59 protein-coding genes, 1 rRNA gene, 1 pseudogene and 1 riboswitch (1 of these 62 running past the window's edge) are annotated in these 57671 nt (G+C 35.4%); of the genes and pseudogenes, 40 read left to right on the top strand and 21 right to left on the bottom strand.

Features of this window, described 5'->3' with window-relative positions:
• Positions 1–1118: the 5' portion of a C40 family peptidase gene (locus GKP30_RS09495; protein WP_216829194.1), read on the bottom strand. It extends 142 nt beyond the left edge of the window; the window shows 1118 of its 1260 coding nt (coding positions 1–1118); the start codon lies at positions 1116–1118; the stop codon falls past the left edge of the window.
• Positions 1119–1390: 272 nt separating this feature from the next.
• Between GKP30_RS09495 and rnz the strand changes: the two genes are divergently transcribed.
• Complete coding sequence (rnz, locus tag GKP30_RS09490; protein WP_216829193.1) at positions 1391–2317, top strand: ribonuclease Z; 927 nt, start codon at positions 1391–1393, stop codon at positions 2315–2317.
• A 203-nt stretch (positions 2318–2520) separates the two neighbouring features.
• The gene (locus GKP30_RS09485; protein ID WP_216829192.1) at positions 2521–2790 is read left to right on the top strand and encodes a DUF2524 family protein; all 270 of its coding nucleotides are present in this window, start codon (positions 2521–2523) and stop codon (positions 2788–2790) included.
• A 148-nt stretch (positions 2791–2938) separates the two neighbouring features.
• Here the strand turns inward: GKP30_RS09485 and GKP30_RS09480 are convergent, their stop codons facing one another.
• Positions 2939–3025: a YjcZ family sporulation protein gene (locus GKP30_RS09480; RefSeq protein WP_216829289.1), complete on the bottom strand. Its 87-nt coding sequence runs from the start codon at positions 3023–3025 to the stop codon at positions 2939–2941.
• 398 nt (positions 3026–3423) lie between these two features.
• Between GKP30_RS09480 and GKP30_RS09475 the strand changes: the two genes are divergently transcribed.
• The 9 genes from GKP30_RS09475 (at position 3424) to GKP30_RS09435 (ending at position 11457) form a co-directional block, all read left to right on the top strand.
• The gene (locus GKP30_RS09475) at positions 3424–4608 is read left to right on the top strand and encodes a pyridoxal-phosphate-dependent aminotransferase family protein (protein WP_216829191.1); all 1185 of its coding nucleotides are present in this window, start codon (positions 3424–3426) and stop codon (positions 4606–4608) included.
• Between the two features lie 75 nt (positions 4609–4683).
• Positions 4684–6537 carry an SLC13 family permease gene (locus GKP30_RS09470; RefSeq protein WP_216829190.1) on the top strand — a complete coding sequence of 618 codons (1854 nt, stop codon included), beginning with the start codon at positions 4684–4686 and terminating at the stop codon, positions 6535–6537.
• A gap of 13 nt (positions 6538–6550) precedes the next feature.
• Entirely contained in the window at positions 6551–6862 is a 312-nt protein-coding gene (locus GKP30_RS09465) for a thioredoxin family protein (RefSeq protein ID WP_216829189.1), read from the top strand.
• 167 nt (positions 6863–7029) lie between these two features.
• Entirely contained in the window at positions 7030–7461 is a 432-nt protein-coding gene (locus GKP30_RS09460) for a BrxA/BrxB family bacilliredoxin (RefSeq protein WP_216829188.1), read from the top strand.
• 13 nt (positions 7462–7474) lie between these two features.
• Positions 7475–7891: a TlpA disulfide reductase family protein gene (locus GKP30_RS09455; protein ID WP_216829187.1), complete on the top strand. Its 417-nt coding sequence runs from the start codon at positions 7475–7477 to the stop codon at positions 7889–7891.
• Positions 7892–8037: 146 nt separating this feature from the next.
• Positions 8038–9168, top strand: a complete 1131-nt coding sequence (locus GKP30_RS09450) for a conserved virulence factor C family protein (protein WP_216829186.1) — start codon at positions 8038–8040, stop codon at positions 9166–9168.
• A 130-nt stretch (positions 9169–9298) separates the two neighbouring features.
• Positions 9299–9508 (top strand): hypothetical protein, encoded by a 210-nt coding sequence (locus tag GKP30_RS09445; RefSeq protein WP_216829185.1) that lies wholly within the window; start codon positions 9299–9301, stop codon positions 9506–9508.
• Positions 9489–10007 carry a PH domain-containing protein gene (locus GKP30_RS09440; protein ID WP_236034995.1) on the top strand — a complete coding sequence of 173 codons (519 nt, stop codon included), beginning with the start codon at positions 9489–9491 and terminating at the stop codon, positions 10005–10007. The genes GKP30_RS09445 and GKP30_RS09440 overlap by 20 nt, the downstream gene beginning before the upstream one ends.
• Positions 9997–11457 carry a PH domain-containing protein gene (locus GKP30_RS09435; RefSeq protein ID WP_216829184.1) on the top strand — a complete coding sequence of 487 codons (1461 nt, stop codon included), beginning with the start codon at positions 9997–9999 and terminating at the stop codon, positions 11455–11457. Before GKP30_RS09440 ends, GKP30_RS09435 begins: the two co-directional genes overlap by 11 nt.
• Positions 11458–11686: 229 nt before the next feature.
• On the opposite strand, the gene GKP30_RS09430 is transcribed toward GKP30_RS09435, so the two are convergent.
• From GKP30_RS09430 to GKP30_RS09415, 4 genes are all read right to left on the bottom strand, one after another.
• The gene (locus GKP30_RS09430; RefSeq protein WP_216829183.1) at positions 11687–12697 is read right to left on the bottom strand and encodes a DUF2777 family protein; all 1011 of its coding nucleotides are present in this window, start codon (positions 12695–12697) and stop codon (positions 11687–11689) included.
• A gap of 248 nt (positions 12698–12945) precedes the next feature.
• On the bottom strand, positions 12946–13893 hold the full coding sequence (locus GKP30_RS09425; RefSeq protein ID WP_216829182.1) for an MBL fold metallo-hydrolase: 948 nt from the start codon (positions 13891–13893) through the stop codon (positions 12946–12948).
• A 159-nt stretch (positions 13894–14052) separates the two neighbouring features.
• Entirely contained in the window at positions 14053–14967 is a 915-nt protein-coding gene (locus GKP30_RS09420; protein ID WP_216829181.1) for a hypothetical protein, read from the bottom strand.
• A 38-nt stretch (positions 14968–15005) separates the two neighbouring features.
• Complete coding sequence (locus GKP30_RS09415) at positions 15006–16019, bottom strand: toxic anion resistance protein (protein ID WP_216829180.1); 1014 nt, start codon at positions 16017–16019, stop codon at positions 15006–15008.
• Positions 16020–16148: 129 nt separating this feature from the next.
• On the opposite strand from GKP30_RS09415, the gene GKP30_RS09410 reads away from it, so the two are divergent.
• From GKP30_RS09410 to GKP30_RS09390, 5 genes are all read left to right on the top strand, one after another.
• Positions 16149–16916: an NRDE family protein gene (locus tag GKP30_RS09410; protein WP_216829179.1), complete on the top strand. Its 768-nt coding sequence runs from the start codon at positions 16149–16151 to the stop codon at positions 16914–16916.
• A 178-nt stretch (positions 16917–17094) separates the two neighbouring features.
• Positions 17095–17424: a hypothetical protein gene (locus tag GKP30_RS09405; protein WP_216829178.1), complete on the top strand. Its 330-nt coding sequence runs from the start codon at positions 17095–17097 to the stop codon at positions 17422–17424.
• A gap of 70 nt (positions 17425–17494) precedes the next feature.
• Entirely contained in the window at positions 17495–17677 is a 183-nt protein-coding gene (locus GKP30_RS09400; protein ID WP_216829177.1) for a hypothetical protein, read from the top strand.
• A 109-nt stretch (positions 17678–17786) separates the two neighbouring features.
• Entirely contained in the window at positions 17787–19169 is a 1383-nt protein-coding gene (locus GKP30_RS09395; RefSeq protein ID WP_216829176.1) for a hypothetical protein, read from the top strand.
• A 14-nt stretch (positions 19170–19183) separates the two neighbouring features.
• Positions 19184–20131, top strand: a complete 948-nt coding sequence (locus GKP30_RS09390; protein ID WP_236034994.1) for a DMT family transporter — start codon at positions 19184–19186, stop codon at positions 20129–20131.
• A gap of 105 nt (positions 20132–20236) precedes the next feature.
• Here GKP30_RS09390 and dapA read toward each other — a convergent pair whose 3' ends face one another.
• Complete coding sequence (gene dapA, locus GKP30_RS09385; protein WP_216829175.1) at positions 20237–21124, bottom strand: 4-hydroxy-tetrahydrodipicolinate synthase; 888 nt, start codon at positions 21122–21124, stop codon at positions 20237–20239.
• Between the two features lie 115 nt (positions 21125–21239).
• A riboswitch (Lysine riboswitch) is annotated at positions 21240–21420 on the bottom strand.
• 289 nt (positions 21421–21709) lie between these two features.
• On the opposite strand from dapA, the gene GKP30_RS09380 reads away from it, so the two are divergent.
• The gene (locus tag GKP30_RS09380) at positions 21710–22303 is read left to right on the top strand and encodes a YhcN/YlaJ family sporulation lipoprotein (RefSeq protein ID WP_216829174.1); all 594 of its coding nucleotides are present in this window, start codon (positions 21710–21712) and stop codon (positions 22301–22303) included.
• 480 nt (positions 22304–22783) lie between these two features.
• Here GKP30_RS09380 and GKP30_RS09375 read toward each other — a convergent pair whose 3' ends face one another.
• On the bottom strand, positions 22784–22945 hold the full coding sequence (locus tag GKP30_RS09375) for an aspartyl-phosphate phosphatase Spo0E family protein (protein ID WP_216829173.1): 162 nt from the start codon (positions 22943–22945) through the stop codon (positions 22784–22786).
• A 296-nt stretch (positions 22946–23241) separates the two neighbouring features.
• On the opposite strand from GKP30_RS09375, the gene GKP30_RS09370 reads away from it, so the two are divergent.
• Positions 23242–23949 carry a YhcN/YlaJ family sporulation lipoprotein gene (locus tag GKP30_RS09370; protein ID WP_216829172.1) on the top strand — a complete coding sequence of 236 codons (708 nt, stop codon included), beginning with the start codon at positions 23242–23244 and terminating at the stop codon, positions 23947–23949.
• A gap of 66 nt (positions 23950–24015) precedes the next feature.
• Here the strand turns inward: GKP30_RS09370 and GKP30_RS09365 are convergent, their stop codons facing one another.
• Positions 24016–24579 (bottom strand): hypothetical protein, encoded by a 564-nt coding sequence (locus GKP30_RS09365; RefSeq protein WP_216829171.1) that lies wholly within the window; start codon positions 24577–24579, stop codon positions 24016–24018.
• Between the two features lie 269 nt (positions 24580–24848).
• Between GKP30_RS09365 and GKP30_RS09360 the strand changes: the two genes are divergently transcribed.
• The gene (locus GKP30_RS09360; RefSeq protein WP_216829170.1) at positions 24849–25820 is read left to right on the top strand and encodes a YbgA family protein; all 972 of its coding nucleotides are present in this window, start codon (positions 24849–24851) and stop codon (positions 25818–25820) included.
• A gap of 115 nt (positions 25821–25935) precedes the next feature.
• Here GKP30_RS09360 and GKP30_RS09355 read toward each other — a convergent pair whose 3' ends face one another.
• The 4 genes from GKP30_RS09355 to GKP30_RS09340 all read right to left on the bottom strand — a co-directional run bounded on the left by GKP30_RS09355 (position 25936) and on the right by GKP30_RS09340 (position 27468).
• Complete coding sequence (locus tag GKP30_RS09355) at positions 25936–26190, bottom strand: hypothetical protein (protein WP_216829169.1); 255 nt, start codon at positions 26188–26190, stop codon at positions 25936–25938.
• 9 nt (positions 26191–26199) lie between these two features.
• On the bottom strand, positions 26200–26439 hold the full coding sequence (yidD, locus tag GKP30_RS09350; protein ID WP_216829168.1) for a membrane protein insertion efficiency factor YidD: 240 nt from the start codon (positions 26437–26439) through the stop codon (positions 26200–26202).
• A gap of 166 nt (positions 26440–26605) precedes the next feature.
• A complete protein-coding gene (locus tag GKP30_RS09345) occupies positions 26606–26755 on the bottom strand; it encodes a hypothetical protein (protein WP_216829167.1) in 150 nt (49 codons plus the stop codon).
• Between the two features lie 131 nt (positions 26756–26886).
• Positions 26887–27468, bottom strand: coding sequence for a hypothetical protein (locus GKP30_RS09340; RefSeq protein WP_216829166.1), 582 nt, complete (start codon positions 27466–27468; stop codon positions 26887–26889).
• Positions 27469–27649: 181 nt separating this feature from the next.
• Here GKP30_RS09340 and kapD point away from each other — a divergent pair.
• A pseudogene (kapD, locus tag GKP30_RS09335) lies at positions 27650–28264 on the top strand (3'-5' exonuclease KapD).
• A 97-nt stretch (positions 28265–28361) separates the two neighbouring features.
• Here the strand turns inward: kapD and GKP30_RS09330 are convergent.
• Positions 28362–29567, bottom strand: coding sequence for an MFS transporter (locus tag GKP30_RS09330; protein ID WP_216829165.1), 1206 nt, complete (start codon positions 29565–29567; stop codon positions 28362–28364).
• A gap of 307 nt (positions 29568–29874) precedes the next feature.
• Between GKP30_RS09330 and GKP30_RS23485 the strand changes: the two genes are divergently transcribed.
• Both GKP30_RS23485 and GKP30_RS09320 read left to right on the top strand, forming a co-directional pair.
• Positions 29875–30063, top strand: a complete 189-nt coding sequence (locus tag GKP30_RS23485; protein WP_236034993.1) for a GNAT family N-acetyltransferase — start codon at positions 29875–29877, stop codon at positions 30061–30063.
• A 278-nt stretch (positions 30064–30341) separates the two neighbouring features.
• Positions 30342–31058, top strand: a complete 717-nt coding sequence (locus tag GKP30_RS09320; protein ID WP_216829164.1) for a YebC/PmpR family DNA-binding transcriptional regulator — start codon at positions 30342–30344, stop codon at positions 31056–31058.
• A 295-nt stretch (positions 31059–31353) separates the two neighbouring features.
• Here the strand turns inward: GKP30_RS09320 and GKP30_RS09315 are convergent, their stop codons facing one another.
• From GKP30_RS09315 to GKP30_RS09295, 5 genes are all read right to left on the bottom strand, one after another.
• Positions 31354–32538 (bottom strand): class I SAM-dependent rRNA methyltransferase, encoded by a 1185-nt coding sequence (locus tag GKP30_RS09315; RefSeq protein WP_216829163.1) that lies wholly within the window; start codon positions 32536–32538, stop codon positions 31354–31356.
• Positions 32539–32739: 201 nt separating this feature from the next.
• Positions 32740–33075, bottom strand: a complete 336-nt coding sequence (locus GKP30_RS09310; protein ID WP_216829162.1) for a DUF5658 family protein — start codon at positions 33073–33075, stop codon at positions 32740–32742.
• A gap of 330 nt (positions 33076–33405) precedes the next feature.
• Positions 33406–34335 carry a glycine betaine ABC transporter substrate-binding protein gene (locus tag GKP30_RS09305; protein WP_216829161.1) on the bottom strand — a complete coding sequence of 310 codons (930 nt, stop codon included), beginning with the start codon at positions 34333–34335 and terminating at the stop codon, positions 33406–33408.
• A 61-nt stretch (positions 34336–34396) separates the two neighbouring features.
• Positions 34397–35242, bottom strand: a complete 846-nt coding sequence (locus GKP30_RS09300; protein WP_216829160.1) for an ABC transporter permease — start codon at positions 35240–35242, stop codon at positions 34397–34399.
• Entirely contained in the window at positions 35211–36428 is a 1218-nt protein-coding gene (locus tag GKP30_RS09295; protein WP_216829159.1) for a quaternary amine ABC transporter ATP-binding protein, read from the bottom strand. Before GKP30_RS09295 ends, GKP30_RS09300 begins: the two co-directional genes overlap by 32 nt.
• Before the next feature lie 273 nt (positions 36429–36701).
• Between GKP30_RS09295 and GKP30_RS09290 the strand changes: the two genes are divergently transcribed.
• Both GKP30_RS09290 and GKP30_RS09285 read left to right on the top strand, forming a co-directional pair.
• Entirely contained in the window at positions 36702–37247 is a 546-nt protein-coding gene (locus tag GKP30_RS09290; protein WP_216829158.1) for a GbsR/MarR family transcriptional regulator, read from the top strand.
• Between the two features lie 278 nt (positions 37248–37525).
• The gene (locus GKP30_RS09285; protein WP_216829157.1) at positions 37526–39547 is read left to right on the top strand and encodes a penicillin-binding transpeptidase domain-containing protein; all 2022 of its coding nucleotides are present in this window, start codon (positions 37526–37528) and stop codon (positions 39545–39547) included.
• A 100-nt stretch (positions 39548–39647) separates the two neighbouring features.
• Here the strand turns inward: GKP30_RS09285 and GKP30_RS09280 are convergent, their stop codons facing one another.
• Complete coding sequence (locus GKP30_RS09280; RefSeq protein ID WP_216829156.1) at positions 39648–39923, bottom strand: hypothetical protein; 276 nt, start codon at positions 39921–39923, stop codon at positions 39648–39650.
• A 455-nt stretch (positions 39924–40378) separates the two neighbouring features.
• Here GKP30_RS09280 and GKP30_RS09275 point away from each other — a divergent pair, with 455 nt between their 5' ends.
• The 9 genes from GKP30_RS09275 to GKP30_RS09235 all read left to right on the top strand — a co-directional run bounded on the left by GKP30_RS09275 (position 40379) and on the right by GKP30_RS09235 (position 50166).
• A complete protein-coding gene (locus GKP30_RS09275) occupies positions 40379–40573 on the top strand; it encodes a hypothetical protein (protein WP_216829155.1) in 195 nt (64 codons plus the stop codon).
• A gap of 76 nt (positions 40574–40649) precedes the next feature.
• The gene (locus GKP30_RS09270) at positions 40650–40793 is read left to right on the top strand and encodes a hypothetical protein (protein WP_216829154.1); all 144 of its coding nucleotides are present in this window, start codon (positions 40650–40652) and stop codon (positions 40791–40793) included.
• A 146-nt stretch (positions 40794–40939) separates the two neighbouring features.
• Positions 40940–41386 carry a hypothetical protein gene (locus GKP30_RS09265; RefSeq protein WP_216829153.1) on the top strand — a complete coding sequence of 149 codons (447 nt, stop codon included), beginning with the start codon at positions 40940–40942 and terminating at the stop codon, positions 41384–41386.
• 197 nt (positions 41387–41583) lie between these two features.
• A complete protein-coding gene (locus GKP30_RS09260) occupies positions 41584–42660 on the top strand; it encodes a branched-chain amino acid aminotransferase (protein ID WP_216829152.1) in 1077 nt (358 codons plus the stop codon).
• A gap of 284 nt (positions 42661–42944) precedes the next feature.
• A complete protein-coding gene (locus GKP30_RS09255) occupies positions 42945–45671 on the top strand; it encodes a response regulator (RefSeq protein WP_216829151.1) in 2727 nt (908 codons plus the stop codon).
• Between the two features lie 8 nt (positions 45672–45679).
• Positions 45680–46540, top strand: coding sequence for a CheR family methyltransferase (locus GKP30_RS09250; protein WP_407928603.1), 861 nt, complete (start codon positions 45680–45682; stop codon positions 46538–46540).
• Positions 46541–46613: 73 nt separating this feature from the next.
• On the top strand, positions 46614–48197 hold the full coding sequence (locus tag GKP30_RS09245; protein ID WP_216829150.1) for a response regulator: 1584 nt from the start codon (positions 46614–46616) through the stop codon (positions 48195–48197).
• A gap of 348 nt (positions 48198–48545) precedes the next feature.
• Positions 48546–49499: a sugar kinase gene (locus GKP30_RS09240; protein WP_216829149.1), complete on the top strand. Its 954-nt coding sequence runs from the start codon at positions 48546–48548 to the stop codon at positions 49497–49499.
• 16 nt (positions 49500–49515) lie between these two features.
• The gene (locus GKP30_RS09235; protein ID WP_216829148.1) at positions 49516–50166 is read left to right on the top strand and encodes a bifunctional 4-hydroxy-2-oxoglutarate aldolase/2-dehydro-3-deoxy-phosphogluconate aldolase; all 651 of its coding nucleotides are present in this window, start codon (positions 49516–49518) and stop codon (positions 50164–50166) included.
• Positions 50167–50335: 169 nt separating this feature from the next.
• Here the strand turns inward: GKP30_RS09235 and GKP30_RS09230 are convergent, their stop codons facing one another.
• On the bottom strand, positions 50336–51862 hold the full coding sequence (locus GKP30_RS09230; RefSeq protein ID WP_216829147.1) for a gluconokinase: 1527 nt from the start codon (positions 51860–51862) through the stop codon (positions 50336–50338).
• 459 nt (positions 51863–52321) lie between these two features.
• On the opposite strand from GKP30_RS09230, the gene GKP30_RS09225 reads away from it, so the two are divergent.
• The 7 genes from GKP30_RS09225 to GKP30_RS09195 form a co-directional block, all read left to right on the top strand.
• Positions 52322–53383, top strand: a complete 1062-nt coding sequence (locus GKP30_RS09225; RefSeq protein ID WP_328703135.1) for a TRAP transporter substrate-binding protein — start codon at positions 52322–52324, stop codon at positions 53381–53383.
• A gap of 271 nt (positions 53384–53654) precedes the next feature.
• Positions 53655–54221, top strand: a complete 567-nt coding sequence (locus tag GKP30_RS09220) for a TRAP transporter small permease (protein ID WP_216829146.1) — start codon at positions 53655–53657, stop codon at positions 54219–54221.
• Between the two features lie 12 nt (positions 54222–54233).
• Complete coding sequence (locus GKP30_RS09215; RefSeq protein ID WP_216829145.1) at positions 54234–55508, top strand: TRAP transporter large permease; 1275 nt, start codon at positions 54234–54236, stop codon at positions 55506–55508.
• A 24-nt stretch (positions 55509–55532) separates the two neighbouring features.
• Positions 55533–55799 carry an HPr family phosphocarrier protein gene (locus GKP30_RS09210; RefSeq protein WP_216829144.1) on the top strand — a complete coding sequence of 89 codons (267 nt, stop codon included), beginning with the start codon at positions 55533–55535 and terminating at the stop codon, positions 55797–55799.
• A 144-nt stretch (positions 55800–55943) separates the two neighbouring features.
• Complete coding sequence (locus GKP30_RS09205; protein WP_216829143.1) at positions 55944–56840, top strand: AEC family transporter; 897 nt, start codon at positions 55944–55946, stop codon at positions 56838–56840.
• A gap of 65 nt (positions 56841–56905) precedes the next feature.
• Entirely contained in the window at positions 56906–57187 is a 282-nt protein-coding gene (locus GKP30_RS09200) for a hypothetical protein (protein WP_216829142.1), read from the top strand.
• 425 nt (positions 57188–57612) lie between these two features.
• Positions 57613–57671, top strand: a 16S ribosomal RNA gene (locus tag GKP30_RS09195); the annotation flags it as partial.

Genomic DNA, 57671 nt, shown 5'->3' with positions numbered 1-57671 from the left:
TAAGTTGTAAAAAAGACAAGATCACCTGGTTGTGGGTTTGAAGTTGAAGAACTAGCACCCCAAATGGCAGAAGTAGTTCGAGGGATAGATTTACCGTGTTGTTTATATACATATTGTAAATAGCCACTACAATCAAAACCAGACCTTGAAGTTCCCCCCCACTTGTAAGGTGTTCCTATTAAGGACTTAGCTGTAGAAATAACAGAAGAATTAGCTGTTGCTACTTTTGATTCTTCAACTTCATTTAATTCTGTATGTGAGGTGTCGGTCTCATTGTCTACGTCAACATTTGTAGTACTTTCATTAGAACTTACAGTACTTTCAACTTGTATTGTATTATTTTCTAAAGTTATAACATTTGGTTCGCTTTCACTAGGTTGTGTTGGGCTCTGTTGCAATGTCCTTTTATATGCGAGATAAGTTTTTTTCTCCTTCTCAGCATTTATATGCTTTATCGTTTCTGGTCCAGCTATACCGTCAGCAGTTAGTTGATGAGCTTTTTGATAGTGTGTAATTGCCAATTTTGTCTTAGGTCCGTAAATCCCATCAATGTGTTCATGATAACCTAATTTTGAGAGCTTTTCTTGAATAAGTATGACTGCTTTACCTTTATCCCCCATTTTTAGTGTGAGGTCTGAAGAAAGTTCAGATATTTTGGTTAATGTTTTCGAAGGTTCTGCCGAAAGAAGTACTGATGTAACATCGTTGGCACCTTCAATATATGTATCCGAGTTACTCATGTTCTTATAATTAATAGTGTTGTAAACGTCTGTATTGTCATGGTATAGATGATTTAATGTTTTCTTCCCCGCAATTCCATCAGCCTTTAATGAATGAGATCTTTGGTAGTTCCTCACCGCTTGTTTTGTAAGTATCCCATATAACCCATCAACTTTTCCAGTATAGTAGTTAAAGGTAGATAAGAAAACCTGTAGTTGTACAACAGATTCATCCTCTTGACCAAAAAGTAATGTTGGGAAGTTCTGGGAAACTTTTTCTTGGGCAATTAAATTCGGTTCAGCTGAAAAAGTTTTTTCATTAACACCTAAATTCATTACTGAACTTAAAATGACTGAAGACGCCAAAAGTTTTCCAGTTGCTTGTTGTAAAAAAGCCATCATCTTCCTCCTAAGTTGTTTTTTGTTTGGATATTTGAGTTCCAAAGTTTATCTCAAGTAAACTCTATGAATGATGACAAAAATTCCAAAACTAACTTTACCATTTCCATGTGTGAAGCTTTAAACACGATTGTGAAAATTTCACTTTAATGGCTATTCTATGAGGATTAACTATCGTTAGAACAAGATAAGTTTGTCTTCATACTTTGTTACTAAAACAAATCCTGTGGTAATATTAGTTCCAAATAAACTACCTGTTGGAGGGAAAATAGTTGGAATTTCACTTTTTGGGAACAGGGGCAGGGGTGCCATCGACCAAACGAAATGTTAGTTCACTTGTCATCCGTTTTTTACAGCGTAATGGAATTTTATGGATGGTGGATTGTGGAGAAGGTACACAGCAGCAAATATTACGATCATCGCTTAAATTGAGTAGGCTTGAAAAAATTTTTATTACCCATCTACATGGAGATCATATATTTGGTTTACCTGGACTACTTGGTAGTAGATCCTTCCAAGGTGGAAAAACATCTCTTACTATCTATGGTCCTAAGGGAATAAAAAGGTTTATAGAACAGAGTCTCTCTATTTCAAACACAACCTTGCTTTATCCATTAAACATTCAAGAACTTGAAGAGGGTGTTGTCTTTGAAGAGGAAGACTTTATAGTGCGATGTCTCTACTTAGATCACGTTATGACCACTTTTGGGTTTCGTATAGAAGAAAAGTCCCAAAGTGGAGAATTGTTAGTAGAAAAATTACAGAAAAAAGGAATTACACCTGGACCTATCTATAAAAGAATAAAAGCGAAAGAAAGAGTTCAGTTAAATACTGGAGAATGGATAGATGGTGCTGATTATGTAGGGCCCGACATTAATGGTAGGATTGTTGCGGTATTAGGCGATACAAAGCCCTGTGAAGCTTCTGTAACTCTAGCGTCATCTGCAAATATACTCATTCACGAGGCGACTTTTAGCAAGGAAAACGAGGAAATGGCTCATCAATATGGTCATTCTACTGCGTATGATGCTGCAAAAGTAGCAAGTACTGCGAAAGTAAAAACATTAATATTAAATCATATTAGTGCTAGGTACGAAGGTCAGTCAAATATATTAGAAGAAGAGGCCCGACAAATATTTTCAAACACCTACATTGCGTACGATACGTATATACATACCTTATACCGTTCCAATGAATAGGTACAGTCATCAAATGCACTATACTCGCTAATTACAACACTTATTTTAGCATTCTAAGCCATGTAGTTAATCATAGAAAAAATTAAGAAGCACCCTGAAAGGTACATAGTACCGATAAACTCATTCTTATAAACACGAATAAAACTGGCTAAAAAAAGACAAATTAAGATTATTGACTGTGATTGTAAAGAGGAGGAAATGGTGTGGCAATTCATCAACAAGTGGATTTTTATTTATTAAAAGCAAATGAGGTAATCGAACAAGCTCAAGAACAATTAAATTTAGGCATGCAAGTTCAAGAAGGAGATGACGCTGACTACACTACCGCTCAGCAACAATTAGAAGACATTAATCAAGAGATTGAAGCGATCTCAAGAAGTGCAACTGCAGAACAACGCGAGCAGCTAGGTAGGGCACAGCAACGCATTCGCCAAATGCAAAATCAAATGATTTTACAAAGATCTGACTATTAAATGAGGAAGAGGCTGATGGATATCAGCCTCTTTCTTTTTCTATCACCAATTCATGGATGTTACGTTCTTTCGATTATTATTTAGCTTTAGGTCCTAGCCCCATTAAGACGAGAATGTCAGGGGCTAAATCGAACCTAAGCTTTGCTTATTACCAAGTGTAAGCTGCACCAACGATAATTAACAAGATGAACAATACTACAATTAGAGTGAAACCACCTGCATAAGTGTGTCCCATTCTAAGCACCTCCTTAAATTAATTCATCTTACAGTAATAAGTTATGTTAGTTATCTTTTACATGTGTAGGCGATATCCCAGATTATTTATTTTTTTATTGTGTGTAAAGATATATCGTTGAAATCATTGGCATGCTGTATCGAGCTTTTTGTTCTAGCTGTGTTAAACAATGTTATTGATAATCATTAATCTTAGGGACAAAATCAACATTTAATGTTAATAAAGGTTTTGTATAAAGGTGCTAAGAATAAACAATAGGATAGAAGTCAAAAAACAGTTACATAATGCTAGGTACTGCAATTTGACGTTAAACAGTCAAAATTCACATAAGAAATAAGAGGAGAAATGTTAAAAATATGGTATTGTAATAGTAAATCATGTTTAGGAGTGTGAAACAAATGGTAGCAGAATTATTTCCACCAGAACGAGTATTAATGGGGCCAGGACCAAGTAATGTTCACCCTCACGTTTTACGTGCAATGTCAACTCCATTGCTAGGACATCTAGATCCCGCGTTTTTAACGATAATGAATGAAACGATGGATTTACTTAGAAAAGTTTACCAAACAGATAATAAATTAACGATTGCAATGAGTGGTACTGGTAGTGCTGGTATGGAGACTGTTTTTGTAAATTTAGTCGAGCCAGGCGATAAAGTAATCGTCGGTGTAAATGGTCTGTTTGGGACTCGTATGGTTGATGTTGCCGAGCGTTGCGGTGCAACAGTGGTACAAGTTAAAGCGCCATGGGGAGACATTATTGATCCAGAAAAAATAAAAGAAGCGTTAACTTCTCATCCTGATGCTAAAATCGTCGCTGTCGTTCATGCAGAAACGTCAACAGGCGTTAAACAACCATTAGAGCAAATTAGTAATTATGTACATAATACGGATGCTTTGCTCGTTTGTGATATGGTTACATCGCTTGGCGGCTGTCCAACTGAAATTGATAAATTGAAAATTGATGCAGCTTATAGTGGAACACAAAAATGTTTAAGCGCACCTCCTGGTTTAGCTCCTGTAACGATGAGTAATCGAGCTGTAGAAGTTATGAATAAACGAAAAACAAAAGTTCAAAGTTGGTATTTAGATTTATCTATGATTGTTAGTTATTGGGGGGAAGAGCGCTCTTACCACCATACTGCCCCAATTACGATGGCATACTCTTTGCGTGAATCTTTACGATTAATTGTTAATGAGGGATTAGAAAATGTGTACGCACGTCATGCGTTATATGGAGAAGCTCTTCAACAAGGCCTAGAAGCGATGGGGCTAAAATTATTAGTTGATAAAAAATATCGTCTTCACCAATTAACTTCCGTTTGTATTCCTGAAGGTGTAAATGATGCGAATGTTCGTAAGCGTTTACTAGAAAAATACGATCTTGAAATTGGTGGGGGCCTAGGGGAGTTAAAAGGAAAAGTATGGAGAATAGGATTGATGGGGTACAACGCTAAACAAGCAAATGTAACGCTCATGATCAGTGCCTTAGAAGACATTCTTTTAGAAGAAGGGGCTGAAATTAAAAAAGGAGCAGCCCTATTGAAAGCTAACGAAGTATTAAAAGAAAACGTACTCGTATAAAAATAAACTAAATAAAAAAACTTGAGTCTGACTTAAAGAATGAAGTTAGACTCTATTCTTTTTGAGGTGGCGTCAGTGGAGCCAGAATTAATTCTAACGTTTACGATTTTAGCGCTTACGACTTTGTTTTTTATGATTGGAAATATTCGTACAGACTTAGTCGCACTATTATCTTTGTTAACACTCGTTTTAACAGGTATCATTTCTACACAGGATGCCTTAAATGGTTTTTCTAACTCAGTTGTAATTATGATCGCTGGCCTTTTTATTGTCGGAGGAGGAATTTTCCGAACAGGTCTTGCTAGTCAAGCTGGACACCTTTTAATGAGAGCTTCTGGAAACAGTGAACTACGGTTGCTTATCCTACTGATGGTTATTGTCGGGGTCTTAAGTGGGTTTATGAGCAACACAGGAACAGTTGCTGTTTTACTACCTGTTGTCGTTAGTTTAGCTATGAGCATGAAAACGAGTCCTGCTAAATTTTTAATTCCGTTAGCTTTTGCGAGTAGCCTTGGAGGAGTTCTAACATTAATTGGTACACCCCCGAATTTAATTGTAAGTCAAATGTTAGCGGACTACGGATATGAACGATTATCTTTTTTTGATTTTACACCATTGGGTTTGGTGGCTTTCGTAACAGGTATTTTCTTTCTTGTGATTTTTGGACCGATCTTATTACCAAAAGAAAATAAAAATGAACGGGAACGGCGGGATGGTACGCTAAGTCCTACGGAGATGGCAAAAAGTTATCAAATCAGTGATAAGCTATATATGGTGAGAGTTCTTCAAGGGTCTCCTATGGCCAATAGAAAGTTAGCTGACATTAAACTACCTGCTAATTATCAACTTTGTGTTTTAAAGATCCAACGTAAATCAAAAGATGGTACAAAAATATTACCTGTTACTTACCATCAAATGGCAGGTCCTAAAAGTATTATCCACGAACAAGATATTTTGTACTTACAAGGAGCTCAAGAAACTATTGAAAAATTATGTACAGATTATGGGTTGAAATTAAGTTCAGGGAACCAGGCTGATGCCGAAAAGCTAGTATCTAGAGAGCTGGGAATAGCTGAGGTGCTCTTGACGCCACATTCTAGATTAATTAATTCAACGATACAAAAACTAGCATTTAGAGAAAAGTACAATTTAAATATTATCGGTATAAACCGAAAAGGGCAGTATGTGTTAGATAATATGTCAAATGTAAAACTACGTTTTGGTGATGCCCTTCTCGTGCAAGGTGCTTGGGCAGATATTGAGTTGTTGGCGAAGGAAACCCAGGATGTAGTTGTGGTTGGACAACCACAGGAGCAGGCGAGTATGGCAGCAGCAAGTGGGAAAGCACCAGTTGCTGGAGCTATCATGCTCTTGATGTTAATCTTAATGACGTTTGAAATTGTACCAGCAGTAACAGCTGTAATCCTTGCTGCTGTTCTAATGGTTATTACTGGTTGTTTACGAAATATGGATGATGCGTATGGAAGAATTAATTGGGAAAGTGTTATATTAATTGCAGCGATGTTACCAATGGCAACAGCGCTTGAAAATACAGGGGGAGTACAGTTTTTAGCAGATGGACTTGTTTCGGTTTTAGGTGGATATGGTCCACTTGCCGTTTTAGCAGGGTTCTATTTAGCTACGATGTTTTTTAGTCAATTTATTTCAAATACAGCAACAGCTGTTTTATTTGCTCCAATTGCAGTAACCGCAGCTGTTAATATGGAAGTTAGTCCTTATCCATTATTATTATCGGTTAGTATTGCTGCCAGCATGGCATTTGCAACGCCTGTTGCTTCACCAACTAATGCTCTGGTTATGACTGCCGGAGGATATAAATTTAGTGATTTTGTAAAAATAGGTGTACCGCTTCAACTGCTTTTATTTATAGTTATGTTGTTTGCTATTCCTTTTTTCTTCCCATTTTGATTGAGGTGGTTTTATGAGAGAAATATCAAGACATCAATTAATTCAAATGTTAGGAAGTCAAGTAGGGGTATCTTTTATATACTTTTATTCTCCTTTTTGTGGTACTTGTAAGCTGGCAACGAAAATGTTAGGTGTGATTTTATCTGACTTATGTCCAACTTTACAAATTAATAAATGTAACATTAATGGAGTTCCTGATGTTGCACAGTCATTAAAAATTAAGAGTGTCCCGCTTTTATTAATCTTGAAACACGGAGAAATTGTAGAAGAAATATACGCCTTTCGTTCTATTGAGCATTTGAATAAAATTCTTGAACAGTATTAAAAGATAGTGTGAAGTATAGTGATTTAATTTGATTTAAATGTTTTCACTATAGTATGATTATTTTGTATGTAAATGATGGAATCGTTTAAAAAGTGCTTAAATAAAGTTTTAGGAAAAGAAACTATAGCTTTACTTTTTAACATTCAATTTTGGAAGGGGAAAGATATATGTCAATGTCTTATGAAGAATACATGCGTCAGGTTGTTCAACCTATGCGAGCTGAATTAACAAATGCGGGATTTACTGAGTTAACAACTGTAGAAGAAGTGGAAGATTTTATGGAAAAAGTGGAAGGCACAACTCTAGTGGTTATTAACTCTGTTTGTGGTTGTGCAGCTGGCCTAGCACGCCCTGCAGCTGTTGTATCGCAAAATAATGAGAAGAAACCAGACCATATCGTAACTGTTTTTGCAGGACAAGACCGTGAGGCAACTGCAAAAATGCGTGAGTATATTACAGGTTATGAACCTTCTTCACCGTCTATGGCTTTATTCAAAGGTAAAGAAATTGTACATTTCATTCCGAGAGAGCAAATTGAAGATCAGTCGGTTGAAAGTATTGTTGCTAATCTAACAACTGCTTATAACGCTCACTGTTAAAGCGTAAAATGACATGGATATTTCAAGTATTCAATTATTCGATTTTCAGAAACAACGTAAGATCTGTTTATCAGAATATAAAGGAAAACCATGTATGATTACGTTTTGGACGTCCTGGTGCCCAGACTCACAGAGAGACCTTATCCAAAAAAATCAACTATTTCAGACAATGAACAAGGGTGAATTAGGATTTGTTACGATCAATGCTGTAGGACGTGAAGGAAATGAGCAAGATGGCATTAATTATGTCGAACAAAATCAGTTTCAATTTCCTGTGTTATTAGACGAAGGTACAAAAATTTACGATCTTTTTCAATGTAAAGGTGTACCTACTACAATAATACTTGATGAGAAATTCGAATTAGTAGAGACATTTGATGATCGAGCAACATTCATTGAGATCATGAATGGACTTTCAAAAGTGCTGTAGGCTGTGTTAATAGAGGTTCTATTGACACGGCCTCTATTTATACTTAGAACAAACCTATAAATAGGATGCTGAAAAGCACATTTTTAGTACAGATCGAACTGATATGGTAGCATAATAATAAATATAGCCGTGAGAGGATGAGTGTCATGTATATAAAAACAATTGAACCAACTCCAAGTCCAAATACAATGAAATTAATACTTTCAGAGTCACTATCAGCAGGTAAGAGAAATAATTACACGAAGGAAAACGCTCAAGACGCACCCGAATTTATTCAACAGTTATTCACGGTTGAGGGAATAAAAGGAGTTTACCATGTAGCAGATTTTATTGCATTAGAAAGAAATGCAAAATTTGATTGGAAAGTTATCTTGCCAAAAGTGCGTGCAGTATTCGGTGAAACAGCTGAAAATACAAAAGAAGGGCATGTCATGCAGGACAATGAACAATCATTTGGAGAAGTTAGAGTTCAGCTTCAAATGTTTAAACAAATCCCTATGCAAGTGAAAGTAACAGATGGTGAACGTGAAGTGCGTGTAGGATTACCAGAGCGTTTTATGGCAGCCCTACAAAAAGTTCAGTCTGAAAACGATAATGTAGTACTCGAGCGAAAATGGGTTGAGCAAGATGTAAGGTACGGTGAATTAGAAGAAGTGGCTAATACAGTTGCAGAAGAAATTGAAGCAGCCTATTCTGAAGATAGAATTAATCAATTATTAAATGACCAAAATTCAGCGCAGCCAGTAGATAAACAACATCTGTATAAGAAGGCTACTTTGGAGATGTTAGATGATCCAGATTGGAAAAAACGTTATGAAGCGCTTGACCGTATGGATCCAACTGTAGAAGACCTTCCTGTTCTCTTAAAAGCATTGGAGGATGAAAAAGCTTCGATTCGTAGGCAGGCTACAGTATATTTAGGAATGCTTGAGGATGCTGGACTTCAATACTTATATAAGGCGTTAAAGGATAAATCAGTTACAGTTAGAAGAACAGCTGGGGATTGTTTATCTGACATTGGTAATAAAGAAGCGACTCAAGCCATGATAGAAGCGCTAAAAGATGAAAGTAAACTTGTTCGGTGGCGTGCTGCGATGTTCTTATATGAAGTTGGTGATGAGCAAGCATTACCAGCTTTGAAGGAAGCTAAAAATGATAATGAATTTGAAGTTAGTATGCAAATAAATATGGCTATTGAGAGAATTGAAAAAGGTGAGGAGGCTAAAGGATCCGTCTGGAAGCAAATGACTGAAGCGGTCTCTAAAAAAGAACAATAGTCATTTATATTTAAGTATCAAATAGTGCTGTAAAGCTCAGTTACTTGTACAAACTACTTATAAAAATAAATGAATTTATGGGGCATTCACGTTAAAATAAAAGCAGGATTGTTAATGGGAGGTTTGCTAAGTGACTAAAGAAGAGATAAATCAACTATTAAAAGAAAAAAAATTAGAAGATATTATTGAGTTAATTGAAGATGCTGAGGAAGGATACTTAGAAGAACTTGAGCTCGTAGAATCTTTAGGGTTAGTGCATGATGAAGAGCTCAATAGAAAAGTAATTGAATTACTTAAGACATTAGGTGTGAAAATTATTTATGTCACAGACGATGAGTAGTCACGAGTTTATGAGTACGCGTTCCACTCCGAGTAAATCTATCGCAAGAAAGGCGTTAACGGTTTGGAGAATTCGTGCAAGTATAGAATCACTATTTGTCGCTTTAATCCCAATTGGGTACGGTATTATGATGTTTTATTGGCCAATGCCACCGTGGGTGTTATATATACTCATTCTTGCATTTGTTATTTTTATTGTCGTCCATGTAATCGTTGCTCCGTATTTGCGTTGGAAAAGATTTAAATATGAGGTGTACGATGAGGAAGTTGAACTGCAATACGGTGTCATTATTGTGAGGAGAACCCTTATTCCAATGATTAGAGTTCAGCATGTTGATACTGAACAAGGACCGCTATTACGTAAGTTTGATTTAGCTGCTGTAACAATTTCAACAGCAGCCACAACCCATCGTATACCAGCGTTAACTACATCTATTGCAGATGAACTCCGAAATCAAATCGTTAAATTAGCTTCTGTGGCGGATGATGATGATGAATAATGAAAGCTATCGACTGCATTGGTCAGCAGTAATCATTTCTTTTTTTAGCTCATTAAAACATTTAATTGTTCCTATACTCTTCGGATTTATTTTTGGCACGACGAGAGATACAACGCTGTTTGGATCAATGTATTTTTATATTATCCTTTTCTTAATGGGTTTTTCACTTTTACATAGCACTTTATACTGGTTAACCTTTCGTTACGAATGGTTTGAGGGTGAACTACGAGTCAAAGAAGGCGTTTTTGTTAAGAAGAAAAGGTATATTCGTCTAGAGCGCGTTCAAAGTGTTGATTTAACCTCTGGGATAATACAACGATTATTTGCGTTGGTGAGTGTAAAAATTGAAACAGCTGGCGGTGGAAACGAACCTGAAGTACATTTAATTGCTGTCAGTAAAGAAGAAGGAAGGAACATTCGGAATTATCTCTTACAAAAGGAAAATACAGCAAACACCACTGACATGAGTTTACAGCTTGGTGAAACAGAAGAGATAGAAGTTGAAAAAGCTAATCGATGGTTTCTCACTAAAAAAGAGTTACTGATTGCATCAATGACTTCAAGTGGGATTGGTATCGTTCTTTCTGCTGTAATAGCGTTATTTCCACAAATCGAGCAATTTTTTTCCATAACGATATTTGATGAGTTTATAGAATATTTTACGGGTACATCTTTCGTAATTGTGTTCCTCTATAGCTTATTTATTGTAGCTATAGCTTGGTTAATCTCAATTGTCCTGACAGTAATCAAGTATGGTAATTTTTCTGTTGAAAAGGTTGGGAATGAGCTTACAATTACAAGGGGTGTACTTGAAAAAAGACAGCTCACTTTACAGACTGATCGAGTCACTGCTGTAAGAGTGGTTAGAAACATTTTCCGGCAACCATTTGGTTATAGTGCTGTATATGTTGAAAGTAAAGGTGGCGGTACAAATGAAGAGCAACGATCAACGGTATTGTTTCCCTTGATAAGACATCGAGATATTAACAAAGAACTGGATAATTTTTTGACAGGATATACAATAAATGATGTATTGGTCCGTGCCCCGAAACGTGCTTTTCTTCGCTTTCAGTTGAGAGTGCTACTATTACCGCTTTTAGTATTTGGTGTCATCATGTATTTGTTCCCAGCAGTAATTTACTTTGCAGGAGTTTTTGTTCTGCTTTCCATATTGGGATATCTCCAATACCGTGATGCTGCTATAGCATTAAATAATAATTTAGTAACGTTAACGTATCGTACATTATCAAAGAACATTATTTTAATTAGGAAAAATAAAGTTCAGAGTGGGGAGTTAGTATCTTCTCCTATTCAACGTTATAGGTCTTTAACGACGATTCAGTTATCTGTTCTGTCTAGCTTATTCGGCAAAACCTTTTCTGTAGTTGATCTCGATTATAAGACAGGACTTTCATTATTAGCTTGGTTATCACATAGTAAAAAGGAGTGATCTTTGATCACTCCTTTCTTTTTACTATTATATCTAGTTTCCTCCAGAGAGCTACGTCGCTTGACGACCGCTTCCGCTTTTCATTGTCTAGCTGCAGCGGTCAGCGCCTAGTGGACTTCGCTCCCCTCCTTACGATAAGTCAACATCGGCTCTGTTGATCGCCGTGTTTCCTTTATCTCATACGGAGGAGCTCCAGTCCTTACATCGCTTAACGACCGCTTCAGCTTTTCTACTTCCCTGATGTAAATGAGTTTGTATAGGTTACGATTGAACGTAGTCCAGTGGAAGAGGTTAATTCAAAACGATCGTAAACTGTATCTAGACCTACATTTAAGACACGTTCATAGTGATGTTGAATGATAATCATCTCGTTATCGTTTTTGTACGTAATGAAATTTGTACCAATAAACTCTTTTTGTTCTGATGAAAACAATAATTGCCCAACTAATGAGTTATGGCAGTTTATGACCTGTTTATGAGATAAGTTATTTGTCTTCAAAAAGTGTTCAAATGACTGCAGCGCAGGTTTATCGAGTTCATTTAATAATAATTCGTAAGGCTCTAGGTGTTTTTTGTTTAAACGTAGAACTTTATCTGCTTTTAGTTTATATTTTTTTCCAGATATAGCTTGAAATACCCAATTTGAATAATAAGAACCTTTTACCCATCCACGGCTAGTTCTTAATTCAAATTCAAACGGACAACCATCTAATGGAACTTCCTTTTTATGAATTTCTTCGACTAGAACAGGATTGTTATTTCTATTTTCAAGTGTATAGTATAAATATTCTTTATCATTTTCAATTGTATCGATTACTGTTAAATCCTTAAGGATCGTTGCAGCGCGTGAAGGTGCTACATCGTGTAGGTAATCAGATAATGCATCATATATTTTGGAGTGCTCTTTCTGTTGCTTAGAATGATAGTTTAGTTCATTAATGATTGCTAGCTCTAGCCCTTCATTGTAGGTTAGACCAGCAGCATCGGATTCGTATGATGCTATTTTAGTTCCTGTTACTTCAATTATTTCCTCTGCAGAATAAAGAGGTAATCCAAGTTCTACACCGTTTTCAAAGGTAGGTTTTGGTAGAGCTGCGACAGAGACGATCTTAACTAACCCTCGCCACGGTTTTCTAGGTGCTGTAATAACTTCTTCGAGTGTTCCAATATATTGTCCTTGTTCGTTCTCATTTATAATAACTAGTTTTCCTACTAGACTTTCTGCCTTTTTTCGGTCCATGATTACCCTCGCTTTATGAATATGATATGTTCATAGAAAAGTGGAATGATACATCTTAATTTTATCTGATAAATAGGGTTCTGTAAATTTCGTTTGTAAAACTCTCTTAGAAAAATAGGCTTGTAATTTTGCTATTTTTGTATACTTTGTTGTTATTAGAATAGTTATTTTCACGCTGGCTCTTAAATCTAGTGGTAAACTAAATAGTGTAATAAAAAAAGGCCGACACAGTTGTCAGCCTTCATATATTAGCGTTTCTTCTTATTTAGGTAGTCGACAATACCCATCGCGCAAACAGAGGTATCGAGTTTAATAAACTCAAAAACAGGGTGCGTATCCGGAATATCTGATCCTCGTAAATCTTCTCTTACTGCTAATACTAGTTGTTCTGCAATCCAGTGATGGTCTTTACCTGTTTCTTCAGCTTTTTTTCCAACTTCTACAAATAAAGGTAACCATGTTTTAATTTGTTTGTACACTTCCTCTACATCTCGACTAACGTTGAAATGTCCAAAATACACACAATCCACATTTAAAGCATGAATTCGCTCAAGAGAGGCTAGCATCGCATCTGGCTTAAATTGGTTTGGTGATGTTGATGGGAGGTATAATTGTATACCTGTATCTTCAAGTACTTGGTTATAGTTGACACCGATGGTATCTCCAGTAAAAATACCGTTACTAACTGGATCATAAATACTAAAATGATGATCACTATGTCCAGGGGTGTCATAGAAAGTTAACTCACATGTTTCACTTAGTGCTAATGTTTCTAAATCTTCTTTTATAATTATTTTTTCTTCAGAAATTGGTAGAATCGGATCAAAGAATTTTTCGAAGTCATCGCCGTAAACGGCTTTAGCTCCTAATATTAACCTTGATGGATCAATTAAGTGACGTGCGCCTTTAGGATGAACAACTACTTTGGCATTCGTACAGTCATTTAAAAGTAATCCTGCACCACCAGAGTGGTCTAAATGAATGTGAGTAACAATTATGTAGGAAATGTCCTTAGGGTCAATATTAAGTTCCTGTAGTCCGTTTAAGATATGAGGAACAGAAAGGCTTGGTCCCGTTTCTACAATGGTAATTTTTTCATCTTGGATCACGTATGTACCTGTACGGTAAGGTAAGCCAAGGTCAAATCCATCAATGAGATGAATTCGATTTCCTAAATCAAATATTTTCTTTGTCATAGTATCCTCCTTTATCAAACCTTCCCCAATTTGAAAACCCTTACAACTGAGTTTATAAGAAGGAGTGCTTTATGTAAAGCAGTTTGTCTGTATTTGGGATTAATATTTATAAAATTCAAATGATTAGATAAAAAGGGGGACTTCAAAAAGTCCTCCCGTTTAGTATTCTTGCTTTTCGTTTGTATATCTTAAATGATTGAGCTTTAGTAAATGCTCCATTCGGGCAACGCGTGCTTTTTCTAAGTCTTCTTTTAAACGAATGAGGGTTAACTCCATCTTAGATAACGTAACGAATACATTTTCTCGCTGTTCCTTTTTATTCACAGGTGATAATGAAAGGTAGGTATGGACTAAGTTAGGTATGTCTTCGTTCAACATTCGTTTTATCATATGTCTTTCTTCAATTTCCAGTAAATTAAAGTCAGGTAGTAATGTTTCAGTATGAACAATAATTTGTTCTAAACGCTTTTCAATTAAGGGGTCTATATGAAGCTTTCGAGTATGACTAATTAATCGATTCGTTTCTATGACCAAACTTTTGACTTGATCATTACTTTTTAGTTGATTTGTTTGTGGTGTAAAATGGACTTCATTATCATCATTTTGAATAAGTTGTCCGAGTAGGGCATCATCCAACTTATCGATTTTGTAAAATAAGTTTTGTGTGTATGGTGATTTTTTAACACTTCGCACGTAAGTTTTTTTATTCTGCGTATAATGGATAGAGGCTTCTTTACACTTTCCTACGCCCTGCTCTGCTTTAAAGTATTTTCGGTAACATTGAATATAAATGCGTTTTTTATATTTTGACTTGGAGTAATAAGTATCTAAGATCATCAGAATAATTACTTTCTTTTTTATTTTTACAGTGATCACGTATTCATGATGCTTCTTTTTTACCGTCCGATTTTTGCTATATTTACCCGATTGTTTAATCACATGTTCTAATATCCGTTCTGCTTCTTGTATAGTTTGTAGTGTTGCTTGTTCTGATAAAATTTCATCTTGGACGGGACGAAGTCGATCAGGTAAAATACTTTCTATCCAAGGAATTTCTAGTAAACGACTTAACATCGCTTTCGCTCCTTTAAATGGCCATAAAGAATGAGTATTTACTGAAGTAATTTTGTTTTCATTTGATCGTTCAACTCATCCATTTCTTCGATAAACCGTTTCCCACTGGCAATGATCCGTTCATTAGACTGCTCTGTTAGTTGAATAGCAGAAAATACATCTTCATAGGCCTTTTTGAATGATTCAAGTGCAATTGCAGGCTCTTCTAGTGTTTTTAATGTTTGTTCAGTATTTTCTTTCAGCATTTGTGCATTTGTAAGTAGCATCGACTCTGTAGCCTGATTGACATTTTGAACCGCTTTTATCACTTTTTGTTGATTACCTAAAGCTAGTTGGATTGAAGCTGTTACTGTTATGATGTTTTTCGTCATCGTTATTGCGTTAAATATAGCTTCTTCAAGTTTATCGTTATTCTCGATAATCAAATCAATGGAAGCAACGGATTGTTGTAGAACCATAATTGCTTGTGACATATTTTTAATACGTGAAATGACTTTTTGCTGTCCTTTTTGGAGAGCAGTAGGGTTATCTTTCCACTCTTCAGTTGTCATTTCCGCTTCTAGCATTTCATTAAGCTGCTTACCAATCTCAATTTGCTCATTTAAGTTAGTAATTCGTTTCCTTGCAACAACCTTTAATTCTTTAAGCATGAGGGAGTCTTCTTGGAGCTTATCTTTACCGTGAAGCAGTCCCTCAATTATCGCTTCAATTTGAGCTTCAACCGTCTGATATTTTTTAGCATATTGCTCGATTGGACTACGACGTAAGATTTTATTCATAAACTTTTTTAGTTGTCCATCTTTTAAATAGTCAGGCTCAAGTTCACCAACGACCTCTTTTAATTGATGAAGTTTAGCAGGTAGGTCGTTATTTGGTTGTGAAAGCATTTCTTTAACAGGTCGTTTTAATGCTTCAAGCGATTCACCAGCTTCTTTTTGCGCAGCTTCACCTAGTCCGCCAATTTTATGTAAGACTTTATCAACGTTTTGCTCTTCTTTAAACATTTCAAGAAGTTCTTTTGAATACGTTTCTTTAGTGTCTTTTTCAGTCATATTTACGCTCCTCTTCCATTCATATTAGTATTTATTAGTATTTACGATTTGAGAAGAATAAAGTTTCATACTATACTATGTCTAAAAATTATATCAATTTTTTACCTTTATCTACAAGGAGGGTGCCATATGTGTTTAATTAATTTTGCTTATAAATATCATCCGCAATATGATTTCATTTTAGCTGCAAACCGCGATGAGTTTTTTGAAAGACCAACTGCAAAAGCAGATTATTGGGAAGATGTTCCTGGACTTATTGCAGGAAAAGACCTAGAACAAGGCGGAACATGGTTAGGAATTACGAAAGAAGGACAAATTGCTGCGCTAACGAATTATCGAGAAGTAAGAAAAAAGAAAAATGAAAAATCCAGGGGAGAACTTGTCCTTGATTACTTAAAAAATCCTGACTCACCGACCAATTACCTAACTAAAGTAAGAGAGCTTAGCCACGACTATTTAGGATTTAATCTATTATGTGGTACGGTCAATGAACTATATTATTTTTCTAACCGTCAAAAAAGGATTGAACAACTTACCCCTGGAATTCACAGTGTTAGTAATGCTTTTTTAAATACGTCTTGGCCGAAAGTTGAACGTGGTAAAACATTAGTTGAGAAAGCATTGCAGAATGAGAGTAATGACCTTGTAGAGTATTTATTAGATGGTCTTACTAATGATGAAAAGGCCGAAGAAAAGTTATTACCTCAAACCGGTGTGGGCATAGAATTGGAAAAACAACTATCCCCGATGTTCATAAAAATGGGTAACTACGGTACTAGATGTTCAACTGTTATAACGATTAGTAAATCAAAGGAAGTAACTTTTTGTGAACGAACATATTTACAGGGACAAGAGACATATGAGGATCAGAGATTTCAATTTTATATAGGTGAGTAGAGTGTGGAGAAATGGTCCAATTGGATTGTAAGAAACAATTGAGAATAGGATTGAATGTATTTATATATAAATTAGTACAGTAAAACAGTCAAAGAAACGTCTAAACTTAACCTCCTAGAGAGCATATACCTATGTTACTATGAGACTGCTAAATCAAAGTGGGTTGGGGGAAAACACTATGAAAAAACAACGTTTAATACTTGTTCTAGCGACTCTGTCATTTGGAGTCGTTTGGAGTGTTGTTATTATGCAAATTATATCAGCGCAGGAACGCGTATTAACGGGGAGGATAATTTCTAATCTTGAGAGAACGACAATAGAAAAGCAAAATGTCGAAAATATTTTATGGATTAAAGACTGGGATACTCATGTTGTAAAGAATGCACAGATAACAAACCAATTAAAAGAAATAGAAAAAAGGGATTTAAGAGCTATAAGTTTTCGTGATATTGATACCACAGATGGGGTTCCTATCGATATCATATTAAAGAGACTTGACCTTGAATAATTCTTATTTCGTTACAAAAGCCAGATTATTTGTTAAAATAGATTAGAAGAAATGATAGGAGATTGTAAATATGGATCCAGCAATGATGATTGTTTTTTTAGGAATTGGTTTTTTTCTATTAACTGGACTGTTTGGTGGTCTAGGGTTCTTCTTTACTATGAAAGCCAATAAGCGATTAGCTGTGATTTTTTTCGCAATCGGATTTTCGTGTATAGCAATTTTTATAATTTCATTGTTTACATTTTTAAAATAGGTTGAAGTTTAAGCTGCTTATGCAGCTTTTTTCAGTTGTAGAGACAATACTTTAAAAATTCGGGCTGTGTGAAGTATTTAAGATGAACTATAAAAGGTTGGAGTAATATATGGGTATCAAGTGGAATACAATTATAGGATCGGCCTGTTTTTTAACGGTCGCCTTATATTTAATATCAGTTTTTTATCCTATTTGGCTTTTAAAAGTAGCTTATAGTTTATTAGCAGCGATTTTGTTATTCTCTGCGTTACCTTTTGTTAGAAAGACCAGTATTATAATTACTATTCCCTTATTAGTGATTGGATTAGTCATATTTTTTCAAGCTGAAGCTGATGCTACTTCTTTCTTATTAGCGTTTGGGTATAACATTAATCTGTTGTCACTCTTTTTATTGGTCCCGTTAATTGGTGTCTTTTTATCGTTAGCTGGATTTTTAACAACATTAAAAGTTCATATTGAACAACTGGAAATGGAAGATAATAATAAATCCCATCCGTATCGTTTAGGATTTTTGTTAACAGCGACGATGGGGGCAGTACTTAATTTAGGCTCGATGGTTCTTGTACATCGAATTATTGAAGGAAGCATGGCTAACTTTTTTAGGAAGAAGATGGTTATGGTTTTACTACGAGCTTTTGGTTTTTGTATGTTTTGGTCACCCTATTTTGTAAATGTGGGGCTCGTGTTAGTGCTGTTCGATGTCTCATGGAGTTCTATCGGGCTATATGGTCTAATCATTGGAATGGTTTATGTTTTAATTTCACTTTTTTATTTTCCAAAATTGAATTTTGCAACTGACGAAATACATCTTCAACCAAAAGAGTTAAAGAAAGAAGTTGAACAGCATCTACCGCCACTTCGTATATTGTTTATATTCGGTGCAGGATTATTTTTATGTTCGTTTATTTTAGAAACTCTACTGCCAGTTAATATGTTATCAGTAGTGTCTTTATTAGGTTTCTTTTATCCACTAGTATGGGCGATTGTGTCTAAACAATTTAGAGAGTATACACGCGAATTTTTTGCTTATGTTAATCAATGTTTTACTAGGTTAAAAAATGAAATTGTTATATTTATTAGTGCAGGTTTTTTTGGTGCAGCTCTTTCGCTAACTGAAATTGGCACGCAGGTTTCACAGACGATATTAACCATTTCACAAGGGTATATCTATGTGATGACTTTAATCGTAATCAGTTTTGCGATCATTTTATCCATTTTCGGCATTCATCCTGTTGTAATTGTGATTGGTATAGGTAGCGCTTTGTCTCCACAGCTTTTTTTGGTTAGTTCAGAATTCATGGCTATTCTTTTGTTAATTGCATGGACATTGGCAACACAAGTCTCACCATTTTCTGGTTCAGTTCTAATGGCTTCGGGTTTGATGAATTTCTCTTCAATAGAAATCGCTAAGAAGAACAGCCAATTTGTTCTGGTTTGTATGTTTGTATTGGCATTCTTCCTCTATCTGTTTCATTGGCTAAAGCTTATTTAAAAGGGGTGAGTATCTTGAGTAACGAAAGTTCGAATGTTTTTACATATATTTTACTTGTGATGGTTATGGTTATTTGGGGAATGAATGTCGTATTTATTAAGATGTTGGTCCAAGTATTTCCAGCAATTACAATGACTTCATTTCGTGTATTTTTAGCTGGCGTCGTAGCTATTACAGTTTGTGTTCTTATTAAGCAATTAAGAAAATTTTCTAAGGTAGAGTGGAAATACATCTTAATAGCGACAATTTTCGGTGTGACTGGGCACCACTTTTTCCTAGCTTGGGGATTAACAATGACAACAGCATCTAATGCGGCATTAATATTGGCATTATTACCTCTGACAACGTCAATCTTGGCTTCTTTCATGTTAAAGGATCGGTTAACGAAGTTGAGAGTTACTGGCATTGTGTTTGCTTTCTTTGGTGTCGCATCAATCATTTTACAAAGTGGTGAAAGTCTTACGACGATGAACTCTGGAGATATATCAATTTTTATTGCAATGTTTGTTCAAGCTGTATCCTTTATATATATTAAAAAAGGGACAAATACGATTGATTCAAGAGTAATGACAGCTGTTATGTTAGTTGTTGGATCTAGCTTCTTATTTGTTATAAGTTTGTACATAGAACCAACAGGGACGCAACAGATGTTAGCGCAAGCTGGATGGATATGGGGAATCTTTTTAGTATCTTCAATAGTTGCGACAGCTTTAGGACATTTTTTATTTAATGCAGCGATACATCGGCTAGGAGCAGGGCAGACTGCAGTCTTTAATAATTTTGTACCTTTTTTCGGATTAGTTTTTTCAGCGCTATGGTTAGGTGAACAAATTACGTTATTACAATTAACAGGGTTTGTTTTTATAGTGATGGGTGTTTTATTAGGGACAGGTTTTATTGATGAGTATGTCACAAGGAGAGTATTAAAAAAAAGAGATGTTCAAAAGGTAAGGGTAGGTTAAAAAAGGACCCCGAGCGAAGTTATTTGCTCGGGGTCCTTTTGAATAAGAATAAACGAAAGGATTAATCTTATTATTTTTGTTGGTTTTTAAGATTACAGTTTTAAATTAACCTACGTTGTAAGATATTTGTGGGAAGATCGTTGATCGTAGTTGTTGTTCTTCTTCATCAGTTAAAGGAACGAGAGGAAGTCGAACTGAACCAACAGTTATACCTTTTATATTTAGTGCTGCTTTAACTGGTGATGGACTTGGTGCTGTAAATAAAGCTTTCATAATTGGTAATAATGCTCGATGTTGTTCTGCAGCTTCGTAAACATTACCTTTTAAGAAGCTTGTAACCATACTTTGCATTTCGTTACCAATAATGTGGGAAGATACTGAAACGATACCTGTGCCACCAATTGATAAGATCGGTAATGTTAGACTGTCATCACCGCTGTACAGGCTGAAATTACTATCTGTTTCATTAATAATCTTTGCCATCGCTTCTAAGTCACCACTAGCTTCTTTTGTCGCAACTATATTAGGGATAAGAGATAAACGCACAGTCGTTTCTGCTGAAATATTAACTGCACTTCGTCCAGGAATATTATAGATCATGACTGGCAATTTAGTTTGTTCAGCAATCGCTTTAAAATGTTGATAGAGACCTTCTTGAGAAGGTTTATTATAGTATGGTGCAACGAGCATAATGCCATCGACGCCTATTTCTTCAGCTTGTTTAGTTAATTCAATAGATGCAGCTGTATTGTTTGAGCCTGTTCCAGCAATAACTGGTACTCGACCTTCTACCACATCAACTACTTGTTTAAATAAAGATAATTTTTCTTCTGAAGATAAAGTAGGTGACTCACCTGTAGTTCCAGCTACGACAAGTCCGTCAGAACCATTGGCGATCAGGTGGTTTACTAATTGTTCTGTTGCTTGAAGGTCAATATTACCATATACGTCGAATGGTGTAACCATTGCTGTTAAAACTTTTCCAAAATTCATTACGATTTCCCCCTTAGAACGATTCGATAGCAAAATTTCTTATAACAATAAAAAGCAACAATGAGAAGAGCTGCTCATTGTTGCTAGGAATGACAATTAGATGACATTTTTCCTTGCGTAAGATAGCCCTCCATATAGTATATACTATATGACAGTTCTGCACTTATTCAATACAGAACCAGCCTTTGGTTTATATGAGAACCGTAGACTTCGGCAAATCCCCCTTTCAACAATGTTCAATGGAGCTCACCCTCCTCCCATTGTTTACTTATGGTCTTTGCACCTCTATCCTCACTCATTGTGAAGAAAAGAATATTCATTTGTTGTGTCTACCTTAACAAATTGTTGTATTGTTTGCAATGGTTATAAGGAAAATTATTATGGAAAACTATAATTTATTTCCATTAGCTAAGTACATAAGGTTTACGTATCGATGATTTATTACAACGTATAAATGTGTGCTCGACCTAGAGGAAGCGCAAGGCCACAAGTAAATGTCAGTTTCTGCTTTACTAATTTCCTATAGTTTACAGGGTTATTATATTGATGAAAATTAAACGATAATAAAAGAAAGGGGAGTGTACCGTGAAAAAAGTATGTTTCTGCTTTTTATCGTTAACCATTTTAATTATTTTATCAACAGCCTGTGGCACTGGGGCAGGAGTTCAACAAAATGAACAAAGAATTCATCAAGAACAACAAGTACCTGAATTAGATCCAGAAATGGCAATTGATGGTAGGACGCCGTTGGTGAGTAGACAACTTATTACCTCGAGAAGAAATACAGGGCATGGAACAAATACTAGAACAGATAATGCAGATTACATTGAATACATTAATGGGAATAGACCATTAACTAGACAGTTATTACAATTAGAGGATGTTGATGATGCAGAGGTTTATATACAGGGGAGAGTAGTTTTAGTGGGAGTTTACACAACTGAAGAGTGGGACGATAAAATTGAAAAAAACGTAAAAGAAACTGTGCATTCTGCTATTGCTAATGATGCAGAAGTGAGAGTAATTAACGATGATAAATCATTTAAGGAATTCCAAAAACAGCTTTATTCTTTAAGAGAAGGAGCTCCTTACGAAGAAGGGGTCGATGCTGATAATTTCATGCGTGATCTTGGAAGAATATTACAACGCCCATTTGAAAGAGGAAGAGTAATTAACTAAGCGCCATTAGGTGTCAGAACTTGCCAAATACCAATAGATATGTAAGCTATCTATTGTATTTGGAGGGGCTGGCACTTTTTTTCTTCACGCTCTACAAAGGAGCTTGATCTTTTGTATTTTATGTCATAGTAGTCCAAATTGGTCACCATAGAGGGGGAGGTATTTCAAGCCAAATTATTTATTTGGTCTCTCTAAGGACTAGGTAAAGAAGGAAGAATTTCAGTACTTGAAGCAAGAGTATTTTTTAACTTACGTTGTTTTGAATGGTCTATAGTTAAAACACCTTACACTTTGACGTAGAAGAAGAATGACTTTTGACCAAGGGTATTTTTAAGGCTGTTACGCTTTTGGCTCTACACATCTTTTTGTGAAGAGCCAAATTATGAAAACACATTTAAGCAAAAGTGTTTTAGTCATTCAAATTAAACTAAAGGAACCTTTATTAAAACAATAGTAGTCGCGTGACGACAAGAAATAGGATTACCTTGCAATCTTTACTTGCATACAGGTAGTTTCTTGTGCTAAGTTCAATAGCTTGTCCAATTCTTGACTACACTTTACAGTAATTTCCGAAGTATAGCCATACTTCTCAGCTAGTAAGATCATCTGACTTCTTTTCCGTTCAATCGCATATAATAACATTTCTTCCACTCCGTTTTTTATCAAATATTAATTTGTGTAAATGTTTTATGTTTTACTGACTACTATGTGGGAAAGTTAATTTATTTTACACACAACGACAATTATACGTATTTTTTGTGATATTTAAATACATTCCCTAAAAGTAGTCATGAACTTTAAAAATAAGAAACGAATCGACAAGATGTGAGTGTTTTTACTTAACTTTTTTCTTTTCATCCATACAATTTCCGATAACTTCTTCTCATGAAATCTTCAAATTGTACACAAGTTATAAGTAATCAGAAAGGAGAATTATGATGAAAAAACTCACCTCGGTTATCGTCATGCTTATGTTAATGATTACGATGTTCTCCGGATGTGGCGTTGTAGAGCAAAAACAACCAATGGGGGCAAACAACTTTAGAGATGAAGGGTTTAGTGGTTTTGGAACAAATCGCGCTAGAAATCATGAAGGACCGCTTAGCGATATGATGATTCCTGATGGTGTACCTAAGGGACGCGCAGATCGTGCACAGCCAATTGCTAATAACAACATGTACTATACGAGTGAACGAAATCTAGGGTTTAAGACACAGGGTACAAATCGAAGTGGAGCAAGAATTTATAATAACATCCCTAACACTATTAGGGGAAAATATGTCCTAGGAGACCGTCCACATTTGAGACATAAGCAAACGAATGATAACAATCATCAAGCCTTAACTAAAGATGAATCCATTCGACAAACATTGCTTGCAATTGAAAATATTAATGAAGTTTATGTCCTTCCACATGATGGAATGTTCTTAATAGGTATAGAATCACCCGAACAAAATCGACCAAAGTTAATTCAAGAAGTTGAAGAAGAATTAGCAGATATGGTTGATTTGGAGAAAGTACGTATTGCAACCGATCGAAGAAATGTTAATCGAATTCGTGCCATGTTAGATGGTAATGATATCGCTGAACCATTCCAAGGAATTGGTGGACAACTCTCTGAAGTAAGAAAGAACATTTTTCGTTAATAAATGGTGCCAGGCACCTTCACCTATTTACCGTAATGAAGGTGCCTGGCACCAGTCCTATTGTTTTTATTTGATGCCTTCTTCTTCGAGTACACCTTTATATTCACGTTCCATGGATTTAACTGCAATGATGGTATTTTCGTAATATAGACGAGCTCTTCTGAAGTCAATTTCGTCTTCTAGGTCCATATCATCTAGGCTTTGCATTAGTGAATCTAATTCAACGAGCGTACTAGTATGAGCTATAAAAAGGTTTTCAAACACTGGTGGCGTATTTAAACTAAGTATATATTCACTCCAGTCTTGCGCCTTTTGTACGTGTTCTCTAGCCTCGTGTGTATCCTTTTCTGTTGGGCGCTCAGTATAAAAAAGACTATTTAATGGCTCTAGATGAGCATACAGTTGATTTAAATAAAAACCAAATTCTGAAGCATATGAAACAGCATCCTGGCTTATATCACGTCTTGTTTTATTTTGGTCTTTATTGGAAGGGTGAAGGGGTTCAATTCCATCTGTCGTTTGCATATGTTGTTTTTCAATGCTTTGAGTAATATCTTCTGGGCGATCTTGGCAGCCTAAAAACGTTAGCATAGTAATGGTAAGGATACTTAAAATGGCAAATTTGTACATAAGTTATAGATCTCCTTTGCAATAAATAATCTTACATTGAAAAAATCAACCAATAATGAATGTCATTTTCTTCTTCGGTTATTATCCTTTTTCCAGTACAATTTTATACATAAGTAATTAAAGAATTTAGTTTAAAGCTTTAAGAGATTTTTTACTGTGATTTAATGTGTTTACTATTTACTTATATTAATTAAAATTATTGAAAGTCGGAATACTGTAACAGTAGAGCGGTAAGATGAATTATATTTTATAACGGGTTGGTGTATGTAATGAGAGAGTTTAGTAAACCAAAAGTTGTTGTTAGTAAATGCATCGAATTTTCTGCTTGTCGATATAATGGAGATAAATTAACAGATCAAACTGTACATAATTTAAAGCCGTTTGTTGAATTTATTCCAGTATGTCCTGAAGTAGAAATCGGTTTAGGAACTCCTCGAGAAGTCATTCGTCTCGTTGCAGATGGTGAGCAAGACCTTCTTGTACAACCAAAAACAGGAAAAGACTTAACAAATGTTATGGAAGAATTTGCAGAAAATTTTTTAGCGGATCTAAAGGATGTTGATGGTTTTATATTAAAGAATCGTTCACCTAGCTGTGGTATAACTGATGTTAAAGTTTACTCGGGATTAGAAAAGTCTCCAACTGTTCGAACGGGTAGTGGTGCTTTTACATCGAAAATATTTGAATATTACCCAAAAACCACAATTGAAGATGAAGGAAGGCTTAAAAACTTTAAAATTCGAGAACATTATTTAACTAAACTATTTACAACTACCGATTTTAAGAAAGTGAAGTCCACTCTAAAATTAAATCATCTTAATGATTTTCATAAGAGGAATAAATATTTATTCATGGCATATAACCAGAAAAGGTTAAAACTACTCGGGCAAATTTTGAGTAATAAAGAAAAACGACCAATTGAAGAAACGTTTAGTTTATATGAGGAAGAATTGTTCCAGCTTTTTAGTAGAATTCCTCGTTACACATCAAATATAAATGTATGTCAGCGTATATTTGGATATTTTTCACCACACTTATCAACGAAAGAAAAGGAATACTTTTTAGAGACATTAGAAAAATATCGTGAAAAAAAATTACCGATAAGTAGTGTAGTCAGCATATTAAAAGCTTGGGCTTATCGATTTGAAAATGATTTTATGCTTGAACAAACATTTTTTGAGCCTTATCCAGAACAGCTTGTCGAAATAAGTGACTCGGGAAAGGGAAGGAATTACAGTTAAACACTAGAACTAGTAAAAAGTTGAACTTACCTGTAATTTTTTACTTTAAAACATATTCATTTGCACTCAAAAAAGCCTAGTAACGAGTAACTAGGCTTTTTTGAGCAATACAAATTCAATGTGTTTCTTCGTTTTGTTTGATTTCATCCTCTAGTTGTCGAGAACGTTTTGCATTACCTTGTGCAAAGTTGACTAATCGATTTTTTAACACATCATTATCATGGATACGCTCAGCTAGGATTGTGTAGGTTTTCAACATCTCTTCCTCTTTGCGTAAACTAGTTTTTAGAATACTTACGACATCTTCTTCAGATAGTTGATCTTCACGATCGCCATCACGATCATAATCTAAATCATGATTATACGTCATAATATCACCTCATTTGGTTTCTGTTTTCTTTGTTTCTTTTTCTGGAACTGGATCAAAACCACCAGGATGGAATGGGTGGCATTTTAATATTCTTTTAATCGTAAGCCAGCTTCCCTTTACAGCACCAAACCGTTTAATCGCTTCTAAGCCATAATGAGAACATGTAGGATGGAAGCGGCACGTAGGTGGTTTTAGCGGAGAAATTACTTTTTGATATATGTATATAATGCCCATTAATAACCTTTTCATATGTACGATCTCCGTTCTTCTTAGTCTAATGTTTATCTTATCATAAGGTCATGAACAAAATAAAAACGTCTGTTTCATACTTGATCGAAACAGACGTTTTCATATTTGAATTATGACAGCACTAACCTCATCGTTCATTCGCCAACCTCCATAATTGCTACCTATGTTATTTTGATTGTTCAAATAATTGCTCAATTTGGTCCACGGTCATTGAATTCACAAACTGATAGAAGTCTAATTTGCTTTCAATCCCATATTTTTCACAGTTAGATAAGTATAAAAACCACACTTGACGATACTTTTCAGTTTGACACATTTAACAACCGCCTCCTAATTTCAAAACTGTTTTATAACAGATTTAATTATTAATACTATACTATAACAGAATGCGTTTGTGGTCAACTGAATTTATTGAAAATAGGCAGAAAATTTATAAAATTTATTTTCTTAAATTTGTTCTAAATAAAACAACACATCTTCAACATTTCTTGAAAGTGTAATTCCTCTTTTTTGTAGTATATTTTGATGAGTGTCATTAAACGTTTTTGTTTCAAGTTGAATAGAGCGTGTCCATTCAGACAAGTCTTTTTGTTCATAAGTATCCATCTGACTTTCAACAGTTGAGCAAATAAATGAACGGCAAGTAGCATTTTTATATGAGGGTAAAAGTGAGCAACCTTTATTCATTTTAAAAAATTGACAAATGGAATAACTTAACTTCAAATCGGACGTTTTTATAGAAGAAAGGTGGTCCGTATTTTCTGTTTCAAATAGAGGATTCACATTTGCATGAATGACAATGTTATAGTCATTGATCGTTGCGTTCGTGTTGTTAAAAATGTGATGAAAGAAAAAGTCACGGTCATCGAGTTTTAGCATTTGATGGATTTCGAAAAGGCTAATTACTGGACTATAACTACAACAACCAACAGTTGGTAAACTAGAATGAGCTGGCTGAAAGTATGGATCAGCGCAGTTTAAACAGGCTTTACTTAAGATTTGATGGTTATCTTTATCGTATATAATCATTTTTTCACTCCATAAAAAAGACTTTAAAAAATACGAAACCAATTGTACTACGGTTTCGTATAAAAAAACAGGAACGTTTTTCTTAAAGTAAAATAATAAGTTTCGTATTTTTTTTTGGATGTAAACTTTTCCGTAACATTGTACATATAAGAAGCCGAATTAAATAAGTGGAGGGGTAAAAGTGACAATACAACATTTATTTATTGATTTTGAATTTACTATGAACCATAGTAAAGGAAATCCAAGCATGTTTCGCCCTGAAATTATAGAAGTGGGGATCGTATCAGTTATAGAAGATGAAATTTATGATACATACTCCTCATATGTTAAGCCTGTACTGTATCCAAAATTAACCGCGCGTTGTATGAATTTTTTAGGCATTCATCAAGAACAAGTTGATCAGGGAATATCAATTGCCCATTTGGTTGATTTGTTGAATACATATATATCATTTGGGCAAACAAAAGTTGTCACTTAGGGTAATCAAGACATGCAAGTATTACGGAACAATTGTCGCTATTCTAAGAAAGTATGTCCAATAAAAGAAAAGGAACGTGACCTGTCTAAAGAATATCAACAATTTTATGGTCACAAAAATCAAAGTGGTTTATGGAAAGTCTTAGAGGAGTATGGGAGAAAAGGTATTGGGAAGCATCACCGTGCCCTAGATGATGCTTTAACGACCTATGAAGTTTTTAAAGCCATTGAAAAAGACAAGGCTTATTTGAAGCCGACAAAACAACCAACCTTAGGAGATCGAATTAACTTTTCAAAAATATTATCTGAATTAGCCTAAACGAAGAAAAAATACCAACAGTTAGTTATAAGTTTAATAAAGAGTTTGTTTATCAATGATATTTCTTATTTAGTCTATGCGAGGTCTTTACGCTTTTCTAATTTCCTTGGTGTAATTTGGTTGTATGTTGTATTTTACCTAACAGGAGCATACAAATAGGAGCTATGATCGTTACAAGGCCAATTACCATAAAGGCCATTCCCCAATTGAATTGATCGAGAAAAAAACCAAATACAATAGGAGAAAAAATAGTTACAGTGAAGCCTAGTACAGACTGAACCCCAAGAGCGAGAGCGATTACATCTGGGTCAGCTACTTCTGTAATGGATACATTATAAATTGGTGAGTCTGCAACAATAGTAAAACCATAGATAGCAGCTAATAGCAGCATGATTATAATAGGAAGTTGTATAGACCAACCAATGGCGATCGAGCAAAAAATACTAATAACTAGAAAAAATGTAGCAGCTTTCACCCGCCCTATGGCATCCGAGACTCTACCACCGATATATGTAGCGATGCCGCCAATCATAATGACTAAAGCACCTGCGATATTTCCAAACCGGATTGCAGCTTCCTGTTCAAAGCCTTGTTGGAGAAAATAATAGACGAGAAACGGACCAATCCAAGCCCACATCGCATACAACTCCCAACAGTGTCCTGCATAACCCCCATTAACAAGTAAGTTAGGCTTTTTAAAAACATTCTTTATTTTCTTTAAGTCAAAAGCACTTCCATTGCTAGTAGGCATTGGAGGAATTTTTACAAAAAACGCAATTAAGCTAGCAATTAAGCAAAACGTAGATGTAATAAACACAACACCTTGCCAGCCGATCATTTCAATAAACAGACCTGATACAAGTAATGAAAAACCTGAACCGACAACTAATGAGCCTACAAATACCCCAAGAGCTTTCCCTCTTTCGTGAGAAGGAAATAATTGTGAAATGATCCGCATACCAGGAACGTAAATTCCCGCAATTCCTATTCCACTAATCGTTCTTAAAATGAGCGTAGACCAAAATCCTTGCGCAAAGATACTTAATAAAATCCCTGCACTACCAGCAATTAATGCACCGTAAACAAATGATTGTTTAGGGTTATACTTGTCACTCATAAAGCTGTAAAAAAGGATAGCAACAACATATCCAAGATGAAAACAAGCAATGATAATACCCGACTGCGTAGATGTTAATCCCCATTCAGTTTCTACGACTGGTAGTATTGCAGAAAAATTAAACCAAACTTGCATCGCTAAAAATTGAGCGATTGATAATAACCAAAGTATTTTATAAGGATTCATGCACGAGCCACCTCTCATTAAGACATTATAGTACAAATAGTTATGGAATATAATAGATTTGTAGGAAAAATGGAAAAAAACGGGTGATTAATAGAAATGTCAGTAGTGTAACCTTTAAAATGTGATATTGAGGTAACAATTATGAATGTAGTAGACATTTTTTCATATTTTCCAAGATTTGGAAATGAGCGACTAATTTTTATGGAAATTAACGAGAGATGATGTTGATGATTTATTTTAGTACACATCCAATCCAGATGTAGCAAAATATGTTACTTGGAACTTACATTAAACAAATAATGACACGATGCAATTTATTGAGTTTGCATTAGATCGTTATGAAAAGAAAACATATAAACCTTGGGGAATCGAGTTAAAGGAAACAGCAAAAATTATTGGAACGGTTGATTTTGTAAGTTGGAACATAACGCATCAGTTCGCAGAGATTGGCTATGTATTATTCATTTACACTGGGGAAAAGTTTAGAACGTATTGAAGCCAAATGTTTTAGCGAAAATAGGAACTCACGAAGGGTGATGGAAAAAGAGGTATGGTTTTTGAAGGTACAATGAGAAACAGAATGTTTTTTATAGATTGTTTTAGAGACATTAAGGTGTATTCGATTTTAAGAGATGAGTATGAGCGTTTAAGAGAACGACGACAGGAAAAACGGGTCCTATGAATGGGCACCAAGCATTAAGTCTGGTTAACCAAATAGGAATAATAATGTATAATAGACAACGTAGATTTTAAACTTGAAAGTGAGTGTTTATTATGGGTCGTAAATGGAATAACATTAAAGAAAAAAAAGCAGCTAAAGATAAAAACACGAGTCGTATCTACGCAAAGTTTGGTCGTGAAATTTACGTGGCTGCAAAACAAGGAGAGCCTGATCCAGAGTCCAATCAAGCTCTAAAAGTAGTATTAGAACGTGCAAAAACATATAGCGTTCCGAAGACAATTATTGATCGTGCCATTGAAAAAGCGAAAGGCGGTTCTGAAGAAACTTATGACGAACTTCGCTATGAGGGCTTTGGACCAAATGGCTCAATGATTATCGTTGATGCACTAACAAATAACGTAAACCGAACAGCAGCTGAAGTTCGTGCTGCTTTTAAAAAAAATGGCGGTAACATGGGTGTTAGTGGTTCGGTATCCTATATGTTTGATGCAACGACAGTTATCGGTGTGGAAGGAAAAACAGCTGATGAAGTTTTAGAGCTTTTAATGGAAGCCGATATCGATCCACGAGACATTCTTGAAGAGGACGACACTGTCATTGTTTATGCAGAACCTGATCAATTCCATGAAGTTCAGGAAGCATTTAAAAATAATGGTGTAACAGAGTTTAATGTCGCTGAGTTAACAATGCTTGCTCAAAATGACGTTACTTTACCAGATGATGCACAAGAACAATTTGAAAAACTAATGGATGCATTAGAAGACTTAGAAGATGTCGGGCAAGTTTACCATAATGTAGATTTAGGCTAATAATAGTTCGACTAAGTATAGCTTGCTTTTCTGTAGAATTATTCTTACAGGAGGTGAGCTTTTTAGTTGTAAATTATAAAGTGTGATATGAAATGAGCACGCTATGTCGAGGAAAGGGGAGGTTGGGTGAGGAAGCGAGAACCTCGCCAATATTACTAGGATATGAAATAGTAGGAGGGAAAAATCCCTCTTAACCCATGCCTAGAAAAAGACATTCTAAAAAGAAGCCCGACCATCCAATTGAAGTGGAAAATCGAGCTGATAATTTCAAGTAACTAACTTAAATTACGTCTGTCTATCCGCGGTTATTAACCTCATATATAGCGAATTTTAAATAATCGCCTTCTTCGGCACTGAGTAGTTTAGGATGGTCATAGCCTGCACCGCTCCAATGGATTTGCCGAAGTACTTTCTTTGCATCAAATGCAGCTTCTTGAACCATTTCTTCGAACATATGACCATGAACATGAAAAGAGCAACTTGCCGTAACAAAATAACCGCCATCACGAACCAATTTTAGGCCGTTTAAATTGACGTCTTTGTAGCCGCGTAATGCTTTTTTCACAGCATGACGTGATTTAGCAAAGGCAGGAGGGTCAATGATAACAACATCAAATTCGGTTCCTTTTTGTACCTCATCACGCAAATAATCAAATGCGTTAGCGACAATAAAGTCTACGTTAGAAAAACCGTTCAACTCTGCATTTTGCTTTGCTGTTGCAATTGCATGGTCGGAAATATCAACTGCTGTTACATGTTTGGCCCCATACTTGCATGCATTTAACATAAACGAACCAGTGTGCGTAAAGCAGTCTAGTACGGTAGCTTCTGGAGTAATTAAGGGCTGGATTGCTGCACGATTTTGGCGTTGATCGAAGAAAAACCCAGTTTTTTGACCACCTTCAATATCAACGATGTATTTAACCCCATTTTCTTCTATTTCAATTTCTGTTGGCCCCTGACCGTACCAAAATCCTTTTTCTTGTTCTAAGCCTTCTAGTTCTCTTACATAGACATCATTTCTTAAATAGATCGCCCTTGGTTCAAAAACCTCAAGTAGTGCTTCTAGAATAAGTTCTTTACGAGCTTCCATTCCTAGAGCCATATTTTGAACGACTAAAGTATCTTCGTATTTATCGACAATTAAACCTGGAAGAAAGTCTGCTTCTCCATAAATCGCACGACAAGAGCGTACATTTGGTACAAATCGTTCGCGATGTTGCCATGCTTTCCTAACCTTTCGAGTAAAAAAAGCTTGATCGATTGCTTCTTCTTTTACATAGGATAAGATACGCACAATCATTTGTGAATTTGGATTAATAAAGCCTTTGGCTAAAAAGAAATTTTGATGGTTAAATACATCAACAATATCTCCTGGTTGATAGTCACCCTCAATACTTGCTACTTCACTTTGATATACCCATGGGTGTCCTTGTTCTAGTCGTTTTTTACGTTTTCGATTTAAAACTACTTTTGCCACTTTCTCAACTCCAATTTTTCCTGGTGATTGAACTCGCTTTCAGTATACCTGTTGGAAGTTCACGATATGTATTATCTTGTCTATCATACATAAATGTATGTTCATTTACAATCAAAGGAGGCTTTGAATAAGTCACACATTTACAACATCTATAAATTCCGAGTCATCGACACTATTGAACTCTATGCACTTGCATAACCCTTATGACGAGATTACGTAATATACATAAGATGTCCAGCCAATATGATATACAAACACTCCAAAATAAATGACTAGAGCAAAGACTAATGTTCGTTTTACTAAACGACTTGAAAAAGCATATGGAATAAAGACGAGTAAAGCTAGAGGAAGTACAATTTTAACAAAGTAGAATGAAAAAACACTTGTATAGTAGATAGAATTCATGATGGGATTTAGTTCAGTTATTAAATTATGACGTAGACCAATATCGGTAAAAATAGCATCAGCTATCGACAATAGTAACAGGCTGAAAGTTATAAGATAAGGCTTTCTATTTTTGTTAATATACGCGAGCAAGATAGACACCTCCTGAGTATCGCTCTTAATAAAGAATACCGTTCTTTATTGAGAATACAATGAAGGTAACAAATGTTAAAGGGAAAGACTATATTGTTTAAGAATGGTTAAAATGACCTACAAGTTATTTCAGCACTCTAAGTAGTATCCAGTATGCCCTTAAATTTAAGAAACATCACATTTAAAGACATCAAATTAACACTTATGGTATCTATATGAAAAAACATTAAATTGAGTATATTAAAGTTTAATTGTGCAGCTAGTTCATAAGTGAATAGAAAAGAGGCTGACTTATAGCAAGTCAGCCTCTTTTCTAGTACTAGTAAACTTTTAGTTTCTAAGGTCTTCAATAGAGTCAATATCCATATATGCAGGAACAACTAGACCAATTTTTGCACCGTCTAAATTTGCACCAAGATCAACAAAATCATCTTTGAAGTCTTCGTAATAAGACTCGTGTGTTGCAGGAAGCCATGCTGCTACCATTGCATCAGCACTACCTGTAGCTACAGCTGTAAACATTGGACCTGGTTCCATTGACATTAATGTTACATCATAACCAATAGATTCAAGGACTGCACCAATCATATGTGTAGAAGCAATTTCAGAGTCCCAAGCTACGAATGCTAGTGTAATTGCATCGCCATCTACAGCATTTACTCCGTTTGTCCATTCAGAAACGATGTCTTGGTTAGCATCAACCCAAGCTGCAGCTGCTTCAGCAGGTTCTGCACCTTCATTAACTTCAACCATAATTTCTCCCATGTGCTCAGGAGTCCAGTAGAAGTTATCTAAAACTTCATACGCTTCTGGTAAATCAGAATCTAATCCTTCACGAACGATTGTGTGAATGCTTTCAGCTGCCCCAAATACACCTTCAGGATCTTCTAAATATTTAAGATCATATGCAGCAAACTTCCAGTGTGGAGTCCAGCCAGTTACGACAATTGCTTCTTCTCTTTCAATTGCTGCATCTAGTGCACTTGTCATCGCTGCACCAGAACTAGGTTGCAATTGATATTCTTCTAGACCATATGCTTCAATTGCCGCTTCTGTTGCTGCCATAATTCCAGCACCAGCATCAATTCCTGTAATGGTATAGTTAAGTTGTTCACCTACAGAAACATCTTCTGTAGTAGCATCACCGTTGTTATCCCCAGTGGGCGCTTCCTGACTTACATCTTCTGAACCACAACCAGCAGCTACTAATGTTAATGATAAACCAGTAGCAATTCCTAATTTCTTTAAGTACTTTTTCATTTTGACCCTCTCCTTATTTTTTTATCTATGTCAGCTCTATTAAAGAGTGACGACCGAATTCTTAATGTGTTGTTCCTTTTTGACGGTTAAAGCTTTGTGTTAAACGATCGAGGATAATCGCTAGAATTACGATAGCAATACCAGCTTCAAAACCTCCACCTGCGTCATTACGACCAACAGCATAATAAACTTTCGTTCCCAGTCCCATTGCACCAATCATTGAAGCAATAACGACCATTGATAAGGCAAGCATAATACTTTGGTTCACACCAGCCATAATCGTTGTTTTTGCCATTGGAAGTTGAACTTTAAATAGTTTTTGCGCGGGTGTTGACCCAAATGCATCTGCTGCTTCTACTAATTCAGTTGATACTTGTCTAATACCTAAGTTTGTTAAGCGTACAGTTGGTGGCATCGCGAAAATAACAGAGGCCACTACACCTGGTACCATACCGATTCCAAAGAATACAACAGCAGGTATCAAGTATACGAAAGCTGGCATCGTCTGCATGAAATCTAATATAGGCTTAAAAATACTTTCAACAACTTTGTTTTTTGCCATCCAAATTCCAAGTGGAATACCGAAAATAACAGAAATAATAGCACTTGTTAACACGAGAGAAAGCGTTAGTAACATATCTTGCCAGAAACCTAAGTTATCAATTAAGAATAAACCTAAGAAGATAAAGATTGCTAAGCCCCATTTTCGTTTCGTGACAAAATAGGCAACTACGGTTAACAGTAAAATGAATAACCAGCTCGGGAGTAAGCTAAGTAGAAATTCGTTCGCATCTACTAATAATCGAATAGCACCTGTAATCGCAGAGAAAAACCATTCTGCATTTTTCAACCAATCTACAATACTATCAATCCAATCAGCTAATGGAAGCTTCGGTAATAGATCCATTGAAATTCACCTCACTTCCTGATAGTGCTGCAAGAACTGCACCTCTCACGATAATTCCTTTTAATTTATTGTCATCAACTACAGCAATAGGAACTGGACTGGTTGATGCAATATCCATCAATTCACTTAGAGCAGTATCAGACGTAACTTGAGGAACATTTTGCTCAATAATTTCTTCTAAACTATTACTATTCTCTTTTACTAGTGTTGAAACATTATCGGCATGAACGATCCCAAGCAGTTCTTTATTACGTTTCGTAACAAAAATACTTGAAATACCTGCTTCTTTCATACGTTGAAGGGCAACTCGAGGCCCGTCTTTTTCTAGAGTGACCGTTTCAGGTCGCATCATCACGTGCTGGGCAGTAAATACTTTTGATCGGTCAACGTCTTCAACAAATCGTTCTACATATTCATTTTCAGGATTTGTCAATATTTCTTCTGGGGTACCAATTTGAATAATTGCACCATCCTTCATAATCATAATGCGATCACCGATTCGCAACGCTTCATCCAAATCATGAGTTATAAAGATGATAGTCTTCTTCATTTGTTGTTGTAGATCAAGAAGTTCATCCTGCATATCTTTTCGAATAAGAGGATCTAGTGCTGAAAATGCCTCGTCCATTAACAAAACATCTGGATCATTCGCTAACGCACGAGCCAAACCAACACGTTGCTGCATTCCACCAGATAGCTCGTTCGGATATTTATCTTCATATCCTTTTAGACCTACAAGTTCTAAAGAAGATTGAGCTTTACTTCTTCGTTCCTGTTTTGGAACTCCTTGTACTTCTAAGCCGTATTCAACATTTTCTAGTATTGTTCTAAAAGGAAAGAGGCCAAATTTTTGGAAGACCATACTCATTTTGCTTCGACGTACTTCACGTAATGTTTTTTCACCCATTTTGGCTAAGTCGACTCCGTCAATCCAAACACTTCCATCTGTCGGTTCAATTAGACGGTTTAGGAGTCGGACAAGTGTAGATTTACCACTTCCTGAAAGGCCCATGATGACAAAGATTTCACCGTGATCTACTTCAAAACTTGCACGGTTAACACCGACTGTCATATTTGTTTCTTTTAAAATTTCATCTTTTGATTTTTGTTGCTTTAACATGTCTAAGGCTCGTTTTGGCTTTTTACCGAAGATCTTCGTAAGCCCTTCAACCTTAATTTTTGACATCTTTTTTCACCTCTTTTGTATACTTCAATCATTTCGAAAAACGAATGAATGCTGACTATATTACTATACTCCTCCTTTTTTACCAAATCAAACCTTATATTTTGTATGTTTAGTTCAAAAAGTTTGTAAAGTTTAAACTGTACAAAGTATACTTTGAGAATGCGCCTTATTTCTCAATAATGCGAAAGAATACTACATTAAAGTGTAACTTTTATGTTTTTTCGTTCTTTGTTAATATGTAAAGTGTGAAATGGAGTAGAAAAGGAGAAGGCTATGAGTCAACAGGAAGAGTGGAAAAAATTGGAGAAACACCGTACTCGTTTTATCCAAGAAATTTCAAAGAATATGTACTTATACGGAATAACCCCGTCTGTAGGACGTTTATACGGAACCGTCTTTTTTGCTGATGAACCGTTAACATTAGATGAAATGAGTAAAGAACTAGGAATGAGTAAAACAAGTATGAGTACTGGGATACGTAATTTGTTGGATTCTGATATGGTAGAACGGGTTTGGCAAAAAGGGGTAAGAAAAGACCTTTATCAGACAGAAGAAGATTGGTACAAATCGTTTTCTTCTTTATTTGTAAATCGCTGGCGGGAAGCTGTTGACGATAATCTAGAAGCGGGTGACGAGTTAAGCCGAGCATTAGATGAACTGTATAACGAAACAGACGACGAAAAGTTAAAAGAAGTCATTGAAATAGATCGGACAAAACTTGAAAAAGCGAGAAGTTATTACGAATGGTTAGGTCAAGTGATCGAACTGTTTGAAAGTGGCAAGATTTTTGAAATTGTACCAAAACCAGAAAGAGAATAAAACAAGAAGCTGATTATAGCCATAATTTGTTGCTAATTCATCAAATGGTATTACCACATAAGCATGGTGAAGACCTTTGTATGTTGAAGACAATAATTTTGGTTTTATCAGCTTTTTTTATTGATGTTAAAGCGTAAAATAAACAACAAACATTATCATCGCCCAAATAATTGGAATTATCTTATTAATGGAAATTTTGTAAAAATATAACCTCAAGTATAGTAGAATTTGTTAGTATAAAGAAAAGTACATACTGAGTAAAATGAGAGGGGAAATCAATGGAAAACCAGAAAAAAATCTGTAAACTGATCACTTTTTTTGTTTTGATGCTTTTATTAATTGGATGCTCTGAAGAACTTCCAACGCCCGAAGAAGCATTAAGTGATTTTGCAGGGCATTGGGAAGAGGGGAATTACGAATTAATGTATGAACTTCTTTCTACAGACTCTAAAGAAATAATTTCTAAGGAATTGTTTGTAGAGAGGTATACAAAAATATATAGCGGTATTGGTGCGAAGAATATTGCGGTAATAACTCCTACTAGAGATACAGAAGAAGAAATGGATAAAGAGTTAACAGAGATAATTCTAGAATACGAACAGACGATGAATACGATTGCGGGGGATCTTCGTTTTTATGCAACTGTTGACTTGAAGCTAGAAGAAAAGGATGAAGTGAAAGAGTGGAAGGTTAATTGGACACCAGCAATGATTTTCCCCCCACTTGATTACGGAGATGAAGTGAGAGTAAGAACGATAAATCCCAAACGTGGAGAAATTGTTGATCGTAATGGGAATGAGTTGGCGAAAAACGGGAACGCTGTCCAAATTGGGCTCGTACTGGATCGAATGGAAGGACTTGAAGACTATACAATATCTGAATTAAGTAAACAAATTGATGTGTCTATAGAAGAGATAAATGCTGCACTTAACCAATCTTGGGTAAGGCCAGATACATTTGTTCCTGTTAAAACAGTTACGAATGATAAAAAGGAGTTTGTTAAAGAGTTACGTCAAATTTCAGAAGGGGTAACGTATTTAGAAGTTCCTGCTAGAGAATATCCTCTTGGTGAAGCTGCAGCACATTTAATTGGCTACATTACACCAATTACGAAAGAGCTTTTAGATAAGAACGAAGGTAAAGGGTATAATTCAAACTCTACAATAGGACGAACAGGGCTCGAAAGTCTTTATGAAGACGAACTAAGAGGTGAGAGTGGAGCTGTTATTTATATTGTTGATGAAGATGAAAATGAAAAGGATATTATAGCTCAAAAAGAAGCTGTTGATGGAAAAACATTGAAATTAACAATTGATAGTCAAATCCAAAGAACGATTTATGAACAGTTTAACAAAGATAGTGATGTAGGGACAGGGGTAGCATTACACCCTATTTCAGGAGAGGTGTTAGCGTTAGTAAATGCACCAGCCTACAATCCAAATGAGTTTGTCATCGGTAGTGTAACAGAAACTAATTACAGTGAAGATGAGACTCGTCCATTGCTCAATCGTTTTACTCAAGCATATGCTCCAGGTTCAACGATTAAAGCAATTACTGCGGCAGTTGCTCTTGAAAAAGGATGGGACCCAGATCAAAAGCTACATTATGAAGGTCTGCAGTGGGGCGATCCGTCCTGGGGGGGATATCAAGTAAGCCGGGTAAAAGATCCAAAGCATGATATAGACCTAACGGATGCTCTTGTTTATTCAGATAATATCTATTTCGCTAAAACTGCACTTGAACTTGGGAAAACAACAATTACCGAAGGGTTTAAAGTATTCGGGTTTGAAGACACTGTTCCTTTTAAATATCCATTAACAACATCGCAAATAGCAAATGAGGGTATAAACAATGATGTTCAACTAGCAGATACAGCTTATGGGCAAGGCGAACTATTAACTAACCCTTTGCATATGTCTCTAATGTATACGGCATTCTTAAATGGAGGAAATATACCAAAACCGTTACTATTTAAAGATGAAGAACAGGAGACTTGGAGGGAGAGCATAATTAGCGAAGTACACGCAGATAGAATATTGTTAGATCTTTTGCAAGTTATAGAAAGTCCTAATGGTACTGCTTCCCAAGCTAAAATCAATGGCTTACCGCTTGCAGGGAAAACGGGTACTACTGAGTATAAATTAAGTCAAGATGAAGAAGGAAAAGAAAATGGCTGGTTTATTGCCGTTAATACAGAAAATCCAGAATTGCTCGTTTTAATGATGGTTGAAGATGTTAAAGGTGGAAGCTCCTACGTCGTTCCAAAAGTTAGAGAAGTTTTTTTAACTCATTTAAATTAATGTTTGTTATAAGGATTTCTCTTTTTGGAGAAGTCCTTTTTTATAGCCAAAAGGTAAAAATCGCCACCATATTGTTGATGAGAGGAGGGATAACTAATCCTTACAACAGAATAACCCGTAATAAAGCTAAGATGATGGCTGCAACACTAAGCCCTGTCCCAATCGTCCATTTCACAATCTTCAAGTGAATTTCCTTAGTATTATTTTTAACCTCGGTTTCAGTCATATACTCTTTTTCAGTCAATATTTTATCTACCGTTAATGCTACTTGCTCTTCTGTCGTTATTTTTCTTTCATTAAATTGTTCATTAATAATCACCTTTACATCATTTTCATCTGTTTTTTTTTTCAACCATATTAGATAGATCTTCAACATCTTGTTGAATTTTCTTTATCTTTTCATTAAGTAATATATACTCGCTACCTTTATTATTGTTTTCCAACATCTGTCCCTCCTTCAAGCGTCCTCATAATAATCTATTTGAACTACGGTTTCGTTGTGTGGACAAAAGACATGTTTTAAAATAATTTTCTTAAACTTGGTTGGTCGGTCCAGCTTAGAACATAAACCTCTTGAAAAGCAAAAAAATTATTATCTGAAGAACCAATGCAATTGAAAATGTCTTTAAAATGTAAAAATAATCCAAACTCGAAACCATAACTAGTTTAACTCCCTAAAAAAAACTAAATTTTAATGTATTTTGTTTTGATTTTTGAGAAAAATAACTACGGGAAGTGAGGGAGCGTAAAAATTAAAAAGTTAAAACTTTAATTTTCTCTACGATGAACTCATCACCCAAAAAATCAAAAAATTTAAATGAGGTGTAGGTAATGGCAAACAACAATCGTAACAGAAACAACAACAACAACAACAACAACAACAACAACAACAACAATAACAACAACGAATTAAACATCGACAATGCAAATACTGAATTTGCAAATGAGAACGATGCTCAAGATTTAAACAATCGTAATAACCGTAACAACAACAATAACAACAATAACAACAATAACAACAACTAATTAGATTACAAGAACGTACAGGGGAAATCGTTTCTTGTACGTTTTTCACATCACTTTGTAAAAGGAGTCGTTCACTTTGGACCAACAATGCTTTTATTGTAGTAGTGAACTAGATGAGAATAACTTCCATTATGCTTCTTTTATTCAGGAAAGTGATCACGTTGAACACCCTCTATGTAGTGATTGCTACAAAGAGTGGTTAATAGGAATTAAAGGATAACACAAGTAGAGACCTATATAGGTCTCTTTTTTCGGTTTTAAACATAATTAAGCATGAATATCGTGCTATTGAAATAGTTTATTGTAAGGGCTTACGACAATGATGAAGAAAAATGGAGGGAATTAATTTGTAGCGAGGTGTGATCAATGAAACGAATTCAATGTAGTGACCTTTCAATAAAATTGGATAAACAGCAACTCGATCGTTTAATTAAAGGTGTGTTAAGTGTAAACTACAGCATCTTTTGGGGCTTTGATAGAGGAAAGATGATATTAAATATTTATTCTGCAGAGGGCAATCATAAGCTCACGATGATTAAGCATAAATCATTTCTCGAAATTATTGAGGTTGATATAAAGACAGAGAAAATGCTTCAAATCATTGATCAATGGGTACCTTTAAGAGTGGAAATAAACAAGAAGAAGCTTGAAGATAGAAGAAGAAAAGAACAAGAAATATATCGTCGTATTGATAAATATTTATTGGAGTTGAGTGATTATTTAAAAAGTGGTGACGAAAAAACTGTTGAAGAAATTAAATCGAAGTTGGCTGAACTTAATAAAGAATTGTTGAAGTTAAAGGAAGACTCATAATTAACTACTATGCACTGGTGACAGTGCTTTTTTTAGGCCCTGTTATAGTTTGGTGGAGATATCAACAATATATCATTTACGTAAAAAGTTATGAAAATATAGTGTCGTGAAACCTTAATTTGGTATATATTAGTATGAAAGGGAGTTAATTTTATTGAATAAAAATTCATCTTTATTATTTCAAAAGGAGTGGGAGTATGAGTGAACAACAGCTTAAAGTTATAAAAAATACTAGTCGTAAACTTCGAGTTCCTGAAGCGCAGCTAGCCTTTGGTAAAGAGTTTACTGATCATATGTTTGTTATGGATTATTCAACAAAAATGGGTTGGCATCATCCTCGTATTACTCCGTATGAGTCGATTACATTGGATCCAGCAGCGATGATTTTTCACTATGGGCAAACGGTTTTTGAAGGCTTAAAAGCCTATCGAACAGAGGATGATCGTATCCTATTATTTCGACCAGAGAAAAACTTTCAGCGAATGAATCGTTCTAGTGAACGATTAAGTATGCCCCCATTAGACGAAAAGCTAGTGCTCGATTATTTAATGGAACTACTACGTATTGATCAAGATTGGATCCCTGTAACAGAGGGATATTCATTATATATACGGCCATTTATTATTGCAACTGAACCAAATCTTTCATTAGCGCCATCTAATACATACCAATTTTATATTATCCTATCACCAGTAGGTTCCTATTATAGTGAAGGGATCCATCCAGTTAAAATTTTTGTAGAAGAAGAGTTTACAAGAGCAGTTCGAGGAGGTACTGGCACAGCCAAAACAGCTGGAAATTATTCAGCAGCTTATCTTGCGCAGAAAAAAGCATCAGCAAAAGGTTACTCCCAAGTACTGTGGTTAGATGGAGTAGAGAAAAAGTACATTGAGGAAGTTGGGAGTATGAATGTTTTCTTTAAAGTTGATGGGGAAATTGTAACTCCCGCATTAAATGGTAGCATTTTAGAGGGAATTACTAGATTGTCCATTATTGAGTTATTAAAAGATTGGAAAATTCCCGTAATTGAACGAAGAATTTCTATTGAAGAAATATTCGAAGCATATAAAGCTGGGAAACTAGAGGAAGTATTTGGAACAGGAACAGCAGCAGTTGTTTCACCAGTTGGCGAACTTACTTGGAATGAACAAAAAATAACGATTAATAATGGCCAAACAGGTGAGTTATCGCAAATGTTATATGAAACATTAACAGGCATACAAACAGGGATACAAACAGATCCATTTGGTTGGACAGTAGAAGTGAAAAAATAACAAAACTTATAAAAGCTAACTCTTTAGGGTTAGCTCTTTATTTTGGCTATTGATGTGTGTGAAGCTTTTGGATATAAAGTTTACGAAAACAGTCTTTAATTTCTAACTAGATTAAAGCTGGGTGGCTATCAAAAGCGATTACTATAAACAAAAAAATAATAAGATTGTGAATAAATGTTAGAATTGTTTGTAATTTTTGTAGAATCAGAAGAGCCAATATAGTAATATTCATAATATAGTGGTAATTTCGACGTATTTTATCAAATATGAAAGGTTCTGAAAAGATGAAACTAAAAACAAAGCTATATTTTGGGTTTGGAGCCATCCTGTTCATTATCGTTATTTTAAGTGTCAATGTATACTATACGATGAATCAACAGAAGGAAAATATGAATGCAATCGTTCATGAAAATTATGAGAGAGTAAAGCTAATTGAATTACTTCGCAATGAAATCAATACGACAGCAAGAGAAATTAGAGAACTTCTTTTAATGAGTGATAATATTGTTATTGATGAACATATTAGTATCATTAAAAAGTCTCAGGTTGATACAGTAGAGTTATTTTCACAGTTAGATACAATGCCTTATTCTGAAGTTGAAAGTAAACAGATTGTTTCCATGTTAAAGGATTTAAGTAATGCATACTTTGGAGTAGTTAGTAGAGCTATCGAACATACTCTAGAAGGAAATAATGAGCAAGGAATTAGAGAATTAATTGATGACAATCGGGATATGAGAAATCAGATTGTTACTGGATTTGACCGTTTAAATGAAATTGAAGAAGGTGCGATGAATGCCGCATTAGCAAATATAGAAGCAGATTTTCAGTACACAGTACTCTTTCTTATTTCATTGTTTGTTTTTGCAGCATTAATCGTAATTGGTATAACCATTTCTGTTGTTAGAAGTATTACGAAAAGCATTTATCAGGTTCGCGATGTAATAACGAGTGTACCAGGCCATGTTAATGAAGATTTACCTCGTATAGAAGAGATATCTAAGGATGAAATTGGTGATATTGCCAAAGCATATAACGAAATGGCTCATGCTTTAGAAGATTATTCTAGGCAAGAAAAAGATTTAAAGAGGTATTTGGAAGAAGAGAATTGGATCAAAACAAAATTTGCAGAGATTATGACGAAGTTTCAAGGATTACAAAATATTCAGCATTTTGGAGAACTGTTTATTTCCAAGGTTGCGTCATCTGTTGAAGCGACATACGGGGCAGTTTATATAAAAGAAGAAAATGAGCTTAAACAAATCGCGGGCTATGCTACAAGTAAAAATGGGAAAGTCGGAGAAATTTATTTTAAAATTGGACAAGGTTTAGTTGGACAATGTGCTCAAGACAAAGAAACTCTAGTTCTCGATGAAATACCAAAAGACTATATTACTATTAAATCAGGGTTAGGAGGATCTTCACCAACGTCTTTAGTCATTTTACCAATTAAGATTGAAGGTGAAGTATTAGGGGTTATTGAACTAGCAAAATTTGAAAAGTTCTCTTCATTACAATTGAAGCTTCTAGACCAGTTGAGTAGTTCATCTGGCGCAATAATTAACCGAATTGTTAATCATATGCAGATCGAAAAACTCTTAACTGAATCGCAAACGCTAACTGAAGAACTACAAACCCAATCTGAAGAATTGCAGCAGCAACAAGAAGAACTAAGGCTTACTAATGAGCAGTTACATGAGCAATATAAAAATTCAGATGAAAAAACGAAAGAGTTAGAAAAAATTAAACAAGACCTAGAAGAGAAAAATAGAGGGATTGAATTAAGTTCAAAATACAAGTCAGAGTTTCTCGCTAATATGTCTCATGAACTTCGTACCCCTCTCAATAGTATGTTGATCTTATCACAAATACTGTCTGAAAATGGTGAAGGAAACCTAACTGAAAAACAGATCGAATACGCACTAACAATCTATTCTTCTGGTAGTGATTTACTCGATTTAATCAATGATATCCTTGACTTATCAAAAATTGAATCTGGGAAAATAGATATCTATCCAGAGCAGATACTATTGAGTGATGTTAAAGGATTTGTAGAAAGACAATTTAATCCAGTAGCTCGTCAAAAAGGATTGAATTTCAAAATAGCTATTTCTGAAGATGCACCGAAGATTATCTTTACTGATGATCAACGTTTAAAACAAATCTTAAAGAATTTATTGTCGAATGCATTTAAATTCACACAACAAGGATCAGTCGAACTCCGTTTAAGCAAGGGTAAAGGAGATGTTAGGTCCAAAATTGTCTTTTCAGTGGTAGACACTGGAATTGGTATTCCAAGAAGTAAACAACATGATATTTTTGAAGCCTTTTTCCAAGGTGATGGTACGACAAGCAGAAAGTTTGGGGGGACAGGCCTAGGGCTATCAATTACACGTGAACTTTCACAATTATTAGGTGGTTATGTAACGATTGAAAGTGTTGAAGGAAAGGGAAGTATTTTTAGTCTCCATATTCCTGATTATTACGAACTATCAGGCATCCAACAAAACGTCATGGAAGAGGTAGCTGCAACACAGGAAAACAACAATGTACGTATTGTTGAAGCAACTCAGTATACAGAATTAGAAAAAATTTCCCCTTCAAGTGTAGAGGATGATGAAGGTAACAAAGAGCCATTTGAAGATAGGGTCGTCCTTATCGTTGATGATGACATGCGGAACGTATTTGCGTTAACAACAGCACTTGAAATGCAAAATATGAAAGTATTGTTTGCTGAAAATGGTAGAGAAGCACTTGAAATTCTAAACAGTGATACATCAATTGATATTGTACTTATGGATATTATGATGCCAGAAATGGATGGTTATGAAGCGATGAAACGAATTCGTGAGGACGAGAAATTCCCAGACCTTCCGATTATTGCGTTAACGGCAAAAGCGATGAAGAGTGACAAAGAAAAATGTATATTGGCTGGTGCCTCGGATTATATAAGTAAGCCAGTTAATATGGACCAGCTATTATCACTCATTAAAGTTTGGATATATAAGTGAGGAAAGAGATGACAATGATAATTTCTTCAGAAGACGCGGATTTAGATGTTGAAAGAATTGAGATTGAATTATTGCTCGAAGGTATTTATCGTCATTATGGATTTGATTTTAGAAATTATGCCTACTCTTCCGTAAAGAGAAGAGTTTGGCATAGGGTCCGAGCAGAACAACTAAACACCATTTCAGAACTGCAATCAAAAGTTTTGCATGATCCTCTCGTATTAAAAAGTTTTTTAAACGATTTATCTATTAATGTAACCGAGATGTTTCGTGACCCGAGTTTCTTTAAAGCTTTCCGTGAAAAAGTGATTCCTTCCTTACGGGATATACCATTCATCCGTATTTGGCATGCGGGATGCTCTTCTGGTGAAGAGGCGTATTCAATGGCGATCCTTTTACTTGAGGAAGGATTATATGAAAAAACAAAAATATATGCTACAGATATGAATGAAGATATTTTAGAAAAGGCGAGAGAAGCAAGAATTCCTTTAAGTTATATGCAACTTTATACGAAGAACTATCAGCAAGCTGGGGGACATAAGGAATTCTCTGAATACTATACGGCTCATCATGATTACGTTTTATTAAATCCGATACTTAAGAAAAACATTGTATTTGCCCACCATAACTTAGTCACAGATCATTCCTTTAATGAATTTCATGTGATCATTTGTCGTAACGTATTAATCTATTTTAATATAGCATTAAAAAATAGAGTTTATGACCTTTTTTATCATAGTTTAAGTGATGGTGGTTATTTAGGATTAGGGAATAAAGAGACTCTAACAAGTGGTGACACATCACATTTTTATCAAGAAATTGACAGGAATGAAAAAATTTATATAAAAGGGGCACCACAATCTTGCTAAGGATTTTTACCCTAAATTCTATTATCAATTGCCAAAAAACATAAAACTATAAAGGAAACTGAGGGATAAAGATATGGTGAATGGGGAGAAAGTAGATATATTATTAGTAGACGACAGACCAGAGAACCTTATTGCATTAGAAGCTGTTCTTGCTTCTCCAGAATATAACTTAATTAAAGCGGACTGTGGGGAGGAAGCGTTAAAGTATGTCCTTCAGTATGACTTTGCAGTAATCTTATTGGATGTTCAAATGCCAGGGTTGAATGGGTTTGAAACAGCTGAATTAATTAAACAAAGAAAAACTTCCATGCATATACCAATCATTTTTATTACAGCCTTAAGTAAAGCAACTGAACATGTTTCAAAAGGATACTCAGCTGGTGCGGTTGATTATATATTTAAACCATTTAACCCAAGTCTTTTAAGAAATAAGGTAGCAGCATTTGTTGATATATATAAAGATAGAAGAGAGATTGAAAAGCAACGAAATATATTAGAGAAACAAACGAATGATTTAAAAGAAAAGTATATGAACCTAGAACTAATTATCGCCGACAAAACAAAAGAGTTGGTGTTAGCGAATGAAGAATTGCAAGTTTCACAAGAAAGTTTCCGAAAAATTTTTCATTGTAGCCCAAATTTAATGTCAATTAGGTCTTATCGAGACAAAAAGTATCTTAAAGTAAATAAAATTTGGTCACAAATTACAGGCTATGAATTAAATGAATTAGAAAGTGTACAAAATAATTTATTACATATTAAACCGAACACGACAGGAGAGTTTGCAGACGATAATCAACTTTTGGACATAATAGATGGACTCTATAATGAACAAGTTACGTATGTTACAAAAGATGGTGAAACCAGAGATGGTCTACTTTCGACTGAACAAGTATATATCAATGGTGAACCCTGTATTATTAGTGTGATAACTGATATTACAGAATCGATGAAAATGCAGAAAGAAATAACTCGTTTGGATCGTTTAAACTTAGTAGGGGAAATGGCTGCGGGGATCGCTCATGAAATCCGTAATCCCATGACTACTGTGCTTGGGTTTTTACAACTGTCAAAAAAACAACAGGAATATCCTACACCAATAGAATATATTGACTTAATGATTGGTGAGCTAGAACGTGCAAACGGAATTATTACGGAATTTTTAGCACTTGCAAAAGATAAAGCAACTGACCCACGTCTAGAGAATTTAAATGATATCATTCTTGCATTGCACCCATTACTTCAAGCAGAAGGTATGCTTGGGAATAAAAACGTTAATTTAGAATTAGAGGATTGTCCTTTCCTTTTCATAGATGAGAAGGAAATAAGACAACTGATTTTGAATATTGCGTTAAATGGTCTTGAAGCGATGTCATTAGGTGGGAAGTTAACCATCCAAACTTATGTGGAAAACGATAAAGCTATTTTAAAAATTAGTGATGAAGGCCCAGGAATTGAGCCAGAGGTAATGGAAAATATCGGTACACCATTCTTTACAACAAAAGATAAAGGAACAGGTTTGGGGTTAGCTATCTGTTATAGTATTGCTGCGAGAAATCGAGCAAATATTGAAATTGATACTAGTACTAGTGGAACAACTTTTATCGTAACTTTTCAACAAAGCTTGAGAATTTGTCATACTAATGATATGGCGTAAGTTTATAGTTTTAAATACAAACATAATCCTCAAGAGGGTTATGTTTTTTTTGGTGTGTATGAAGAAAAACTCATAGGAAAAGTGAAGAATGATAAAAATAAGGAGTGTTGCACCTCATAGTGAAAATGACCTTAAGCTTTAGTTAAAGGAAATTATTGATATAACCCTTGGTTTTAGGCTCATTGTGTGAAAAGTTATTTTCACAGGCTTTTCAGGACAGGTTTGAAAAATGGAATGAAATGAACGAGAAAATGTATTTTCTCATCAATTTTCAGGCTATTTTCAGTTGAGCCCAAAATCATCAACGCTCTTTAATGGAGCTAATAAAAATAGATTGGAGTTTATTATATGGATGTAGTAACAATTGGCGAAACAATGGCTCTTTTCACTCCTGAATCTTCAGGGTTGATGCGATATGCTCATACTTATACAAGGAAGTTTGGTGGTTCGGAATCGAATGTTGCAATCGGACTAGTTAGATTAGGTCATCATTCTGGATGGATTAGCCGTGTCGGAGATGATGAATTGGGTACTGCAATGATTTCTTTCATTCGGGGGGAAGGAGTTGATGTAAGTGAGGTCCAAGTTGAGAGAGGGGGACAGACAGGAATTTACTTTAAGGAATTACGACGAGAAGGTGATGTAAGAGTACTTTATTATCGAAAACATTCCGCTGCTAGCAGAATGTCCAAAGATGACCTGAACGAAGCATATATTGCTCAGGCTAAATATCTTCATATTTCAGGAATAACTCCAGCACTAAGTGATAGCTGTTATGAAATGCTAAAGGAGGCTGTCAAAGTTGCAAAAAAGCATGGGGTAACAATCGTTTTTGATCCGAATTTAAGAAAGACGCTGTGGACAGAAGAGAAGGCTAAAAATGTTCTTGTTGAATTCGTAAGAGAAAGTGATATCGTTCTTCCTGGTATCGGTGAAGGGAAGTTTTTATATGGAGTAGGAGACCCTCAACTTTTAGGAGAGCGCTTTTTAAAAGAAGGACCATCCACTTGTGTTTTAAAAGTGGGTGCAGAAGGTGCCTATTACTTTACAAAAGACAAGACCGAATTTGTACCAAGCTTTAATGTAGAGAAAGTTGTCGACCCTGTTGGTTCTGGGGATGGTTTTTGTAGTGGTTTTTTATCAGGCCTTCTAGATGGACTAAACTTATATGATGCCGTGAGACGTGGGAATGGGGTAGGCGCAATGGTAGCCATGGTAAATGGTGATGTAGAGGGGCTTCCTGATAAACGGGATTTAGAGAATTTCATTCATCAAACGCAAACAGATGATGTTAATAGATAATGGAGGTTGAGGCTAAATGGGATATTTAGACACGATCAAAGAAAATGGTGTTGTAGCAATTATTCGAGGAGCTGCCCCAGAAAATATATTTGAAATTGCTAAAGCGCTTAGTGAAGGTGGTGTTAAAACATTAGAGATTACAGTAGAAACTCCGAAAGTCATGTCATTAATTGAGTCTGTACGTTCAAAATTTCCAAATCTTATTGTTGGAGCTGGGACAGTTTTGGATCCAGAAACGGCTAGAGCAGCAATTTTGGCTGGATCTCAATTTATTTTCTCTCCAACTGTTAATGAGGAAACGATTCGCTTAACAAAGAGGTACGGTGTAATAAGTATTCCTGGAGCATTAACACCAACAGAAATTTTGACAGCCTACGAACATGGTGCAGATGTTATTAAGGTATTTCCAGCTAATATTTACGGACCTAGCTATTTAAAAGATGTTCACGGGCCACTCCCGCATATTCCGCTAATGCCTACAGGTGGAATTGACTTACATAATGTCACTGACTATATACAAACAGGCGCAGTCGCTGTTGGTCTAGGAAGCGCACTAGTTAACACGAAAAAGACTATGACAAAAGAGTATTTTGATGAACTGACAAAAAAAGCTGCATCATTTGTAGAAGCAGTAAATCAAGCACGACAAGGTTTATATATAGAGTAAAGAATGACTAAAACCACTAGGGTCTCCTAGTGGTTTTAGTCTAGTATGGTATTAGGAGGAGGGTGAACATTTTGGAATCCATAAACCTCCTGGCGAAGTAGCTTTGCCTAACAATTTCACTGTTGTTGAAAATTGTATTAAGCTTTCGTTGCTAGATTTATAAAAAGTCCTAATGGCGTCTTTGAAAGTCACTTAAGTTTTTAAAATGAGGTTGAAGCGAAATATAAAGATTTTTAAATGTATGGTAAAGGGTTTGATAAATTGTATGATTTACCTCATTAGGAAAATAGGTTTTTTCCATGGGAATATAGTCTTTAATATCTGAAAGTGAATTGGCTTCTCCGATGCCAACTAACCCCATCCAAGCCGCTCCCCAAGCAGAGCTTTGATGGCTTACAGGAACTTGAATTTCTTGTCCAAAGACATCAGCTAGGATTTGTAACCAAAGTGGAGAGCGCGCAAAGCCTCCGCTAGCAAAAACATTCTTAGAAGGGCCTGCAAGTCTTTCAAGAGCTTCGTTAACTGTTAGTAAGCTAAATATTACGCCTTCCATTCCAGCTCGGATTAAATGTTCTTTTTTATGAGCTAAGGTTAGACCAATGAAGCTCCCTCTAGCATTTGCATCCCAATAAGGAGCGCGTTCGCCATTCAAGTATGGCATAAATAGTAATCCGTTGGCTCCAGCATCAACGGTTTGAGCCAACTCGTTAAGCTGCTCGTATACACTTTGACCACCTTTTTCTGCAAGGTAGATTTGGTGTTCCCCGACGACTTCCTTTAACCACTGTAGTACAATCCCACCATTATTCGTTGGACCTCCCATAATCCATGAATTTTTAGTAAGGCCATAGCAAAAAATTTCTTGTAGCTCGTCTGTTTGTGGTTTGTCCGCCATTTGGCGGATGGCTCCGCTTGTGCCAACTGTAATCGCAACATCACCAGGAGAGATTGCGCCGATACCAAGGTTAGCGAGGGGACCGTCACTAGCACCAATTACAAATTTAGTCGTAGAACTTAAACCTATCTCATCTGCAATTTCATTTAATAACCCTTCACAAACATAGGTAGGTGGAACGGGTTCGGATAGTTGTTCTCTCTGAATGCCTGTAATTGCTAAGGCTTCTTCATCCCAATCAAAGGTATGTACGTTAAAAATTCCTGTAGCAGATGCAACAGAGTAGTCCACAACATATTGATTAAACCATTTTTTTAGTAAGTATTCTTTGATAGAAATAAACTTATTGGCTTTGAGATAAGGTGGATAATTTGTATCTTTCATCCAAACCAATTTTGTGAATGGTGACATCGGATGTATAGGGGTTCCGGTTTTTAAATAAATCCCCAGTCCAGTCGTTGTTTTAATAGCTTCGGCTTGGTGAACACTTCTTCCGTCAGCCCAAGTAATTGACGGCGATAAGGCATTCCCTTGCTCATCCATACAAATTAGTGAATGCATAGCAGAGGAAATGCCAACAACAAGAATTTTGTCATTAAATGATAGACCTTTCTTTATTATATTTTTTAGCGCTTTTTTAGCGGCTTTTTCGATTTCATCTGGGTTTTGCTCAACCCAGGAAGGTTGAGGGTGATAGACATGATAAGTTTGCTCACTTTCTATTACTACTTTTCCTTCTTTTGTAAATAGGACAGCTTTTGCACTCGTTGTTCCTATATCTAAACCAATGACATAATCCACGATACGTTCTCCCTTTCGGTTAAAAGCTTTATATCTATAAGCTCTATTAGGTCAGTGTTGAATTAATTTTTATCTACCTAACCTTATGACGACTTTTTCTTAATATTGACGATTTCGTTTATTGTATCCATTAGGATTGAAAAAGCTAAATTTCTATATTTTCTTTCGAAGGAATGCATAATATTTCTTGCCTTATTCAAAATAATAAAAGTAATTTAAGAACTATTTACTAAGCCTGATAGGATTTAGTAATGGAGCAAACAACAGCACTATTCTTTTTACTTTGGATGAAATGTAATATTCATCATAAAGAAAGCTGTTTTCGCAAACTTTGTTGCTATTGGACCATTTTTTTTGCTAAAGCGCGAAGAACCAAGCTTTCGCTTGGTTAACGTCCAATCGCTATAGCAGCAATCTTTTAGGAAAAGGGCTTAAAGAAAATAACAGGAGGTATTACGGGTGAATTACTTCAAAACCATTTTTACAACCATTTTTATTTTCAGCTTGTTTTTTGTAGCCGCTGCTTGTGGTACAGCGCCAGCTGAACCTGATGCAGGGGAAGGTACTGCGGGAGAAGCGGCACCAGGGGTTCAAAGAACGATTCGTGCAGGTATCGGATTAAATGATCAACATCCTCAATACCTTGGTCTACTTAAATTTAAAGAGTTAGTTGAGGAAAGAACAGATGGATCGATAGTCGTTGAGACCTACCACAGTGGTCAGTTAGGGGACGACCGTTCGATGATGGAAGCACTTCAATTAGGGACACAAGAAGTGACTGTTCCTTCCACTGCTCCTATTGCGGGGTTTGTCCAAGAGTTTACTGTATTTGATTTTCCATTTTTATTTCCAAGTGAAGAAGTGGCCGATGAAGTTCTAGACGGTGATGTTGGTCAGATGATGTTAGATAAATTAGATGATCAAAATTTAGTTGGATTAGCTTATTGGGAAAATGGATTCCGTGATCTGACTAATGCTCGTCGTGCTGTTGCTTCAATGGAGGATATGAAAGGTTTATCAATTCGTACTATGGAAAATGAGCTACATCTTGAGGCTTTTCGTGCGTTAGGTGCAAATCCAACACCAATGGCCTTTACAGAATTGTTTACAGCATTACAGCAAGGTGCTGTAGATGGTCAAGAAAACCCAGTTGCAACTGTGTACTTACAAGGTTTCCAAGAGGTTCAAGACCATATTTCTAATACACATCATATTTATAGTCCGTTTGTTTTCTTAATGTCAAAGACATTCTTTGATTCATTGTCAGAGGAAGAGCAAGAAATTGTAAGAGAGGCAGCTAGAGAAGCTGGTCAACATCAACGTCAATTAAATCGTGAAGCTAATGCGCAGTATTTAGATGACTTACAAGAAGCTGGTATGACATACACGGAAATTGATGAGGAAGCACGCCAAGAAATGATTGATACTGTACAACCTGTACTAGATAAGTATGCTGAACGCATTGGTCAAGATATTGTTGACCAAGTATACGAAGCAATACAAGAAGCTCAAGAGGATTAGAACTAGCTATGATGGGACTTGAATGAAACTAAAGGACTTCAAGTCCCTTTTGAAAGTATTTTTCTCAAAATATGCAAATTAAGATGTTGTTTCTGTTATAGCAGGCTGAACTCATACTTAAGAGTAAAACCTTGGAAAATGAAGAAACATAAAAGTATATATCTTGAGCTTTTATCAGTTAGGTACATAGATACTTGTAGATTATCGATAAGGTATATAGTTTTGAGGTTCTTCTATTTAAAAAATTGATTTGTAAAAGTGAGGGGTGCAAGTGTTTGTTGTTAGGTGGCTAAATGAACATCTTGAGGAAGTTTTCCTTGTCATATTTTCTATGATTATGGTTGTGGTCATTGCAATGCAAGTTTTTATGAGATACATCATGGAGGCTTCCCTTGCTTGGTCCGAAGAATTAGCGCGGTATTGTTTTATTTGGCTTGTATATCTTGGAATTAGCTATGGTGTAAAAAAACAACGGCATATTAAAGTTGATGTCATGCTTCTTTTGCTGAGAGACAAGGGGAAAATCATACTAAATATCGTTGCAAACTTACTATTTTTAGGTTTTGCCTTATTTGTTGTCTATTATGGGTACGATGTTGCTTCGAGGTTATTAGCGTGGGGGCAACGATCTCCAGCACTTCAGTTACCAATGGGCCTCGTTTATATGGCGACACCAATTGGCATGGGGTTAACGATTATTCGGTTAATTCAGCAACTAATAAAACAATTTAAAACCCTGTTAGGCAAAGACGAATATGATGTCAAAACTGAACAAGAACGACTACTTGATATTCAAGATATTGAAGAAGATGTTGAAAGAGGAAAGAATAAATTATAAAGGGGTATTGATATGGCAGCAGGTGTATTATTTGGAAGCTTTGCCCTTTTCTTACTTTTGAGCGTACCTATTGGAATTGCTCTAGGTTTAGCTACGTTAGTAACCATTGTATATACAGGGTCATTACCAGTTGAGTTTCTAGCGCAAGGTCTAGTTACTTCGGTTGACTCTTTTCCCTTGATGGCGGTTCCTTTTTTCATTTTAGCTGGTGAAATTATGGGGAAAGGTGGAGTTTCGGATCGATTATTCCGTGTAGCAAATACAGTAGTCGGTAATAAAACTGGTGGTTTTGCAATAGCGACAATTATTACGTGTATGTTTTTCGCGGCAATTTCTGGTTCTGGACCCGCCACGGTAGCTGCGATTGGTGGAATTATGATTCCTGCAATGGTTCGCCAAGGATATGATAAACGTTTTTCGACAGCTGTAGTAGCTGCAGCTGGTTCCTTAGGAGTTATTATTCCACCAAGTATCCCAATGGTTATTTATGGAGTTGTTGGTGGTGTCTCTATAGGAAGTTTATTTATAGCAGGTATCATTCCAGGTCTCCTGGTAGGTTTTGCTTTAATGGCGTATGCTTACTTTTACTCAAAAAAGAAAGGTTATCGTGGAACAGAGGAAAAGTTTGCTTTCAAGACCTTTCTAAAGGCGAGTTGGGAAGCAAAATGGGCATTATTAGTTCCGATTATTATTCTAGGTGGTATTTATGGAGGAATATTTACTCCGACGGAAGCGGCAGTTATAGCGGTTGTTTACGGTCTGGTTGCAGGTATGATCCTTTATCGTGAATTAAAAATAAAAGATATGCCAAAAGTTTTTATTGATGCTGCGCTTACAACAGCAACCATTTTAATTATCGTCGGTACTGCCACCGCATTTGGAAGGTTGTTAACAGTTCAACAAATTCCAAACCAAGTAGCTCAAGCGATGTTAAATATCTCGGAAAACCCAATTGTGATCATTTTACTAATTACGATCTTGCTGCTTATCGTTGGATGTTTTATGGATACCCTAGCAGCTATTATCATTTTAACTCCTATTCTTCTACCAATTGCTGTAAATATAGGGTATAATCCAATTCATTTTGGTATTTTAATGATTGTTAATTTAGCGATTGGATTTATTACACCACCATTAGGAGTAAATCTCTTTGTTGGTTCTGGTATCTCAGGATTATCAATTGAGGCTATTTCAAGGGCGATCATTCCATTTTTCCTAGTTATGTTAGTAGCCCTATTAATTATTATTTTTATTCCACAGCTTTCCTTGATGCTATTAAATATATAGGTAATTAAATGGGGTGAATATTTCATGAGTGAAACCAGTTTAAAGGAAATTACAATTAATATAGGTGAGGATAAAACTATTATTGAATTAAGTAAAATCATTCAACCTTTTCAATCGGAAATATACTTACGTAAATTATTACGGGGTAATCCAATAGAAGTAAACTTAAAAAGTTTTTTAGGGTTAATAACCTTAAATCTGCAAAATGGAGATTCGATTACAGTAAAAGCAGTTGGAATGGATAGTGAAGAAGCTTTACAAGCAGTTGTTCATTATTTAACTCAAGATTAATAAAAGAAGAGAGGCGGTTGCGGGTATCCGTCTCTTTTTTAAACTAGGGTTGTTCGTTTGACAAATCTAGAATGATGGTAGGGGTAGTATCCTATATTATCACCAAGACATACGCATTGAAAAGTTTTTAAAGGAGGAAGGTAGGTGACTATATTTTTTGAAGTCGTTTTACCAGTTCTTCTAGTCTTTCTTATAGGGTTTCTTGTACAGAAGTGGAGGAAAATAAAAATTCCTGCTGTTTCTGAAGTAGCTATTTATATTATGACACCGTGTTTAGTTTTTCGGACATTTTACACTGCTGAACTAGATATGCAATATTTTTATATGGTTATCTTTTCGATTCTTCTCTTATTTGCACTAATACTTATTAACAAAGTGTACTCATACATAATGAAGTATCCACAATCTACTGAAGGCGGCCTCATTCTTTCTACTGCTTTTATGAATTCGGGCAACTACGGAGCACCTATCATATTATTTGCTTATGGTGAAGTGGGTTTTGATTATTCGGTGACTTTTTTAGTATTACAAGCAATTGTCATGAATTTTTTTGGTGTTTACTATGCAGCAAGAGGAAACGAAGGAATAAAAATTGCCATGAAAGCTGTTTTTTTAATGCCAGCAACGTATGCTGTAATCATCGCATTGATTGCTAAAAGTTTGAATGTTGCGGTTCCTAACAACATCATGGCGACTGTCGATATTATTGCTGAAGCAACTGTTCCTACTGTCATGATCATCCTAGGGATGCAATTGGCATTAATTGAAATAGGTAACTTTGAATGGGGAAAAATAACGTATGGAACAGTAGTACGGTTAATTATTTCGCCACTTATAGCGTTCGGCATAACGTTAATTCTACCGATTGATCCTTTGTTAACAAAAGTGCTTATCGTTTCAGCAGCTATGCCTTCAGCAGCAACCATTGTTATGTACGCAGTTCAGTTTGATTCAGAACCTAAACTCGTTTCGAGTATAACCTTGGTTACGACCTTAATTAGTATTATAACTATTACATTGCTGCTAGGTTTGTTACAGTAGTCTTGATAACCACACCTAGAAATTTAAGTTTAACTATTAATAATATATGTACTGGAGGTATTAAAGTGGATATTTATTTTTCACCTGAACTAAGTAAAGAAGATGCACAAGTGTTAAATATTGTTGACCGAGATGAAAAAGCAGTTGGATATTTAGCTTATATTATCGACGAAAAGAAAATCTATGTGTATGGACAGTTAGAAAATGAAGGAGTTTACGAAGATTTTAAAGATTTGGTTAAACCGTATCTTAAAGGTTTACAAAAAGTAAAGGAAGACGTAGAACTATATTCGTATCTTTCGGTCGGTGGGAAAAAAGTAGAACTTGAAGATGAAGAGAAAAAATAATAATAGAAGGAACTAACCCTGCGCACTTAGGGTTTTCTAGATTTTGGTGTAAAAAGGTATTGCGTTAACTAATTAATAATGATATATTATTCATTGTCGTTTCTGACCAACGCCGTTCTAGTTTAGAAAGAAGTACTAACTTTTCAGCAAACGAAAAAAGGTGTTGCAATCAATAAGAATTCGTGTTAAATTAATAGATGTCGCTTTGAAGGAGCGAGCAATTAATTAACAACATCAACAACCCACTAAAAATTGGTTGTTGACCAAATGTTGCTAACGTGATAAGATGTAATTCCTGTCGCTAACAACGACATAAAAAGTTCTTTGAAAACTGAACAAAAAGCCAAGCGAAATAAAGAGATACATGATATCTCGTCAATGTTTTAAAAACGTCACGTTTGTGACAGTGAGCTATATCAAACACTTTTATGGAGAGTTTGATCCTGGCTCAGGACGAACGCTGGCGGCGTGCCTAATACATGCA

It is taken from the genome of Alkalihalobacterium elongatum (assembly GCF_019024285.1).
Lineage (GTDB): Bacteria > Bacillota > Bacilli > Bacillales > Bacillaceae_F > Alkalihalobacterium > Alkalihalobacterium elongatum.
Note: the sequence above shows the minus strand (reverse complement) of the source record. Positions and strands in the feature narration are given on the sequence as shown.

What these genes read in the sequence shown, in the direction of transcription:
- GKP30_RS09215 (WP_216829145.1), top strand. Translation starts at nt 54,234, where the DNA reads ATGGCAGCAGGTGTATTATTTGGAAGCTTTGCCCTTTTCTTACTTTTG.
- GKP30_RS09415 (WP_216829180.1), bottom strand. Translation starts at nt 16,019, where the DNA reads ATGACTGAAAAAGACACTAAAGAAACGTATTCAAAAGAACTTCTTGAA.
- GKP30_RS09425 (WP_216829182.1), bottom strand. Translation starts at nt 13,893, where the DNA reads ATGACAAAGAAAATATTTGATTTAGGAAATCGAATTCATCTCATTGAT.
- GKP30_RS09305 (WP_216829161.1), bottom strand. Translation starts at nt 34,335, where the DNA reads ATGAAAAAGTACTTAAAGAAATTAGGAATTGCTACTGGTTTATCATTA.
- GKP30_RS09290 (WP_216829158.1), top strand. Translation starts at nt 36,702, where the DNA reads ATGAGTCAACAGGAAGAGTGGAAAAAATTGGAGAAACACCGTACTCGT.
- GKP30_RS09355 (WP_216829169.1), bottom strand. Translation starts at nt 26,190, where the DNA reads ATGACGTATAATCATGATTTAGATTATGATCGTGATGGCGATCGTGAA.
- GKP30_RS09450 (WP_216829186.1), top strand. Translation starts at nt 8,038, where the DNA reads ATGTATATAAAAACAATTGAACCAACTCCAAGTCCAAATACAATGAAA.
- GKP30_RS09395 (WP_216829176.1), top strand. Translation starts at nt 17,787, where the DNA reads ATGGGTATCAAGTGGAATACAATTATAGGATCGGCCTGTTTTTTAACG.
- GKP30_RS09210 (WP_216829144.1), top strand. Translation starts at nt 55,533, where the DNA reads ATGAGTGAAACCAGTTTAAAGGAAATTACAATTAATATAGGTGAGGAT.
- GKP30_RS09265 (WP_216829153.1), top strand. Translation starts at nt 40,940, where the DNA reads ATGAAACGAATTCAATGTAGTGACCTTTCAATAAAATTGGATAAACAG.
- GKP30_RS09240 (WP_216829149.1), top strand. Translation starts at nt 48,546, where the DNA reads ATGGATGTAGTAACAATTGGCGAAACAATGGCTCTTTTCACTCCTGAA.
- GKP30_RS09410 (WP_216829179.1), top strand. Translation starts at nt 16,149, where the DNA reads ATGTGTTTAATTAATTTTGCTTATAAATATCATCCGCAATATGATTTC.
- GKP30_RS09430 (WP_216829183.1), bottom strand. Translation starts at nt 12,697, where the DNA reads ATGGACCGAAAAAAGGCAGAAAGTCTAGTAGGAAAACTAGTTATTATA.
- GKP30_RS09375 (WP_216829173.1), bottom strand. Translation starts at nt 22,945, where the DNA reads ATGTTATTATATGCGATTGAACGGAAAAGAAGTCAGATGATCTTACTA.
- GKP30_RS09245 (WP_216829150.1), top strand. Translation starts at nt 46,614, where the DNA reads ATGGTGAATGGGGAGAAAGTAGATATATTATTAGTAGACGACAGACCA.
- dapA (WP_216829175.1), bottom strand. Translation starts at nt 21,124, where the DNA reads ATGAATTTTGGAAAAGTTTTAACAGCAATGGTTACACCATTCGACGTA.
- GKP30_RS09465 (WP_216829189.1), top strand. Translation starts at nt 6,551, where the DNA reads ATGAGAGAAATATCAAGACATCAATTAATTCAAATGTTAGGAAGTCAA.
- yidD (WP_216829168.1), bottom strand. Translation starts at nt 26,439, where the DNA reads ATGAAAAGGTTATTAATGGGCATTATATACATATATCAAAAAGTAATT.
- GKP30_RS09365 (WP_216829171.1), bottom strand. Translation starts at nt 24,579, where the DNA reads ATGTACAAATTTGCCATTTTAAGTATCCTTACCATTACTATGCTAACG.
- GKP30_RS09250 (WP_407928603.1), top strand. Translation starts at nt 45,680, where the DNA reads ATGACAATGATAATTTCTTCAGAAGACGCGGATTTAGATGTTGAAAGA.
- GKP30_RS09280 (WP_216829156.1), bottom strand. Translation starts at nt 39,923, where the DNA reads ATGTTGAAGATCTATCTAATATGGTTGAAAAAAAAAACAGATGAAAAT.
- GKP30_RS09340 (WP_216829166.1), bottom strand. Translation starts at nt 27,468, where the DNA reads ATGATTATATACGATAAAGATAACCATCAAATCTTAAGTAAAGCCTGT.
- GKP30_RS09475 (WP_216829191.1), top strand. Translation starts at nt 3,424, where the DNA reads ATGGTAGCAGAATTATTTCCACCAGAACGAGTATTAATGGGGCCAGGA.
- GKP30_RS09360 (WP_216829170.1), top strand. Translation starts at nt 24,849, where the DNA reads ATGAGAGAGTTTAGTAAACCAAAAGTTGTTGTTAGTAAATGCATCGAA.
- GKP30_RS09480 (WP_216829289.1), bottom strand. Translation starts at nt 3,025, where the DNA reads ATGGGACACACTTATGCAGGTGGTTTCACTCTAATTGTAGTATTGTTC.
- GKP30_RS09440 (WP_236034995.1), top strand. Translation starts at nt 9,489, where the DNA reads ATGTCACAGACGATGAGTAGTCACGAGTTTATGAGTACGCGTTCCACT.
- GKP30_RS09275 (WP_216829155.1), top strand. Translation starts at nt 40,379, where the DNA reads ATGGCAAACAACAATCGTAACAGAAACAACAACAACAACAACAACAAC.
- GKP30_RS09460 (WP_216829188.1), top strand. Translation starts at nt 7,030, where the DNA reads ATGTCAATGTCTTATGAAGAATACATGCGTCAGGTTGTTCAACCTATG.
- GKP30_RS09420 (WP_216829181.1), bottom strand. Translation starts at nt 14,967, where the DNA reads ATGTTAAGTCGTTTACTAGAAATTCCTTGGATAGAAAGTATTTTACCT.
- GKP30_RS09300 (WP_216829160.1), bottom strand. Translation starts at nt 35,242, where the DNA reads ATGGATCTATTACCGAAGCTTCCATTAGCTGATTGGATTGATAGTATT.
- GKP30_RS09320 (WP_216829164.1), top strand. Translation starts at nt 30,342, where the DNA reads ATGGGTCGTAAATGGAATAACATTAAAGAAAAAAAAGCAGCTAAAGAT.
- GKP30_RS09400 (WP_216829177.1), top strand. Translation starts at nt 17,495, where the DNA reads ATGGATCCAGCAATGATGATTGTTTTTTTAGGAATTGGTTTTTTTCTA.
- GKP30_RS09295 (WP_216829159.1), bottom strand. Translation starts at nt 36,428, where the DNA reads ATGTCAAAAATTAAGGTTGAAGGGCTTACGAAGATCTTCGGTAAAAAG.
- GKP30_RS09285 (WP_216829157.1), top strand. Translation starts at nt 37,526, where the DNA reads ATGGAAAACCAGAAAAAAATCTGTAAACTGATCACTTTTTTTGTTTTG.
- GKP30_RS09405 (WP_216829178.1), top strand. Translation starts at nt 17,095, where the DNA reads ATGAAAAAACAACGTTTAATACTTGTTCTAGCGACTCTGTCATTTGGA.
- GKP30_RS23485 (WP_236034993.1), top strand. Translation starts at nt 29,875, where the DNA reads ATGCAATTTATTGAGTTTGCATTAGATCGTTATGAAAAGAAAACATAT.
- GKP30_RS09345 (WP_216829167.1), bottom strand. Translation starts at nt 26,755, where the DNA reads ATGTGTCAAACTGAAAAGTATCGTCAAGTGTGGTTTTTATACTTATCT.
- GKP30_RS09435 (WP_216829184.1), top strand. Translation starts at nt 9,997, where the DNA reads ATGATGAATAATGAAAGCTATCGACTGCATTGGTCAGCAGTAATCATT.
- GKP30_RS09330 (WP_216829165.1), bottom strand. Translation starts at nt 29,567, where the DNA reads ATGAATCCTTATAAAATACTTTGGTTATTATCAATCGCTCAATTTTTA.
- GKP30_RS09260 (WP_216829152.1), top strand. Translation starts at nt 41,584, where the DNA reads ATGAGTGAACAACAGCTTAAAGTTATAAAAAATACTAGTCGTAAACTT.
- GKP30_RS09370 (WP_216829172.1), top strand. Translation starts at nt 23,242, where the DNA reads ATGAAAAAACTCACCTCGGTTATCGTCATGCTTATGTTAATGATTACG.
- GKP30_RS09455 (WP_216829187.1), top strand. Translation starts at nt 7,475, where the DNA reads ATGGATATTTCAAGTATTCAATTATTCGATTTTCAGAAACAACGTAAG.
- GKP30_RS09235 (WP_216829148.1), top strand. Translation starts at nt 49,516, where the DNA reads ATGGGATATTTAGACACGATCAAAGAAAATGGTGTTGTAGCAATTATT.
- GKP30_RS09255 (WP_216829151.1), top strand. Translation starts at nt 42,945, where the DNA reads ATGAAACTAAAAACAAAGCTATATTTTGGGTTTGGAGCCATCCTGTTC.